The sequence below is a fragment of the Flavobacterium xanthum genome, from assembly GCF_900142695.1.
GTDB lineage: Bacteria > Bacteroidota > Bacteroidia > Flavobacteriales > Flavobacteriaceae > Flavobacterium > Flavobacterium xanthum.
In genome coordinates, this window is the sequence record NZ_FRBU01000011.1 from 57,672 (window position 1) to 108,158 (window position 50,487).

38 protein-coding genes (1 of these 38 cut by a window edge) are annotated in these 50,487 nt (G+C 35.4%); 24 read left to right on the forward strand and 14 right to left on the reverse strand.

Annotation, left to right across the window (positions count from 1 at the left end; genetic code table 11):
- From BUC11_RS06565 to BUC11_RS06580, 4 genes are all read left to right on the forward strand, one after another.
- Positions 1-577 carry the 3' portion of an RNA polymerase sigma factor gene (locus BUC11_RS06565; RefSeq protein ID WP_073352866.1) on the forward strand. The gene continues 11 nt to the left of window position 1, outside the view, so 577 of the gene's 588 nt are visible here — the last part of the coding sequence; the start codon falls outside the window, past its left edge; its stop codon occupies positions 575-577.
- Entirely contained in the window at positions 561-953 is a 393-nt protein-coding gene (locus tag BUC11_RS06570) for a hypothetical protein (protein ID WP_073352867.1), read from the forward strand. Before BUC11_RS06565 ends, BUC11_RS06570 begins: the two co-directional genes overlap by 17 nt.
- A 239-nt stretch (positions 954-1,192) precedes the next feature.
- Complete coding sequence (locus BUC11_RS06575) at positions 1,193-2,116, forward strand: PfkB family carbohydrate kinase (protein ID WP_073352868.1); 924 nt, start codon at positions 1,193-1,195, stop codon at positions 2,114-2,116.
- A 128-nt stretch (positions 2,117-2,244) separates the two neighbouring features.
- Positions 2,245-4,143 (forward strand): amidophosphoribosyltransferase, encoded by a 1,899-nt coding sequence (locus BUC11_RS06580; protein WP_073352869.1) that lies wholly within the window; start codon positions 2,245-2,247, stop codon positions 4,141-4,143.
- A gap of 295 nt (positions 4,144-4,438) precedes the next feature.
- Here the strand turns inward: BUC11_RS06580 and BUC11_RS06585 are convergent, their stop codons facing one another.
- Positions 4,439-5,047, reverse strand: a complete 609-nt coding sequence (locus tag BUC11_RS06585; RefSeq protein WP_073352870.1) for a superoxide dismutase — start codon at positions 5,045-5,047, stop codon at positions 4,439-4,441.
- 335 nt (positions 5,048-5,382) lie between these two features.
- The gene (locus tag BUC11_RS06590) at positions 5,383-6,066 is read right to left on the reverse strand and encodes a ComF family protein (RefSeq protein WP_073352871.1); all 684 of its coding nucleotides are present in this window, start codon (positions 6,064-6,066) and stop codon (positions 5,383-5,385) included.
- Between the two features lie 97 nt (positions 6,067-6,163).
- Here BUC11_RS06590 and BUC11_RS06595 point away from each other — a divergent pair, with 97 nt between their 5' ends.
- Positions 6,164-7,705 carry a glycine--tRNA ligase gene (locus tag BUC11_RS06595; protein ID WP_073352872.1) on the forward strand — a complete coding sequence of 514 codons (1,542 nt, stop codon included), beginning with the start codon at positions 6,164-6,166 and terminating at the stop codon, positions 7,703-7,705.
- A 57-nt stretch (positions 7,706-7,762) separates the two neighbouring features.
- Here BUC11_RS06595 and BUC11_RS06600 read toward each other — a convergent pair whose 3' ends face one another.
- Complete coding sequence (locus tag BUC11_RS06600) at positions 7,763-8,278, reverse strand: DUF3575 domain-containing protein (RefSeq protein WP_073352873.1); 516 nt, start codon at positions 8,276-8,278, stop codon at positions 7,763-7,765.
- A 480-nt stretch (positions 8,279-8,758) separates the two neighbouring features.
- On the opposite strand from BUC11_RS06600, the gene BUC11_RS06605 reads away from it, so the two are divergent.
- From BUC11_RS06605 to BUC11_RS06620, 4 genes are all read left to right on the forward strand, one after another.
- On the forward strand, positions 8,759-9,571 hold the full coding sequence (locus BUC11_RS06605; RefSeq protein ID WP_073352874.1) for a LytR/AlgR family response regulator transcription factor: 813 nt from the start codon (positions 8,759-8,761) through the stop codon (positions 9,569-9,571).
- A gap of 178 nt (positions 9,572-9,749) precedes the next feature.
- Positions 9,750-10,037, forward strand: coding sequence for a 3-oxoacyl-ACP reductase (locus BUC11_RS06610; RefSeq protein ID WP_073352875.1), 288 nt, complete (start codon positions 9,750-9,752; stop codon positions 10,035-10,037).
- A 106-nt stretch (positions 10,038-10,143) separates the two neighbouring features.
- Positions 10,144-12,168: a tetratricopeptide repeat-containing sensor histidine kinase gene (locus BUC11_RS06615; RefSeq protein ID WP_245793794.1), complete on the forward strand. Its 2,025-nt coding sequence runs from the start codon at positions 10,144-10,146 to the stop codon at positions 12,166-12,168.
- A gap of 19 nt (positions 12,169-12,187) precedes the next feature.
- On the forward strand, positions 12,188-12,883 hold the full coding sequence (locus BUC11_RS06620; RefSeq protein ID WP_073352876.1) for a response regulator: 696 nt from the start codon (positions 12,188-12,190) through the stop codon (positions 12,881-12,883).
- Between the two features lie 70 nt (positions 12,884-12,953).
- On the opposite strand, the gene thiL is transcribed toward BUC11_RS06620, so the two are convergent.
- Entirely contained in the window at positions 12,954-14,003 is a 1,050-nt protein-coding gene (gene thiL, locus BUC11_RS06625) for a thiamine-phosphate kinase (protein ID WP_073352877.1), read from the reverse strand.
- Between the two features lie 105 nt (positions 14,004-14,108).
- Here thiL and BUC11_RS06630 point away from each other — a divergent pair, with 105 nt between their 5' ends.
- Positions 14,109-15,041, forward strand: coding sequence for a 1-phosphofructokinase family hexose kinase (locus BUC11_RS06630; RefSeq protein ID WP_073352878.1), 933 nt, complete (start codon positions 14,109-14,111; stop codon positions 15,039-15,041).
- 77 nt (positions 15,042-15,118) lie between these two features.
- Here BUC11_RS06630 and lepA read toward each other — a convergent pair whose 3' ends face one another.
- The gene (lepA, locus tag BUC11_RS06635) at positions 15,119-16,915 is read right to left on the reverse strand and encodes a translation elongation factor 4 (RefSeq protein WP_073209088.1); all 1,797 of its coding nucleotides are present in this window, start codon (positions 16,913-16,915) and stop codon (positions 15,119-15,121) included.
- A 296-nt stretch (positions 16,916-17,211) separates the two neighbouring features.
- Between lepA and dusB the strand changes: the two genes are divergently transcribed.
- The 3 genes from dusB (at position 17,212) to BUC11_RS06650 (ending at position 18,803) form a co-directional block, all read left to right on the forward strand.
- A complete protein-coding gene (gene dusB / locus BUC11_RS06640) occupies positions 17,212-18,204 on the forward strand; it encodes a tRNA dihydrouridine synthase DusB (protein ID WP_073352879.1) in 993 nt (330 codons plus the stop codon).
- Between the two features lie 73 nt (positions 18,205-18,277).
- On the forward strand, positions 18,278-18,511 hold the full coding sequence (locus BUC11_RS06645; protein WP_073352880.1) for a hypothetical protein: 234 nt from the start codon (positions 18,278-18,280) through the stop codon (positions 18,509-18,511).
- Positions 18,501-18,803 (forward strand): type II toxin-antitoxin system RelE/ParE family toxin, encoded by a 303-nt coding sequence (locus BUC11_RS06650; protein ID WP_073352881.1) that lies wholly within the window; start codon positions 18,501-18,503, stop codon positions 18,801-18,803. The genes BUC11_RS06645 and BUC11_RS06650 overlap by 11 nt, the downstream gene beginning before the upstream one ends.
- A 3-nt stretch (positions 18,804-18,806) precedes the next feature.
- Here BUC11_RS06650 and BUC11_RS06655 read toward each other — a convergent pair whose 3' ends face one another.
- Positions 18,807-20,006: an ABC transporter permease gene (locus BUC11_RS06655; RefSeq protein ID WP_073352882.1), complete on the reverse strand. Its 1,200-nt coding sequence runs from the start codon at positions 20,004-20,006 to the stop codon at positions 18,807-18,809.
- Positions 20,007-20,009: 3 nt separating this feature from the next.
- Positions 20,010-20,402, reverse strand: coding sequence for a 30S ribosome-binding factor RbfA (gene rbfA / locus BUC11_RS06660; RefSeq protein ID WP_073352883.1), 393 nt, complete (start codon positions 20,400-20,402; stop codon positions 20,010-20,012).
- Positions 20,403-20,633: 231 nt separating this feature from the next.
- Here rbfA and BUC11_RS06665 point away from each other — a divergent pair, with 231 nt between their 5' ends.
- The 5 genes from BUC11_RS06665 to BUC11_RS06690 all read left to right on the forward strand — a co-directional run bounded on the left by BUC11_RS06665 (position 20,634) and on the right by BUC11_RS06690 (position 30,875).
- A complete protein-coding gene (locus BUC11_RS06665) occupies positions 20,634-24,275 on the forward strand; it encodes a UvrD-helicase domain-containing protein (protein ID WP_073352884.1) in 3,642 nt (1,213 codons plus the stop codon).
- A 48-nt stretch (positions 24,276-24,323) separates the two neighbouring features.
- Positions 24,324-25,517 (forward strand): glycine C-acetyltransferase, encoded by a 1,194-nt coding sequence (gene kbl / locus BUC11_RS06670; protein WP_073352885.1) that lies wholly within the window; start codon positions 24,324-24,326, stop codon positions 25,515-25,517.
- Positions 25,518-25,629: 112 nt separating this feature from the next.
- Positions 25,630-27,072, forward strand: coding sequence for an OmpA family protein (locus tag BUC11_RS06675; RefSeq protein WP_073352886.1), 1,443 nt, complete (start codon positions 25,630-25,632; stop codon positions 27,070-27,072).
- 63 nt (positions 27,073-27,135) lie between these two features.
- Positions 27,136-29,901 carry a PD-(D/E)XK nuclease family protein gene (locus tag BUC11_RS06680; RefSeq protein WP_073352887.1) on the forward strand — a complete coding sequence of 922 codons (2,766 nt, stop codon included), beginning with the start codon at positions 27,136-27,138 and terminating at the stop codon, positions 29,899-29,901.
- Between the two features lie 302 nt (positions 29,902-30,203).
- A complete protein-coding gene (locus BUC11_RS06690) occupies positions 30,204-30,875 on the forward strand; it encodes an ATP-binding cassette domain-containing protein (RefSeq protein ID WP_073352889.1) in 672 nt (223 codons plus the stop codon).
- On the opposite strand, the gene BUC11_RS06695 is transcribed toward BUC11_RS06690, so the two are convergent.
- The 3 genes from BUC11_RS06695 to BUC11_RS06705 form a co-directional block, all read right to left on the reverse strand.
- On the reverse strand, positions 30,872-31,654 hold the full coding sequence (locus BUC11_RS06695; protein ID WP_073352907.1) for an alpha/beta fold hydrolase: 783 nt from the start codon (positions 31,652-31,654) through the stop codon (positions 30,872-30,874). The genes BUC11_RS06690 and BUC11_RS06695 overlap by 4 nt on opposite strands.
- 530 nt (positions 31,655-32,184) lie before the next feature.
- Positions 32,185-32,985 (reverse strand): TIGR00266 family protein, encoded by an 801-nt coding sequence (locus BUC11_RS06700; RefSeq protein ID WP_073352890.1) that lies wholly within the window; start codon positions 32,983-32,985, stop codon positions 32,185-32,187.
- A gap of 276 nt (positions 32,986-33,261) precedes the next feature.
- Positions 33,262-34,554, reverse strand: coding sequence for an aminopeptidase P family protein (locus tag BUC11_RS06705; RefSeq protein WP_073352891.1), 1,293 nt, complete (start codon positions 34,552-34,554; stop codon positions 33,262-33,264).
- Positions 34,555-34,755: 201 nt separating this feature from the next.
- Between BUC11_RS06705 and BUC11_RS06710 the strand changes: the two genes are divergently transcribed.
- Entirely contained in the window at positions 34,756-37,593 is a 2,838-nt protein-coding gene (locus tag BUC11_RS06710; RefSeq protein WP_073352892.1) for a WD40/YVTN/BNR-like repeat-containing protein, read from the forward strand.
- Between the two features lie 72 nt (positions 37,594-37,665).
- On the opposite strand, the gene aceA is transcribed toward BUC11_RS06710, so the two are convergent.
- A complete protein-coding gene (gene aceA, locus BUC11_RS06715; protein WP_073352893.1) occupies positions 37,666-38,946 on the reverse strand; it encodes an isocitrate lyase in 1,281 nt (426 codons plus the stop codon).
- A 45-nt stretch (positions 38,947-38,991) separates the two neighbouring features.
- Positions 38,992-40,593, reverse strand: a complete 1,602-nt coding sequence (gene aceB, locus BUC11_RS06720; protein WP_073352894.1) for a malate synthase A — start codon at positions 40,591-40,593, stop codon at positions 38,992-38,994.
- 161 nt (positions 40,594-40,754) lie between these two features.
- On the opposite strand from aceB, the gene BUC11_RS06725 reads away from it, so the two are divergent.
- Entirely contained in the window at positions 40,755-42,236 is a 1,482-nt protein-coding gene (locus BUC11_RS06725) for a helix-turn-helix domain-containing protein (protein ID WP_073352895.1), read from the forward strand.
- Between the two features lie 78 nt (positions 42,237-42,314).
- Here BUC11_RS06725 and BUC11_RS06730 read toward each other — a convergent pair whose 3' ends face one another.
- Positions 42,315-43,676, reverse strand: coding sequence for a hydroxymethylglutaryl-CoA synthase family protein (locus BUC11_RS06730; RefSeq protein ID WP_073352896.1), 1,362 nt, complete (start codon positions 43,674-43,676; stop codon positions 42,315-42,317).
- 369 nt (positions 43,677-44,045) lie between these two features.
- On the opposite strand from BUC11_RS06730, the gene BUC11_RS06735 reads away from it, so the two are divergent.
- The 4 genes from BUC11_RS06735 to BUC11_RS06750 all read left to right on the forward strand — a co-directional run bounded on the left by BUC11_RS06735 (position 44,046) and on the right by BUC11_RS06750 (position 48,595).
- On the forward strand, positions 44,046-44,711 hold the full coding sequence (locus BUC11_RS06735) for a succinate dehydrogenase cytochrome b subunit (protein ID WP_073352897.1): 666 nt from the start codon (positions 44,046-44,048) through the stop codon (positions 44,709-44,711).
- Between the two features lie 13 nt (positions 44,712-44,724).
- Positions 44,725-46,725, forward strand: a complete 2,001-nt coding sequence (locus BUC11_RS06740; RefSeq protein WP_073352898.1) for a fumarate reductase/succinate dehydrogenase flavoprotein subunit — start codon at positions 44,725-44,727, stop codon at positions 46,723-46,725.
- Positions 46,726-46,813: 88 nt separating this feature from the next.
- Positions 46,814-47,560, forward strand: coding sequence for a succinate dehydrogenase/fumarate reductase iron-sulfur subunit (locus BUC11_RS06745; RefSeq protein ID WP_073352899.1), 747 nt, complete (start codon positions 46,814-46,816; stop codon positions 47,558-47,560).
- A gap of 267 nt (positions 47,561-47,827) precedes the next feature.
- Positions 47,828-48,595: an amidohydrolase gene (locus BUC11_RS06750; protein WP_073352900.1), complete on the forward strand. Its 768-nt coding sequence runs from the start codon at positions 47,828-47,830 to the stop codon at positions 48,593-48,595.
- Between the two features lie 6 nt (positions 48,596-48,601).
- Here BUC11_RS06750 and BUC11_RS06755 read toward each other — a convergent pair whose 3' ends face one another.
- Positions 48,602-50,254, reverse strand: a complete 1,653-nt coding sequence (locus BUC11_RS06755; RefSeq protein WP_073352901.1) for an Ig-like domain-containing domain — start codon at positions 50,252-50,254, stop codon at positions 48,602-48,604.
- Between the last annotated feature and the right edge of the window lie 233 nt (positions 50,255-50,487).

Here is a 50,487-nt window from a genome sequence, read left to right on the forward strand (position 1 = left end):
AGAAGATCAGCATTATATCAATTTAATTATACAGGGTGACCACAATGCGTTTGCTGTGTTAGTAAATCGTTATAAGAATATGATCTTCAGCTTAGCGCTCCAAATGGTTAAAAACCGTGAAGAAGCCGAAGATGTTTCTCAAGAGACCTTTCTTAAGATTTACAATTCTTTAAGCAAGTTTAAAGGAGATTCTAAATTTTCAACTTGGAGTTATAAAATTGCTTATCACACCTGCTTAGACCATTTGAAGAAAAATAAAAAGGAAGAAAACAATATTTCGATAGAGGAGTTTTCGGTACAATTAACTAAAACGATGGATAATGCATTGAGTGCATTAGAAGATAAAGAACGACAACAGACTATTCAAAATTGCTTAAATTTGTTGCCAAACGACGAAAACTTCCTGCTGACGCTGTTTTATTTTGATGAAAAGAATTTACAAGAAATTGGAAAAATCATGAATATTTCGGCCAACAATGCCAAAGTAAAACTATTCAGAAGTAGGCAAAAATTAGCGGTTATCCTTAAAAAACAATTAGAACCTGAAATACTGGAGTGTTATGAAAGAGAGCGATAAAAACATAGAAAATCTTATTGATAAAATGATGGCCGAAAGCAGTTTGGAATCGCCATCAATTGACTTCACTTCAAAAATAATGGTTAAGGTTTTAGCTGCCAAAAAAAGTAAAATCAAAGCATACAAACCTTTAATTTCAAAACAAACCTGGTTCCTTATTATTGGGGTGTTAATTGTTTTGGTTGTTTGTGCCTTTATGTCTAGTGGTGAATATGACCTGAAAACAAACAAATTGTTTACAGAGAAAATTTCTGATTTGTTTTCAGGAATTGATATTTCGAAAAACATTTTATACGCTATTTTAATTGTTCCTTTTATGGTTTTGATTCAAATACCTTTATTGAAGAACTATTACAATAAGAGATGTCAGTTGTAATTTTTATTTTTTCGATCATTAATCAAAAAACATTTAAAATCTTTATTCCAGAAAAAGAGTTGTTTCTTAAAAGAAAAAAAACTTAATTTAATCAATCAAAAAAACAAGATAATTTGCTCATTTACAATACTTTTAACTTCAAAATTGTTAATGGTTTTTTATGAAAATTTTGAGAGTGTAAACCGTTGCAATATTGTAACTTATGAAGTATCTTTGCACCCTAATTCGAAATTCATAAAATGAATAAATTATTGATTGTTGGAACAGTAGCTTTTGACGCAATTGAAACTCCATTCGGAAAAACTGATAAAATTTTAGGTGGTGCGGGAACTTATATTGGTTTATCTGCTTCTTTTTTTAACTTGCAATCTGCTATCGTCTCTGTAGTTGGCGATGATTTTCCGCAAGAATATCTAGATTTATTGACAGCAAGAAATATTGATATTTCTGGTCTTGAAGTTGTTAGAGGAGGAAAAACCTTCTTTTGGAGTGGTCGCTATCACAACGACTTGAATTCAAGAGATACGCTAGACACACAATTAAATGTTTTGGCTGATTTTCAACCAAAAGTTCCTCAAGATTATAAAAATGCCGAAATAGTAATGTTAGGAAACTTACATCCACTAGTACAAAGCAGTGTTTTGGACCAAATGGAAACACAACCTAAATTAGTAGTATTGGATACTATGAACTTTTGGATGGATTGTGCATTGCCGGAATTGATGGACGTAATAAAACGGGTAGATGTAATTACAATCAATGATGAGGAAGCAAGACAGCTTTCTGGAGAATATTCTCTAGTAAAAGCAGCGGCAAAAATTCAGACGATGGGGCCTGAGTACGTCGTAATTAAAAAAGGAGAACATGGCGCTTTGTTATTTCACAATAAAGAAGTTTTCTTTGCTCCCGCTTTACCACTTGAAGAAGTTTTTGATCCAACTGGAGCAGGAGACACCTTTGCCGGAGGTTTTGCTGGCTACTTAACTCAGAGTGAAAATATTTCATTCGAAAACATGAAAAATGCAATTATTCAAGGATCTAATTTGGCCTCCTTTTGTGTGGAGAAATTTGGAACCGAGAGAATGGTTGATTTAGATAAAGAGGAAGTAATATCCAGATTGCAACAATTCAAATCACTGACACAATTTGACATAGAATTATAATATATTGAAACCTCGGAAACGGGGTTTTTTTGTTAAATAAAATTAGCAGGGAATTACATCTGATTTACCGTTTTTTTTAATCAGGTCAAATTATTTTAGAATAACACAACAACACAAACAACTTTACAATGAGCGATGCTTTAAAACACGAGTGTGGTATAGCCTTAATTAGACTACTTAAACCGCTTGAATTTTACAAAGAGAAATACGGAACGGCATTTTACGGAATCCAAAAAATGTATCTTTTGATGGAAAAGCAGCACAATCGCGGACAAGATGGTGCTGGTTTTGCAAGCATAAAATTAGACGTGGAACCAGGGGAACGATACATCAGTCGCGTAAGATCCAATCACGCCCAACCTATTCAAGATGTTTTTGCTCAAATTAACGACAGAATAAATGAGGAAATGGCGGCTCATCCCGAGTACGCAGATGATGTCGCACTTCAAAAACACAAGATACCGTATTTAGGCGAATTGTTTTTAGGACATGTGCGGTATGGTACTTTTGGCAAAAACAGTATAGAAAGCGTCCACCCTTTTTTACGTCAGAATAATTGGATGCATCGAAACCTGATTTTAGCTGGAAATTTCAACATGACTAATGTGAAAGAGCTTTTTCAAAGTTTGGTTGAACTGGGTCAGCACCCAAAAGAAATGGCAGATACTGTTACTGTAATGGAAAAAATAGGGCACTTTTTAGATGATGAAGTAACCGATTTATATCAAGAATGTAAAAATGAAGGTCTTACCAAAAGAGAAGCTTCACCAGTAATTGCAGAGCGGTTAGATGTAGCAAAAATATTGACCCGAGCTTCAAAAAATTTAGATGGAGGTTACGCAATGGCAGGCCTTTTGGGTCACGGAGACTCGTTCGTTTTCAGAGATCCGGCAGGAATTCGTCCCGCTTATTTTTATCAAGATGATGAGATTGTGGTAGTGGCTTCAGAAAGACCTGTTATTCAAACTGTTTTTAATGTGCCTTTTGACAAAGTACAAGAAATTGAACCAGGAAATGCTTTGATAATTAAGAAAAACGGAACGATTTCTATGAAGGAAATTCTTCCACCAACGGTTAAAAAAGCCTGTTCTTTCGAACGTATTTATTTTTCTAGAGGTAGTGATGCTGAAATTTATCAAGAAAGAAAAACACTGGGAAGACTTATTCTTCCAGCAGTTTTAAAATCAATAGATCAAGATACGGACAATACGGTTTTCTCCTATATTCCAAATACGGCTGAGACTTCTTTCTACGGATTGGTAGAAGCGGCACAAGATTTTTTGAACCAAAGAAAGAACAATTACATTCTGCAAAATAGAAATACCTTAACAAAGGAATCGCTACAAGAATTACTGTCCGTAAAAATACGTACCGAAAAAGTAGCGATTAAAGACGCAAAACTCAGAACCTTTATTACGGAGGATAGCAGTCGGGATGACTTAGTTGCCCATGTTTACGATGTTACGTACGGCGTAATTAAACCAACAGATAATTTGGTAATTATTGACGATAGTATTGTTCGGGGAACTACCTTGAAAATGAGTATCATCAAAATGATGGATCGTTTGAATCCAAAGCGAATTGTTGTTGTTTCATCAGCGCCTCAAATTAGATATCCAGATTGTTACGGAATTGACATGGCTAAACTGGAAGGGTTAGTGGCCTTTAAAGCAGCATTAGAATTGCTTAAAGAACGAAACTTATACCATATTGTCGATGAAGTGTATGCAAAATGTAAAGCACAGGAAAACTTTAAAGATAGTGAGGTTGTTAATTATGTGACGGCAATATACGCTCCTTTTCAGCCACAAGAAGTTTCAGATAAGATTGCAGAAATGTTAAGCTCTCCTGAAATCAAGGCAGAGGTGAAAATTATTTTTCAAACCGTGGAGGATTTACATGTCGCTTGTCCAAAGAATTTAGGCGATTGGTATTTTACTGGAGACTATCCTACGCCAGGAGGTAACCGAGTAGTAAACCGTGCCTTCATGAATTTTTATGAAGGAAAAGACGCAAGAGCATACTGATAATCTAGGGCTGTAAGTTTTTAATCGGTTTTCTAAGTTGTTCATCTAATTTATTTGGTAGCAACCAAGAACTAGTATAAATTTGAATCACCATAACATTAGTAGGTTAAGTTTATGGTAGATTTGGGGCAAAAAGGGTGGAAGAAATTCCACCTTTTTTATTGGAATAAAGTGAAGTAAATGAGGTTAAAAGATAACAACAAAAAAAGTCGGATGAACTAATGAGCTCATCCGACTTTTTTGTTTTTAAAGGAAAAGCAATTTATATAGTAAAAGCTTTCTTTTAACCCTTTGTTTATTTCTCTAAAGCGAATCTTCTAGCCACTTCCGTCCAGTTAATTACATTGAAAAAAGCTTCGATATAATCTGGTCTTCTGTTTTGATAATGCAAGTAGTAAGCATGTTCCCAAACATCCATTCCTAAAATTGGAGTTCCACCACAACCTACACCTGGCATTAATGGATTGTCTTGGTTTGGAGTACCGCAAACTTCCACTTTTCCGCCTTTATGAACACAAAGCCAAGCCCATCCCGAACCAAATTGAGTAGCTCCAGCTTTACTAAAACTTGCTTTAAATTCTTCAAAAGTTCCAAAAGCAGCTTCAATTGCAGCCAATAAATCACCTGTTGGAAGTCCGCCACCGTCTGGTGTCATTACAGTCCAAAATAAGCTGTGATTGTAAAAACCTCCACCGTTGTTGCGAACGGGCATGTTTTTCATATCAAGGTTGATCAAGATATTTTCAATTGTCTTACCTTCCATATCCGTCCCTGCAATAGCAGCATTTACGTTGGTAATGTAAGCGTTGTGATGTTTTGAGTGATGGATTTCCATCGTACGAGCATCAATATAAGGTTCTAATGCGTCATACGCATAAGGTAATTGTGGTAATTCAAAAGCCATAATATGATTGTTTAAATTAATTTATGTTATTATTTTATCCAAATTTAAACATTAAACTTTGGAAACGGAAATTCTATTTCGTTATAATTTCATTAAATTAACTGATAGTGTGTTTTATTAAAAATACAATTCGTTGTAAATTAGGAGCTAATTCCTATTTCCAGCTGCAATCTTTTTGTTTTTTATTGGAAAAATTAAAATGGGTTTACGTTATAAACAAAGTTTACGAAACTCCAATAAGAATAAAAGTGAGGTGAAGTTATTGAACTTAAAATCCGATTGTGTTTTATACCATTGTTTAATTTTCGAAAAAAATTAGTATCGAAAATTATCTTTTAAGATTGCGCCATTGCCATACAAACAATGCTAATTTTTGCACCCGGAATTTTAAGTATGGCTCGAGAACATGCTTCAAGTGTGGCTCCAGTGGTGATAACATCATCAATCAATAAGAAATGTTTGTTGTGATCTTTCTCCGTATACGAAACATCAAAAACCGTAGCAATGCCCTCTGTTCTACCTAAAAGATTTTTCTTGGATTGTGTTTTTGAATACACATTGCGAAGCAATAAGGAATCGTTATAAGTCAGATTTAAATTGAAAGATAGTGCTTTCCCAAACGCAGTTACCTGATTGTACCCTCTTTCTTTTAATTTTCGGCTATGCAAGGGAACGGGAATAATTTCATCTACTGATTGTAATAATTCGATATTTTTTAAATCTTCGGCGCACCATTCGCCTAGAATGGTTCCTATTTCCTCGTGCCCTTTGTATTTTAAATTATGGATTAGTTCTTGCACAATGCCCTTTTTATGAAAATAAAATAATGCCGAAGTGTGAATGACGGGAATTCTTCCATAGAATTTTTTGTACGCCTCATTTTCTGGATTGAGGTGATGATTCGTTAGCGGAATATCGTGGCGGCAAATGGTACAAATCACATTTTCATTGGTCAATAAAAAAGAACTGCAACCAGAACAGACTTTTGGAAAAAAGAGATTAATAAGGCTTTCAAACATGTAATCAGGGATTTATTTATAAAAATAGACAAATCAATGCTTCAATCTTTAACAATTTTCTTTTTTTTAAGTTCACTTTTTATATTTTTGCATCATTATGGCAAAACAAGAAGATTTATTTAAGAATGTAGTTTCGCATGCAAAAGAATACGGATTTATTTTTCCGTCAAGCGAAATATACGATGGTTTAAGTGCAGTCTATGATTATGCACAAAACGGAGTAGAATTAAAAAAGAACATACGCGAATACTGGTGGAAAGCGATGGTTCAAATGAACGATAACATTGTCGGTCTTGACGCATCCATTTTGATGCATCCAACGACTTGGAAAGCATCAGGCCACGTAGATGCTTTTAATGATCCATTGATTGATAACAAAGATTCGAAAAGAAGATATAGAGCTGATGTTTTGATTGAAGATTATGCCGAAAAGCTAAATCAGAAAGCAATCAAAGAAATCGAAAAAGCAAGAGCTCGTTTTGGTGATGCTTTCAATGAGCAAGAATTTGTTACAACAAATGCTCGTGTAATGGAGTACAAAGCTAAAGAAAGAGAAATTCTAGAAAGAATGGCACGTTCTTTAGGGAATGAAGACTTAGAAGACGTAAAAGCGTTAATTGAAGAATTAGAAATAGCTTGTCCAGAATCAGGTTCTAGAAATTGGACTGAAGTACGTCAATTCAACTTGATGTTTGGAACAAAATTGGGCGCTTCAGCTGATTCAGCAATGGATTTATATTTGCGTCCAGAGACAGCTCAAGGTATTTTTGTCAATTTCTTGAATGTACAAAAATCAGGGCGAATGAAAGTTCCTTTTGGAATTGCACAAACTGGAAAAGCGTTTAGAAATGAAATCGTTGCAAGACAATTTATTTTTAGAATGCGTGAGTTTGAACAAATGGAAATGCAATTTTTTGTACGTCCAGGCGAAGAAATGAAGCATTATGAATTTTGGAAAGACGCTCGTTTAAAGTGGCATTTGTCTCTTGGTTTAGGAAGAGAGAACTACCGTTTTCACGACCATGAAAAACTAGCGCATTATGCCAATGCAGCCGCTGATATAGAATTTAATTTTCCTTTTGGATTCAAAGAATTAGAGGGAATTCACTCCAGAACTGATTTTGACTTAAAAGCACACGAACAATTCTCGGGTAGAAAATTACAGTATTTTGATGCGGAATTGAATCAAAATTATGTTCCTTATGTGGTAGAAACTTCGGTAGGATTAGACAGAATGTTTCTAGCAGTTTTTGCCACTTCATTAAAGGAAGAAACCTTGGAAGATGGTTCAACACGAACAGTGCTGAAATTACCTTCGGTTCTGGCTCCAACAAAAGCGGCTATTTTGCCATTAGTTAAAAAAGATGGATTGCCAGAAATTGCACATAAGATAATTGACGATTTACGTTGGGATTTCAATGTAGCTTATGATGAAAAAGATGCTGTAGGAAGACGTTACAGAAGGCAAGATGCGTTGGGAACACCGTTTTGTATTACGGTGGATCATCAAACAATCGAGGATCAAACCGTAACGATTCGTCATAGAGATACCATGAAACAAGATCGTGTTGCCATTGCAGACTTGAAAACCATTATAGAAAATGAGGTTTCAATGAAAAACTGGTTGATGAAAATGTAATTGTTTTTGTATTGTATAAAAAAAGCTTCTCGATGGAGAAGCTTTTTTGTTTATTGTTTAGAATCGGTAGCCGAAAGTTATTCCACCGCGACCAACGATCTCATAATCGGTATCACTACTATTGAATAAATTTCTTCCAACGCCTGCATTTATTTCAAAAACAAAACCTTTACTAGTAATCCATTTAGAGCCTAAACCAAAACCAAGAGCAAAATCAGTTCTGTTTTCTATATTTGAATTATTAGTATTGCTATAAATGTAGCTTTCATAAGAGTTTAACATACCAAATCCTTCCGCAAAAAATCCTGCAGCGGGTTTTTTACCAAAAAAATAGCGGTAGTAAGGTGTTAACTGAAAATTTGGTTCAATGTCTTCAATTATTGGAACAAATACCGAAACACCAAAAGCGGATTCTTCGTTTATTATTCTTTCAAAAGTGCCTTCGAAAGCACCTGCAACTAAAAACGCAACATTTAGTTTAATCTCGTTTCGCTTGAAATCAATTGTTTCTTTTTCTTGGCTAAAACCAGATAAAAAAGAAGCGAAGCACAACACAATAAATAGTTTTTTCATAGTAGTAGTTTTTTTGCATAAAAGTAAGATAAATTTGTAAAAAAAGTGTTTTTTGTGAAATTTTTTTACATGTTAATTCGGACAAGTTTTATTTAAGGGATAAAGTGCCATTACTCAGCAGTGTGCATACAAGAAATAATTACTAACGGATCTTTTTTTTTATTCCTGATACACAGTTTTTTAGGTAGGTTTGGCGCTAAATCTTCGATTTTCAATTTCTTGTAAGACAGTAAAAATGCTCTTTATCGGATATATTTGCATTTCATCATAATGTATCAACATTTGTTAAGAACATATTAACAACCTTTATTGAAAAATGGTTAAATGCTTATTTTTAGAATGTTAAATAAGAGTTTTTTAGCTAATATATCAAGTTTTTATTTAATAATTTCTCAAATCTATCCTAATAAGTTAATGTTCTGAAGTGTGTTTTGCTTCAGCTATTTAAGATAATGCCTAACAATTCCTGGAAAACTGTTGATGAATTATTCGTACATTATTATTGATGCTAATCAAGAAGATGTTTTGAAAACAAAAGGCATTGCTGATCGTTTTTCGGAGCTTGAATTTCTAGCATCCGCAAATAATTATTCGGAGGGACTAAATCTGATATTAGAACACACACCTGCATTAGTATTTCTAGAAATAGATCCTATAGATACAGCCAGTAATTTGTCTTTGGCATTGATCAATGAACTGCATAGGTATTTAAAAGTCATCCCTAAAATTATTGTTACAACCAGCAAAAAAGACCTAGCCTTTGATGCAATACAACACGGAGTTACGGATTATTTATTAAAACCGTTGTTGCGTATCGATTTAATCAAATTAACTTTAAAATTGAATAAGTCGAAAGTTGAAAAAGCAGAGGATTTAAATGAGCCTATTTTTAATGATGTGAAGCCAGTATTTCTGCCTCAACAGGAAACAGTAAGTCAAGGTCAATCGTTGACTTTATGTATTAAGTCTTATGGGGATTATCGCTACATCGATGCAAAAGACATCTGTTACCTTCGAGCGGATAATAACTCAACGGACCTTCATTTGTACAATGGAGAAATGATAACGGCATTTAAGACATTAAAACACTTTGAAGGGGTGTTGTCCTACCCCTTTATCAGAATCCACAACAGTTACATTGTCAATCGCAATTATATTTCAAGAATTCATAGCGGAAATTCAGTTTGTTATATTAAAAACAGTGCTGTAAAACTTCCTTTTTCTAAATCGTACAAGGTAAATATTGACCTTATTATCTCTGAATTTGCCAACGGAAATTATCTTGAAATCTAAAAAACAGTCATCTACTTTAATTTGGCGGTCATTCACTCTTAAACGACCGCATTCTACCATAAACGCTGTTTTTTAGAGAATAAACTGATGTTGTCTGTGTAGTTTTACAAAAGAATTCAACAGCTAATGTGATTCTAAATCAAACAAACAAATAACAAAAATACAAAACCCCCAAATTATGAAAAAAGCAATCTTAACAATCGGTTTATTTTCTTTAGTAATGGTATTGACTTCATTCACAACTCCAAAAACAGATCCTGTAGTGCTAATTGATGCGAATGGTAATGTAGAATTAATAGGTTCTGGCGCAACTGGAGGAAATAAGAAAGTAGACCTAATAGGTTCTGGCGCAACTGGAGGAAATAAGAAAGTAGATCTAATAGGTTCTGGCGCAACTGGAGGAAATAAGAAAGTAGATCTAATTGGTTCAGGAGCGACAGGTGGAAACAAAAAAGTAGACGAATAAAAATTTTAAAGTTTTATTAAAAATAGCTAAAAGCTGTCAAATTTATTGACAGCTTTTTTTTTATGTCAATAGTTTTACTATTTTTGATAAAATTCAAAGGGAACTATTGAAAAATATTTACACTATATTTTTGCTATTACTATTTGTTTTTTTTGGATGTACTCAAAAAAATAAATTCAACTCAACTATCAGTTCTAACGAGGACAGTCTTTCTTATTATCTTTCAATCGCAAATGATTTTAATCTGTCTCGAGAAAAAAGAGAACAATTCAATCAAAAAGCATTTTCGATTATTAGTAATCAATCCGATGATTCGTTAAATAATGTCAATTTATTTAAAGTAGCCAACCGCTATTACAATATGGACAATTGGGTCGATTTTAAAAAAACGGTTGATATTATTTTAGAAAAAGCGATAATTAGTAGGGATACAATTAGTAAAGCAAAAGCCTATACCTATTTGGGTGATTTTTATGTGTCACAAGCAATTTCAGATAGTGCTTTCCTCTACTATTTTAAAGCCGAAAAGATGTTTTTACAGCATAATGATATTAAAAATCTGGCCAGAACCCGTTTAAATAAAGCAATACTGCAATTTAACGAAGGTGATTTTTTAGGTAGTGAAGTTGCGGTTTTTAATGCTTTGCGTGCGGTAAAAGGAGAAAAGGCTAGCGGTATCGTCTATGAGTCGTATAATCATTTGGGGTTAATAAGTAGTGAATTAGGAAATTTTGATCGAGCAATTGAATACAATTCGAAAGCATTAGCTAGTATTGATGATAAAACCATCCCAGCTGTCTTTCAATCAAAGGCTACTTCCTTAAATAATATGGGATATGTGAATCAAAATATGAATCGCCACGATAAAGCCATAACTTATTTCCGAGAGGGATTAAAACAAGAAAATTTAAAAATAGACAAGCCCTTTGTTTATGCGATGTTATTGGACAATCTAGCTTATTCCAAATTTAAAACGGGAGATGATAGCGGTTTACCTGAATTATTTTATCAAGCGCTTCAACTTCGGGATAGTTTGCAATTAACATCTGGAATTATTGCAAATAAAATGCATCTTTCGGAATATTTTGCTTTTAAAAAAGATACAGTCAAATCATTGCAATATGCAAAGGAGGCACTGAATGAATCTATGAGTTCTAAAAATTACAGGAGTGTATTAGCAGCACTAAAACGGTTAGCAATAATAGAACCCCAAAATGCTTCAAATTACACCAAACAATACATTCACATTAATGATAGTCTCCAAACGGCAGAGCGTAAAATGGGGGATAAGTTTACCCGTATTGAGTATGAAACAGATCAAATAAAGGACGAAAATATTGATTTAGTAGCACAAAATAGAAATTTAGTGTTTCTTTTTACTGGTTTAGGCGTATTGGGATTGTTTATTTTTGTTATTAAAACCCAAAAGGCAAAAAACAGAGAGTTGCTATTCAAGCAGCAGCAACAAAATGCGAATGCAGAAATCTACAATTTGATGATCTCACAACAGAATACGATCGAAACGGGCAGAATTGAAGAGAAGAAAAGAGTGGCAAGGGAGTTGCATGATGGTGTTTTGGGAAGAATGTTTGGTGTGCGAATGAACTTAGATGGATTGAATAGATTTCAAGATGAACTGGCGGTAAACCAGCGAACGAACTATTTGTCAGAATTGAAAAATATTGAGCAAGACATTCGTGAAATTTCGCATGATCTAAATAGAGAGAAGTCGGAATTAATTAATAACTTCGTCGCCATTGTTGACGGCTTATTCGAAGAGCAAAAAAAGACCTATAAATCAAAGTTAATTTCAATTGTTGATTCTGGTATTAGATGGGAAGCCGTAAGTAATTCTGTAAAAATTAATTTGTATAGGATTCTTCAAGAATCGCTTCAAAACATCAATAAATATGCTCAAGCGAACATCATTCGCGTAGAATTCAAAAAGGCGGAAGACCACCTGATTTTGAAAATGAGCGACGATGGAATAGGTTTTAATGTGAAAACAGCTAAGAGAGGAATTGGATTACAAAATATCCTGTTTCGAACCAATGAATGTGATGGAGTTGTCGATATAAAATCAAAAAAAGGAGAAGGAACAATCATAACAGTTACCTTGCCCATAGAGTAAAAAAAGTAAACCAGAGAAGATGATGAGTGATTTAGCTACTATAGAAACTGTAAAAAATAAAATACTAATTGTTGATGACCATCCTTTTATTATTGAAGGGTATAAAAATGCAATCACAAGATACAATCCTAAAGAATTTGAATTTGTTATAACGCAAGCTAAAGACTGTGAATCAGCTTATGGCATTATTACAAATCCCGCCACTGCTCCGTTTGATATCGCTTTCTTAGATATTAGCATGCCTCCTTATGACGAAAAAGGCATTTTTTCCGGAGAAGATTTAGCCAAATTACTGTCTGAATACATGCCAAATTGCAAAATTATTTTGCTTACCATGTACACAGAGTTGCTGAAGATAAAAACAATTATTAAAACCATAAACCCAAACGGGTTGGTCATAAAAAACGATTTAACTTTTGATGAATTGCTTTTTGCCTTTGATAAGGTTATAAAAAATGAAAAATATTACAGTGAATCTGTCCTTAAAATGTTGAATCAATCCGAAGCAGATGCTATAGAAATAGACCAATTTGACAAACAAATTTTATTTCACATTTCTAAAGGCACGACTTTAAAGGATATGACACAGTACATTCCAATTTCATTAGGTGCAATAGAAAGAAGGAAAATAAATTTAAAAGAATTATTGAAAATAGAAGAAGGCAGTGATACGGACTTGGTACGAGAAGCTAAAAATAAAGGATTACTTTTTTAATACTCTTGAAATTCAAATAAAAAACAAAAAACGACATTTAAGAAAGTGTCGTTTTTTCTTTTTTCAAAGTTTATTCTTCGCTAATGGCATCCCAACCCCGTGCTTTTAAAGCAATTTTGGTGTTGGCTCGCGTAACTAAATGGATGCCTTCACTTTCTTGTGTCATATGACCAATAATAGTGAAATTTGGGTTTGCTTTGATTTTTTCAAAATCTTCCATGGCAATGGTAAAAAGCAATTCGTAATCTTCACCTCCGTTTATGGCCACCGTTGTACTGTCGATATTGAATTCTTCACAAACATTAATAAATGTTGGATCAATAGGTAATTTATCTTCATATAAATTACAACCTACTTTAGATTGTTTGCATAAGTGCATAATTTCTGATGATAATCCATCTGAAATGTCAATCATTGAAGTTGGTTTTATTTCTAAAGCGTGCAATAAAGTTCGAACATCCTTGCGGGCTTCCGGCTTCAATTGACGTTCGATTAAATACGTATATGCATCTAAATCAGGTTGTGAATTTGGATTTACCTGAAAAACTTGCTTTTCACGTTCCAAAACTTGTAATCCCATATACGCAGCACCAATATCACCGGTTACCACTAATAAATCAGTTTCTTTGGCACCGTTTCTATACACAATCTCTTCTTCATCTGCTTCACCAATAGCAGTAATGCTGATAATTAATCCTTTTTGTGAGGAAGTGGTATCGCCACCTATAACATCAACATTATATTCACGGGCTGCATGTGTAATTCCTGCAAACAATTCATCTAATGCTTCCAATGGGAAACGATTGGATACCGCTACAGAAACCGTGATTTGTGTTGGTTTGGCGTTCATCGCACAAATATCAGAAACATTGACTACAACAGCTTTATAGCCCAAATGTTTTAACGGCATATAAGCCAAGTCAAAATGTACTCCTTCGATCAGTAAATCTGTAGAAACAACTACTTTTTTATCTTTGAAATCCAAAACGGCAGCATCATCCCCAATCCCCTTTAAAGTAGAAGGCTGATTGATTTCAAAGTTTTTTGTCAAATGGTCTATCAATCCAAATTCTCCTAATTGGGCAATACTTGTACGTTGTGGGCTTTTATCTTCGATCATTATTTTTATTGTTTTGAAGTTGCAAATATACAAAGAAATATTCGCCTCGAATTGTATCAATTTTCGCCATTTTTTCGCATCTTTAAATTATTAAATTCATCAACAATGGAATCATTTGATATCGTTACTATAACAGTCAACTCAGCTTTAGATAAGAGCACTCATTTTAAAGGATTAGTCCCAGAACAGAAAATACGATGTGAGGAACCACGGTTTGATGCTGGTGGAGGCGGAATCAACGTATCTAAAGCAATCTCCCGTCTGGGTGGAAATTCATTAGCGGTTTTTACATCTGGCGGACCAACAGGTAAAATGCTGGAAGATTTAGTTGCAAAAGAATCGATTGCTTATGAAGCCGTTGCCGTTCAGAGTTGGACCAGAGAAAGTTTTGTTGCTGTAGATGATAACACGAATTCACAGTACCGATTTGGGTTTACAGGCGGGAAAATTTCCGAAGAGGAAAGCAATAGAATACTTGAAACAATAGCAGCTTTAAAACCAAAATTCTTAGTAGCTAGTGGCAGTTTGAATGAAGGTTTGTCCGATGATTTCTATTCGAAAATTGCAGAAATTGCAAAAAAATCAAATGCTAAACTAATTGTGGACACTTCAGGCGATGCATTAAAAAAAGCATTAGAAGTTGGGGTTTATATGATTAAACCAAATGTAGGTGAACTCGCAAAACTGGTTGGCATAGAACGATTGGAACTAGAAGAAGTAAATGAAGCCGCCAAACAAATCATTGCCAAAGGCGGTGCCGAAATCGTAGTCGTTTCTCTTGGACCGCAAGGTGCAGTTTTGGTAACGAAAGATTCTTATGAATGTGTTCCTGCTCCTAATGTTGCTAAGAAAAGTACTGTTGGTGCCGGTGACAGTATGGTTGGTGGCATGGTTTGGGCGCTTTCGCAAAATAAAAGTCTGAAAGAAGTCATTCGTTGGGGAGTTGCTTGTGGATCAGCAGCAACGATGAATGAAGGAACCCAATTGTTTAAAGGCGAAGATGCAAAACGATTGTTTGAATGGTTGAAGAATAAATAAAAACAAAAAAACCTGACAATTTTTACATTATCAGGATCTTCTTAATACTTTAAACTTAAATCTTAATACTAAAAAATCTAATCATTCAATTTCAAAACAGCCATAAACGCTTCTTGTGGAATCTCAACGTTTCCAACTAATCTCATACGTTTCTTCCCTTTTTTCTGTTTTTCCAATAATTTACGTTTACGAGAAATATCTCCACCATAACATTTGGCGGTAACGTCTTTACGCAACGCTTTTATCGTTTCGCGAGAAATTACTTTTACTCCAATCGCTGCTTGAACAGGAATGTCAAATTGTTGTCTTGGAATCAATTCTTTCAACTTTTCACACATTTTTTTACCAATGGAATACGCATTATCAGCATGCATTAAAGAGGACAAAGCATCAACAATGGTAGCATTTAATAAAATATCTACTTTTACTAAATTAGAAGTTCGCATTCCAATTGGCGTATAATCAAACGAAGCATATCCTTTAGAAACCGTTTTCAAACGATCGTAAAAATCAAATACAATCTCAGCCAACGGCATATCGAAAGTCAATTCAACACGTTCTGTTGTCAAATACGTTTGATTGGTAATCAAACCCCGTTTTTCGATACACAAACTCATTACATTTCCAACATAATCGGATTTTGTGATGATCGTAGCCTTGATAAAAGGTTCTTCTACGTGGTCTAGACGCGATGGTTCTGGCAAGTCCGAAGGATTATTTACAATAAGTGGTGTCGTAGGATCTTTTTTGGTGTAAGCCAAATACGAAACGTTGGGAACTGTTGTGATAACCGTCATATTGAACTCACGCTCTAAACGTTCCTGGATAATTTCCATGTGTAACATTCCCAAGAATCCACAACGGAAACCAAAACCTAAAGCTGCAGAACTTTCCGGTAGAAAGACCAACGAAGCATCGTTTAACTGTAATTTTTCCATCGAGTTTCTCAACTCTTCATAATCTTCAGTATCTACAGGATAAATTCCAGCAAAAACCATTGGTTTCACATCTTCAAAACCTTTAATAATATTCGTTGTTGGCGTTTTTGCATCCGTCAACGTATCTCCTACTTTTACTTCTTTGGCTTCCTTAATTCCTGAAATTAAATACCCAACATCACCTGCTGAAATGACTTGTTTCGGAACTTGATTCAATTTTAAAGTACCAATTTCGTCTGCAAAGTATTCATTTCCCGTAGCCATGAATTTAATCTTCTGCCCTTTTTTAATCTGTCCGTTTTTCACACGGAAAATAACTTCAATTCCACGAAACGGATTGTAATGTGAGTCAAAAATCAATGCCTGCAATGGTTCATCCACATTTCCTGATGGAGGTGGAATTTTTTCGATAATAGCGGCCAAAATATTTTCGACACCAAAACCTGTTTTTCCAGATGCATGGATAATATCTTCCAATTTACATCCCAATAAATCAATAATATCGTCACTTACTTCCTCTGGATTGGCGCTTGGTAAATCCACTTTATTCAAAACCGGAATAATTTCCAAGTCATTTTCTAAAGCCAAATACAAATTTGAAATCGTTTGTGCCTGGATACTTTGTGCGGCATCTACAATCAAAAGCGCACCTTCACAGGCTGCAATCGAACGAGAAACCTCATACGAAAAATCCACGTGTCCCGGAGTGTCAATCAAGTTCAGGATGTATTCCTGTCCTTTATACGTATATTCCATCTGAATCGCGTGACTCTTAATCGTGATTCCACGTTCGCGTTCCAAGTCCATGTTATCCAGCAATTGCGCCTTCTCTTCACGAGCCGTAACCGTTTGAGTCGCCCCAAGTAAACGGTCCGCAAGCGTACTTTTCCCGTGATCAATATGTGCAATAATGCAAAAATTTCTTATATGTTTCATTTTCCGTTTATATCAAATTTATATGTCATGCTGAGCACAGTCGAAGCGTGGGCGTGACCACAAGGGTCGGGCTTTCCGCTACAATCTTTTCCTTTTTAAAGAAAAAAGGAAAAGGATTTCCACTACTATCCCTCACGCGAAAACCCGTCAGTACGACAATTAATCTGCAAATATACGTTAAAATCAATAGTTTCAAAGCTTAGATTTACAAACTAAAAGGTTTATAACTAAGTCTTTTCTCTTCCTGCTTTCGGTGGTTCACCTAAAAGTTGTAATTTTGCACAAAAATAAAGCAGATGGTCAAGATTGGCAACATAGAATTACCTGATTTCCCTTTACTTCTAGCTCCTATGGAGGATGTGAGCGATCCACCTTTTCGTCGATTGTGCAAGATGCATGGTGCCGATATGATGTATTCTGAATTCATTTCTTCCGAAGGATTAATCCGCGACGCCATCAAAAGCCGAATGAAATTAGATATTTTCGACTACGAACGTCCTGTGGGAATTCAGATTTTTGGTGGCGATGAAGAAGCTATGGCCATGTCCTCCAAAATTGTTTCTGCCGTAAACCCAGATATAATTGATATCAACTTTGGTTGTCCAGTTAAGAAAGTCGTTTGTAAAGGAGCCGGTGCTGGAGTTTTAAAAGATGTTGATTTAATGATTCGCTTAACAAAAGCCGTTATAGACAGTACCCATTTACCAGTAACCGTAAAAACCCGTTTGGGTTGGGATGATAATTCGATTAATATTGATGAGGTTGCGGAGCGTTTACAAGATATTGGCGTGGCTGCTTTGAGCATTCACGCGCGAACAAGAGCCCAAATGTATAAAGGTCATTCTGACTGGTCGCATATTGCCCGAGTAAAAAACAACCCAAGAATTACGATGCCTATTTTTGGTAACGGTGATATTGATTCCCCTGAAAAAGCATTGCAATATAAAAACGAATACGGTATTGACGGTATCATGATTGGTCGCGCTGCAATTGGTTATCCTTGGATTTTCAACGAAATCAAACATTACTTCAAAACAGGAGAGCATTTAGCGAAGCCAACAGTTATCGATAGAGTCGAAGCCGTGCGAAACCATTTAACTTGGGCTATGGAATGGAAAGGCGAACGATTAGGAATTGTGGAAACACGACCGCATTACACCAATTATTTCAAAGGAATTCATTCTTTTAAGCCTCATAAACAACAGTTAGTTACACTAGATCGTCCGGAAGAATTGTTTGCTGCCTTAAATGAAATCGAAGATGCGTATGTGGGTTACGAGGTGGTTTAGATTTTTTACATAAAAGTTAAAGACAATTAGTTGTAGATAAGTTTTATTATATTTGTTATTAATAATTTTGATTATGAGTATTCAAACCGAAAAATCTTTTTTAATTGATTTACTTCAAAACATTAATGATGCTTCTATCATTCAGAAAGTGAAGAATTTTGTATTGTACGAAATCGAACCCGTTACATTATCAGAAAATCAAAAAAGAGAACTAGACAAAAGAGTATTGGAACATCAAGAAAATCCGATATCTGGAGTAGATGCACTTGACTTTTTAGATTCTTTAAAATCTAAATATGGGTTATAACAAACTCATCTTAAAGACTAATGCCGCTATCGAAATTGAAAATGCAATTGCGTATTATGCTTTAATAAATAAGGTTTTAGCAAAAAGAATTGAAAAAGAAATACGATTTGGCTTCAATGCTATTGCTGAAAATCCTGAAAATTTTCAGTGCCGTTATTTTGAAATCAGAATATTTTGGTTAGACAGATTTCCTTATAGTTTGTACTATATCTCGGAAAATAGTGAAGTTTCTATTTTGGCTTTTTGGCATACTAAAGAGGACATTCCAAACAAGTTGTCTAAAATAGTATAACTCCTACTCCAACAACTTCTTACTCACGCGACTACTGGCAATTAAGGAAGCAATAAAGCCAAGCGTGACAATCGTACCCATGACAATCAATACGTTTTCGAGAGAGAAAATCACCGGATAAGCAAGAGTGGGTGTAATCATAATTAGTTGAAAATATTCTTGTAGCAAAACGATTATAATTCCTAAAACCAGCCCGATAATTCCGCCAAAAACACTCAATAAAGTACCTTGTAGCAAGAATATTTTACGTAAATCTTTGATTTCGGTTCCTAAATTAAAAAGGGTTTTTAGGTTTCCTTTTTTGTCTAAAATCATCATAATCAACGCGCCAATCAAGTTAAAAAGTGCCACGACAATCACCAAAGTAAATATTAAATACACGGCAATATTCTCTGTATTCAACATTTTATAAAGCGATTCGTTGAGTTGCGCTCTGTTTTTTACGGTAATTTTATTATTGAAAATAGTTTGAAGTTGTTCTGTAATTGCACTTTCATCAGCGCCAGTTTTCGTTTTGATTTCAATTCCCGAAACCTGATTGGTTTTATATTCCAATAATTCCTGAGCCAAACCTAGATCGGCAAAAACATATTTAGAATCCAAGTCTTCACTAATGGCATAAATCCCAACAGGTATTACATCCGTTTTGTTAAAAGCTTGTTCGGGATTTTCGATAGCACCTTTTCCTGGTTTAGGAACCAAAACTTCTAATTGACGATTGAAATCCAACAATCCCATCGAAAATTTTTGAGCAATACTGTAGCCCACTACCACTTGATACGTATCTGGTTTCAACCATTGGCCGTTGAAAAGTTTGGTTTCAATAGCATTTACTTGATTAAAATTAGCATCTACACCTTTCAAATACGTGACTTCCTGTTTGCCATCAAAAGTGAATAAAACCCGCTCTTCAATAATTTTGGTATAGGATGCAAGACCTTCAATTTTCTTAATTTTACTTTCTTGATCTGGAGAAATAAGAAAGGATTTCCCTAAAATACTGCTTATTTTTAAATCGGGATCAATGTCATTGGTAAACGAAAGACTAAAAACTTTTAGTCCGCTAAAAACAGATAAAACCACAAACAAAGCCATTGCACCAACAATAATTCCCATGCTGGCAATGCGATTGATGATATTGATAGCGTTGTTTTTACTGTTGCTAAGAATGTAGCGTTTGGCTATGTAAAGGGGGAAATTCAAATTTTATTGAAATCTGCGTTTGTCCAAAAGGTCTCTATTTTCTATAGGATTGTCTCTATTTGCTAAGGCATTGTCAATTTTTTCAATGTAATCCAAAGAGTCGTCAATAAAGAAAACCAAATTTGGCACTTTTCTCAATTGCAAACGCACTCTTTGTGATAAGTCATGTTTTATTGTTTTAGAATTCGACTTTACTGCCTCTAAAATTTCTTTTGCTTTATCCTGAGGGAAAACACTTAAATGAACCGTCGCTACAGATAAATCTGAAGTAACAACAACCTTGGACACCGAAATTATCAAATTACTAACTCCGTTTTTTCTCACTTCACCTTGCAGAATATCCACCAAATCTTTTTGGATCACCCCACCTATTTTTTTCTGTCTATTTGTTTCCATGCTGCAAAAATACTACTTTTAAGGTTTATCCCGAAGTTTCAAGACAAATTTTAAAAGTAACCTGTAAATAGTTGTGTTTTTAGGAGCTATTTCCTGCTGTTCACTATATCTTTCCTGCCGAAAACCGGCAAGAAAGGATGTCGTTTCCATCAGGGCTAGGAGATTTAGGAAATTAGAAAGCTTATCTTAAATCAGAAATCAGAAATTTAAAATCGTTAATCAAAAATCTTAATGCAAAGACCATCCTTCTCCATATACGACGCATCGGCAGGTAGCGGAAAAACCTATGCATTAGTCAAAGAATATTTAAAAATTATTCTTGTTGCCAAGAAAAATGACGCGTATCGCAATATTCTCGCCATTACTTTCACGAACAAAGCGGTACACGAAATGAAAAGCCGCATCGTAGGCAGTCTTTCTGAATTTGCCAAAGACGAACCAAGCTCAAAAGCAGTAGATTTAATGCAGGATTTGGCAGTGGATACAGCACTTTCTGTTATTCAAATAAAAACCAAATCACAACAAATCATCAAGCATATCATTCATAATTATGCCGCTTTTGATATTTCGACTATTGATAAATTCACGCACAAAGTAATTCGCGCGTTTGCTCATGATTTAGGGTTGCCTATGACTTTTGAAGTTACTTTGGATACTGAAAATTTGTTGGTAGAAGCCGTTGATGCCATAATCGCTCAAGCCGGAGAAGATGAAACATTGACAAAGTTATTGATTGATTTCACGATGGAAAAAACCGATGATGACAAATCATGGGATATTTCACGGGAAATTCTTGATACCGGTCGTTTGGTTTTAAACGAAAATAACCGAAACGAAATTACCCATTTCCATGACAAGTCAATAGCTGATTTTGTAGCAATTAAAGCAAAATTGAACGAGGCCTGTAAAGTTTTGGAGAAAGAAAGTGTAGCCTTTGCAGAGGAAGCCCTTTTGTTAATAGAAAAAAATGGAATTGATAGTAAGTCATTTTCTGGAGCATATTTCCCAAAACATTTGATCAGCATTCAAGAAGGGAAATTCAATCCAAAAAACAAAACGTATCACGAATACGATGATATAAAAATCAATAAAACGGCAAAAGACCGAGCGATTATAGAAAACATAATTCCTGAATTACTTCAACTAGTAGCTACTATTTATAAAACTTTCGAAAAGAGAGATTTCTACAAAGCTTTCCTAAAAAACATAACGCCTTTGTCGTTGTTGAACACTGTTAGTAATGAATTGGCAAAAATCCAAAGCGAGCAAAACGTGCTATCTATTTCCGAATTTAATGCAATAATTCATAGGGAAATTCAAAACCAACCCGCTCCTTTTATATACGAGCGATTGGGAGAACGGTATCGTCACTTTTTTATAGACGAATTTCAGGATACATCCGAAATGCAATGGCAAAATTTGATTCCATTAATTGATAATGCCACATCTAGCGAAATTGATGGTGAAAAGGGGACTTTGATGATTGTTGGCGATCCAAAACAATCTATTTATAGATGGCGTGGCGGCAAAGCAGAGCAATTTATAGATCTGAGTAAAGACCAAAATCCGTTTAATAATCCGGAAAAAGTTCTCAAACATTTAGATAAAAATTACCGTTCGTATTCACAGGTAATTGAATTCAATAATGATTTTTTTAAAATGCTGTCGAATGAATTTGAGCACTTAGATTATAAAGATTTATATGCCAATCACAGTCATCAGAAGTTGAATGATAAAAAGGGCGGTTATGTAAATATTTCTTTCATTCCAAAAGTAGAAAAAACAGATGTTAATCCCGAATCTTTGGGGGAGGAAGAGGCGTTGGATAAAACAGAATTGTATGTTTTAGCGACACTAAACACCATTCAAAAAGTAATTAGGGAGGGCTTTGAATACAAAGACATTGTAATTTTGACCAGAAAACGAAGTCAAGGAATTGCGATTGCTACTTATTTGACTGAACAACAAATTCCGCTGTTGTCATCAGAAACGTTAATGATTCAAAATGCGACGGAAGTTAGATTGATTATTCATTTATTGAAATATTTGAAAAATAGTTCTGACTTGGAATCCAAAGCAAACTTTCTTCAATATTTAGCTCAAAACAGTCAGGATAAATTACCCGTTCATGATTTTATTGCCAAAGGAATGTCGTTGTTTCAAGAAACGGATTTTGAAAACTGGTTGATGAGTTTTGATGTTTCACTTTCGTTTCAAAACATTCGAAAAAAATCATTGTATGAAGCTGTAGAAACTATAGTGGCAAAGTTCCTCTCCCCAGCCCTCTCCAGAGGAAAGGGTGACGAAGCGGTTAACGGTGTGGATAAATTAGGCTACATGACAGGCGGAAATTATTCTCATCTTTTGATAGAAAAAGCAAAAGAGAAGACAAAAGAGCCAACGTCTGCTGAAAAAATTCTGTGGATGGAGCTTAAATCTAAATCATTAGAAGAGTATAAATTCAGGCAACAACATTTGATAGATGATTTTATTGTTGACTTTGTTTGTTTGTCAAAAAAATTGATTGTTGAAGTGGATGGTGATTACCATTTCTCTGATGAACAGATTGATTTAGATGAGAATAGAACCCGAACTCTAAAAATATTAGGTTATAAAGTGATTCGATTTACTAATGAGCAAGTCATAAAGAGTATTTCCGAAGTTTTAAAAGAAATAAAAAAGGAATTGGTAAGTCAAGAAGTTTTTCAAGATTCTATTTCTCCGGTTATGGCTCCTTTCCCTTCGGGGAGGGCTGGGGTGGGGAATGCCTACGTCCAATACTTCCTAGACATCGTTCTCGAGCGTGACATTCGTAACCAAGCAGGAATTTCAGATTTCTTAAATTTCTGGGATAAAAATGCAGAGAAGTTCAGTATTCCGTCTCCCGAAGGGACTAATGCCGTTCGGATTATGACGATTCATAAATCGAAAGGATTGGAATTTCCTGTGGTGATTTTTCCTTTTGCCGAGGAAGATTATAATAGAAAGCCAAAAGATAAGTTGTGGCTGAATGCTGAGGAGCAGGATTTTGGTTTGCCAAAGGTTTTAATTGACAATAGCAGTGCGGTAGAAGGGTTTGGAGAAGAAGCTGCTGGGGTTTACAATCAAAAAAAGCAGGAAGAATTGTTGGACAATATTAATGTTTTGTATGTAGCTTTAACTCGGGCTGAAGAACAACTATATGTGATTTCCAATATGAATTTATCTCGAAAAGGGGAAGTTCCTACAAACAACATGTGTACCTTTTTCATCAATTATTTGGAAAGTAAAAACGTATTCAAGGCAGATCAGATAGAATATGAATTTGGGAAAGAGACTAAACTGTCAACAAATAAAAAGCACGTTGATACTTCTAAAAGAATTCCTTTGGTTGCGGAAATTCTGAATCCAAAGAATATAAAAATTGCGCAGCGAGAAGCTTTAATGTGGGGAACGCATCAGCAGGAAGCAATTGAGTACGGAAATATAATTCATGAAATTTTATCTTTTGTAAAAACTAAAAATGATGTTGATTTGGCAATTACAAAATCTATTGAAGACGGATTAATCACTTTTGCTCAAAAAGAAATAGTTTTTAATACAATTCAGGAAATTGTAAATCACAGGGAGTTAGAGATTTGTTTTGCTGAAGGGAATGAAGTATGGAACGAGCAAACCATCATTCAAAAGCAAGGAAAAACCATCAAGCCAGATCGAATGGTTCTGACTAAAAATAATGAAGTGTTTTTACTGGACTATAAAACGGGAACGCACAATTCAAAATACCAATTGCAATTGGAAAATTACCAAAGTGCAATTGAATTAATGGGATATAAAGTGGTAAAAAAAGCACTTATTTATATCGGAAAAGAAATCGATGTAGTAAATTTGTAACCTGAAAAATGAATTATTCGCAAAAATTGAACTTTAAAAACATAAAAAATGTACGGAAAAATAAAAGAACATCTTCAAGCAGAAATACAAACCATTGAAGACAACGGAATTTTTAAAAAGGAACGAATCATTACCTCGCCTCAAGGAGCAGAAATTACTATTTCAACTGGAGAAACTGTTTTAAATTTTTGTTCCAATAATTACCTAGGATTGTCATCGCATCCGGAAGTGATTCAGGCTGCAAAAGACGCCTTGGATTCGCATGGTTTCGGTATGTCGTCGGTTCGTTTTATTTGTGGAACACAGGATATTCATAAAACATTAGAAAAGAAGATTTCTGAATTTTACGGAACAGAAGATACGATTCTTTACGCAGCAGCTTTTGACGCGAATGGCGGAGTTTTCGAACCATTATTGGGAGAGCAAGATTGCATTATTTCGGATAGTTTGAATCATGCTTCTATTATTGATGGCGTTCGATTGTGTAAAGCTGCTCGTTATCGTTATGCTAACAGTGATATGCAAGATTTAGAACAACAGTTAATTAAAGCTACAGAAGCTGGAACTCGTTTTAAATTGATTGTTACTGATGGTGTTTTTTCAATGGACGGAGTAGTAGCGCCATTGGATCAAATTTGTGATTTAGCAGATAAATATGATGCGATGGTGATGGTCGATGAATGCCATGCTGCTGGCTTTATTGGTGCTACTGGAAAAGGAACGTTGGAAGCAAGAGGTGTAATGGGACGTGTGGACATTGTTACCGGAACATTAGGAAAAGCGTTAGGTGGAGCTATGGGCGGATATACGACTGCCAAGAAAGAAATTATCGAAATATTGCGTCAAAGATCGAGACCGTATTTGTTTTCTAATTCCCTAGCTCCTGCAATTGTAGGTGCCTCCATCAAAGTATTTGAATTATTAGAAAAGGACACCACGTTACGCGATAAACTAGAGTGGAATACCAATTATTTCAAAACAGGAATGAAAAATGCGGGATTTGACATCGTTGATGGGGACTCTGCTATAGTTCCGGTGATGCTTTATGATGCAAAATTATCACAAACTATGGCTGATGAACTGTTAAAAAAAGGGATCTATGTGATTGGCTTCTTTTTTCCAGTAGTCCCTAAAGACAAGGCGAGAATTAGAGTACAACTGTCTGCAGCGCATACACAAGCTCATTTAGATAAGGCAATAAAGGCATTTATTGAGGTTGGAAAAGCCCTGAATGTTGTATAATTCCCACTTTTGACTGTGTAAGAAGGTTTTTTTTAACATTTAATTTTGTAGTTTAAAATTTACGTACTACTTTTGCGTATAATTAACTAAATTGTAATTAAAAAAATTAAGTATGAAACATCTTAACAAAATTTTAGTTGCTGTGATGATGGTGATGGGTTTAAGCTCTCACGCACAAGACAGTAACAATCCTTGGGCTATCGCTTTTGGAGTTAATGCCGTTGACACCAAAGCTGGTGCAGAGGGAGGACATAACTGGCTTGATCGTCATTTTTCTCAACCTTTTGCGGTTAAAGAAAATTGGAATATTCTTCCATCTGTATCTTATTTAAGCGTTTCTAGATACGTAGGAGATAATTTCTCTTTCGGTCTTTCTGGAACTGTGAACAAAATAGATAAATTTGTAACGTTTTCTCCTGCGACTCCAGGTCGTGATGATCGTGGATATTTAGTTACTAATCCAGGTGATTTAATGTATTATGGTGTTGATGCTACTATCAAATATAGCTTCATGAACCTAATTAAATCTAAAGTTATTGATCCGTCTTTATCTGTTGGTGGAGGTTATACTTTCTTCGGAGATAGTAGTTTTGGAACATTCAATCCTGGTGCAGGTTTGACTTTCTGGTTTTCTGAAAATGTAGGTTTGGAACTTGCTACAAGATACAAAAAAGCTTTTGGTGATAGAACGGAAGGTAATGTTGATTTTGCTACTCCAGATGCTCCTTCTCTTTTTCAACACACTGCTGGTCTTATCTTCAAATTTGGAGGAAAAGATACTGATGGTGATGGAATTTACGACAAAGATGATGCTTGTCCAGAAGTTGCTGGTTTGAAAGAATTCAACGGTTGTCCTGATACTGATGGAGATGGAATTCAAGATAGTGCTGACGAATGTCCAAATGATTTTGGTCTAGCTGCATTAAACGGTTGTCCTGATACTGACGGAGATGGTGTTGCTGATAAAAATGATGCTTGTCCTACTGTTTTTGGTTTAGCTGCATTGAACGGTTGTCCAGATGCTGACGGTGACGGAATTGCTGACAAAGATGACAAATGTCCTACTGTTGCAGGTCCTAAAGAAAATGGTGGATGTCCTTGGCCTGATACTGACGGAGACGGTGTATTAGACAAAGATGACGATTGTCCTACTGTAGCTGGTCCAGCTAGCAACAGAGGATGTCCTGAAGTAACTACTGAAGCGTTAGATAACCTTAAAATTCAAGCTAGAGCAATCTACTTTAATTCAGGTAAAGCTACTTTCAAAGTTGGTGATGTTCCAGCTAGATTAGATGCTATGGCAAATATTCTTAAAAACTACCCTAATGCTAAATTCAGTGTTGAAGGACATACTGATAGCGATGGTTCAGATGCATACAATCAAACACTTTCTGAAGATAGAGCTAACGTAGTTAGGGAAGCTTTATTAGAAAGAGGTATTAAAGGTGAAAACCTAAATGCTGTTGGTTTTGGTGAAGGAAGTCCAGTTGAAACAAATAAAACTGCTGCTGGCAAAGCTAAAAACAGAAGAACAGAAGTTATTTTACAAAAATAATTTTATTCGAAATATTTTTAGAAAACGCCTCGATTTATCGGGGCGTTTTTTTATTTTTATAGAATGACAAATACTTCTTTTTTAGATAAAATAGCTTCAGTATTAATTGAAAATTATTTAGGCAATCTTTCCAATACGATTGTAGTTTTACCAAACAAACGAGCTAAAATATTTCTAATTGAGGCGTTAAAAAATCAAGTTACCACAAATATACTTTCTCCCAAAATTATAAGTATTGAAGATTTTGTACAAAATATTGCCGGTATTCGGACCGTAGATCCTATTGAACTATTATTTGAATTCTATGAAGTCTACTTATCTATTACCGATAAAGCAAACCAACAATCCTTTGAGTTGTTTGCCAACTGGGCTAAAACACTACTACAGGACTTTAATGAAATTGACCGCTATTTATTAGATCCTTCTCACGTGCTTTCGTATCTGAAAGATATTGAAGATATCAAAAAATGGGGAATTGAAGTCGAAAATAAAACTCCTTTACTAGAAAAATATATTGATTTTTGGAAATTACTGCCCAATTACTATCAATCCCTTTATACACATTTACTGAATAAAGGAATAGGGTATCAAGGCTTGATTTATCGAGAGGCAGTTAACAACTTAGATCATTTTACGAATTCTGTTCAAGAGAAACAATTTGTATTTGCTGGTTTTAATGCATTAAATGCTGCCGAAGAAAAAATAATACAGCACCTTATTGCGGCTGACCAAGCTAAAATATATTGGGATGTAGATCAAACTTTTTTAAATGATCCCTATCACGATGCAGGATTGTTTGTTAGGCGTTTTAAAGAAAATTGGAAGCACTATAAATTGCATCCGTTTGAATGGATTGTAGATGATTTTTCGCAGATTAAAAATATTCAGGTTATTGGTACACCAAAAACTATTGGTCAAGCCAAAATAGCCGGAAGTATTATCGAGAATGTCATCAATAAAAATCCCATCGGCAAGCTGGATAAAGTGGCTGTGGTTCTGGGCGAAGAAAATCTTTTGGTGCCGCTTTTATATTCGTTACCGTCAAGCGTTGGTGCCTTGAATATTACAATGGGATACTCCAGCAAGAACAATCCAGCTCAAATTTTGATTGCCAAGTTATTCAAAATGCACACAAATGCATTATCAAGAAATGCCAAAAGTTATGTGTTGTATTACAAAGATGTGTTGGATATTTTGACGCATCCACTAGTAGAGCCGTATGCTAAAACGACTGCCCTTGTTCAGACCATCAATCAAAATAATTATACTTTTATTACGCATCAAAAATTGATGGAATTGAATGTAATTCCAAGCGAATTGTTTCTTTTATTATTCCAAAAATGGGAAAAAGGTTCGATACCAGTATTGGAAACTATTTCTAGATTATTGCAAACTATAAAAGAAAACTTAAGCAACGACAATGAAGAAGAAAAAATCACAAAAGCTTTTGTCTTTGCGATTTTCAAAGTCATCAATAAATTGATTAATTACTATTCGAAACACGAACACATCGATAAAATAGAAACGCTTTATGCCATTTACAAACAAGTAATTGATTTGGCTGAAGTTTCTTTTGAAGGAGAACCGTTGAATGGTTTGCAGATTATGGGAGTATTAGAAAGCCGTGTTTTGGATTTTGATACTGTTATTGTCACTTCGATGAATGAAGGGAAATTTCCGGCTGGGAAATCACAAAATTCCTTTATTCCGTATGATGTGAAACGCGAACTGGGTTTGCCGACATTCAAAGAAAAAGACGCTATTTATACCTACCATTTCTATCATTTATTACAACGTGCCAAAAATATTTACTTGCTTTATAATACGGAAAGTGAGGGATTAGATGCCGGTGAAAAAAGCCGATTCATAACGCAATTGGAAGTTGAAAAGCTAAAAAATCATGCCCTTACTCATGAAATTTATAATGCTGTTTTGCCCGAAACAGCGTATCAACCGATGGATATCCCTAAATCGGAAAGCGTGATGTTACGACTGAAAGAAATTACCGAAAAAGGCTTTTCTCCATCGGCATTGACGAGTTATATTCGGAATCCGATTCAATTTTATTTCCAAAAGATTTTACGCATCAGTGAAGTCGAAGAAGTCGAGGAGAATATCGCCTTGAACACCTTGGGAACCATTATTCACGAAACGTTGAAGGTTTTATACGAACCATTTATTGGTAAATTTATTTTAGAAAGTGATATTCTAAATTGTTTCAAACAAATAGACGCTGAGGTTCTAAAACAATTTAAATTAGTGTACAAAGAAGGTGAAATCAAAAAAGGTAGAAATTTATTAGCATTTGAAGTAGCCAAACGAAATGTTTCTAATTTCTTAAAAGTGGAATTAGAAAGTATTAAAAACGGCGATGCGATAAAAATTCTAGCTTTAGAACAAACTTTTGGAAGAACTTTAAATCATCCTAATTTGCCTTTTCCCGTATTGATAAAAGGAAATGTGGACAGAATTGAAGAGCGCAACGGAATCATCCGAATTATTGATTATAAAACTGGGAAAGTAGAAAAAGCAAGCGTTACTCTGAAATCTTGGAACCGATTAACGGAAGATATTAAAAGCGATAAAATCATTCAGGTGCTGGCGTATGCTTATATGTATGAAGATGAAGCGAAAGGAAAACCAATTGAAGCTGGAATTATCTCTTTTAAGAATTTAAAAGCAGGTTTTCTTCCGTTCAATTTTAAAGAAGACAAAGAGATAAATTCGATTATAAATGAAGAAATTTTAAGAAATTATCTAGAACAAATGGTACTGTTATTAAGCGAAATTTTAGATCAAAATATTCCTTTTAAAGAGAAAATAATTTAAATAAAATTCCCAATCAGAAAATTAGCCAACATCTTCGAGTTTTACAAAAGCAATTTGACGATAAACCTGTCAATAAGCAGTTTGGCATGGGTTTTTGGAGGATTTGAAACCTTCAAATACGTACTTATTATCTTTGGTTTCTTCATTAGCCTTTTGATAAAAGAAGTAAATGCTAAAAATGAATACTTGTTTTATTACAACAACGGAATCTCAAAAATACAGTTGTTTATCTACACTTTTCTAATGAATTTTGCTTTTTCGCTTGTACTGATTTTAATCATTAACTTACTACTGAAATTTGTATGACAAAGAGTGTTTTAGAAGTAGACAGTGTTCAAAAACAATATGATGGAAAAATCATAGTTTCTGATGTGTATTTAAAATGTGAAACGGGAGATATTATTGGAATTCTTGGCAGAAATGGTTCTGGGAAATCCACCCTGTTGAAAATTATCTTCGGAATTGTAAATGCTGATTTTAAGTTTGTTCGGGTTGATGGCGCAGTGAAATCAAAAACCAGCGATTTGCTAAATGAAATCAGTTATTTGCCTCAGGATAATTTTATTCCGAATTCATTTTCAATACAAAAGACAATTCAATTGGCTATTGCAAAAGAGAAATTACAGGATTTTTATGCCGACGAAATGATTCAATCGATGTTAGACAAAAAAATAAAGCATTTGTCCGGCGGAGAATTACGGTATTTGGAAATTAAATTAATACTGAATAACGCGTCGAAATTCGTTTTGCTAGATGAGCCTTATAATGGTTTATCACCAATTATGATTGAAAAGATAAATGGATTAATCACTGAAATGTCCAGTGCAAAAGGCATTATTATCACGGATCATAATTATGAAAATGTGATAAAAATTTCCACAAAACTGGCGTTGATGAAAGAGGGAAAAATGCACCACTTGAAAGACAAAAGCGAATTAGTAGAAAAAGGATATTTAAAATCAGGAATGATTTAGATACTTTTAAAAAAAGCCAATAGCACAATCAATAATTGGTCTTGGTTTTCAATATGACTCATGTGTCCGTCCGGAAAGGTTACCAGTTTCACGGTTGTGTTTTCAATTTGCTCTTTGGTTTCTTCGTAATTTAAAACAGGATCTTTTTCGCCCAATATCAACAGTTTAGGAAATGGCGTGAGGTGTAATAAGACTTCTCGATCTTGTCTTATCTTCATTCCTTCCAGTGAAGCAACGATTCCTTGAAGCGGTGTTTGTAAAGCTTCTTTTTTTACTTTTTCAATAACTGCTGCGAGTCGTTCTCTGTTGTTTTCATTGAATAAATTAGCGATAGAAAGGGAAATAAAATTGATAAAAGATTGTTTTACGGCTTTGATAGCGCGATCCCGATTTGTTTTTCGTTCTTCACTGTCGGCTCTAGCAGTCGAGTTTAATAAAACCAATCCTTTTATCGTGTCTGGATACAATTCGGCGAAAGCTAAAGCGACATAACCACCCATAGAATGCCCGACAAAAATAGCTTTTCGGATGCGCAATTCTGATAAAACAGCGTGAACAGCATCGGCGTTGTCTTCCATTGTTTGCACATAACTCAAACATTCCGTTTCGCCATGACCCAATAAATCAATGCTGATGACACGGTTTTTTTTAGCCAATTCGGGTACATAAAAATCCCACATGCCTTTATTTTCCAAGAAACCATGAAGCAAGACAATAGCGGTTCCTTTCCCGGTATCGGAATAGGAGATGTTGGTGTTTTTAAAGAGAATTTGTTTCAATTTTGTCATTTTTATGCGAATGCAAAACTAAGGTTTTAATTTTTTTTTGAAACATATAAGTCATTTAAGTTTTTTTGCTTTACGGTTTTTGGTTATTTGGAACCATATAAGACATATAAGGTCATGTAAGGGAATGCGCAAATTGCGATAATTTTTTATACATGTTTGATTTGGTTTATTCTAAATTCTCAGTATCTAGTTTGTCATTCCGACGAAGGAGGAATCTTATCAAGTTGATCACCAAACGGGATTTGTATGAAATACTTTTGCTATTAAATCATTTTTTTTAACATATAAGTCATTTAAGTTTAAGAATTTTTTGGCTGGATTTTATTGAAAAGCACGATTAATGTAATTTAACATATAAGTCATATAAGGACATATAAGTGTTAATTTGCTTGTGTGATTGTGGTTGTCAAAAAGAATTATATTAGAACAAGTATTTAATCATATAAGGTATGTAAGTCTTGATTTGCTTATATGACTTATATGTTAACAAAAAAAGCTCTCATTCCTGAGAGCCTCATATTTTAAAATCTATTATCACCGTCTATCAGTCTGCCCAATCCGCCCAATAAACTTCCTTCGTCACGACTGTTTCCGCCAGCTCTTGGTGCAGATGCGATGATTCTGTCGGCTAGTCGGCTGAAAGGTAAAGATTGTATGTAAACTGTTCCCGGACCACGAAGTGTAGCATAAAATAAACCTTCGCCACCAAAAATGGAATTCTTAATACCGCCAATAAACTCAATATCATAATCGACATCTTTGGTGAAACCTACAATGCAACCGGTATCTACTTTTAGGATTTCGCCTGCGGCTAATTCTTTTTTGGCTAATGTTCCGCCGGTATGTACAAACGCCAGACCATCGCCTTCTATTTTTTGCATGATAAAACCTTCTCCACCAAATAAGCCACGACCGAGTTTTTTAGAGAATTCAATTCCCACAGAAACGCCTTTGGCAGCGCAAAGGAAAGCATCTTTCTGGCAAATGAATTTCCCATTAAATTGCGTTAAGTCAATTGGAATTATTTTTCCGGGATACGGTGATGCAAAGGAAACTTTGCTTTTGGTATTGTTTTGATTGATAAATGCCGTCATGAAAAGACTTTCGCCAGTCAGTACTCTTTTTCCGGCGCTTAAAAGTTTGCCAAATAATCCGTTTTCCTGTCCGGAACCATCTCCAAAAATAGTTTCCATTTGGATGTTATTGTCCATCATCATAAAACTGCCCGCTTCGGCAATTACAATTTCTTGTGGGTCTAATTCTATTTCCACATACTGCATTTCCTCGCCGTAAATGTGGTAGTCTATTTCGTGTGCTTGCATGATTTTTAGTGTTTTGATTGAATAGATAAGTTGGAAATAGGTATAAAATGTTACAGCTTTTTTTAGGTTTTATAATGGATTTAACATTTTCGTTCTTCTGAAAAATATACGTTCTGTGTAGCCCTGATGGAAGTGGTATCCTCTTGTAGAGTGCAACGGAACAAGAGATATAACGGACAGCAGGAGGAAACGTTGTTTTGAAAAACAATACTTTCTGCTCCAAAAAAAAACAGCCTAGATTGCTCTAGACTGCCTGTTTTAGATAGGAAAGACGTATTATGCGTTCATTAATTCTTCGATTTCCTCGACTTCTATAGGGATGTTGCGCATCATGTTGAACGGTTCGCCGCTTTCTTGAACGATGATATTGTCCTCCAGACGGATTCCGAAACCTTCAGCAGGAATGTAAATCCCGGGCTCTACGGTGAACACCATATTGGCTTGCATTGGCTCGGTCAAAATACCGTAATCGTGCGTGTCCAATCCCATGTGGTGGGATGTTCCGTGCATGAAATATTTTTTATAAGCTGGCCATTCTGGTTTTTCGTTTTGCACATCGGCTTTGTCTATAAGACCCAAACCTAACAGTTCTGAAGTCATTAATTTCCCTACTTCGATGTGGTATTGTTTCCAAAGTGTTCCTGTAGTCAGCATTTTGGTCGCTTCGTTTTTAACATTTAAAACGGCATTGTACACTTCTTTTTGTCTTTTGGTATAGCGACCAGAAACTGGAATGGTGCGCGTCATATCACTAGAATAATTTGCATATTCAGCCGCAACGTCCAGTAAAATCAAATCACCGGCTTTACATTGTTGGTTGTTTTCGATGTAATGCAACACATTGGCATTATTTCCGGAAGCGATAATTGGCGTGTAAGCAAAACCTCTGGAACGGTTGCGAATGAATTCGTGAATCAACTCGGCCTCAATTTCGTATTCGGTCACGTTTGGTTTCACGAAAGGCAATAATCGTCTAAAACCAAGTTCGGTAATATTACAGGCTTTTTGAATTAAATCCAACTCTTCGGTTTCTTTTACAGAGCGCAGGCGTTGCAAAATAGGGTTGCTTTTGGCAACAGCATGTGCAGGATATTTGTCTTTCCACCATTTTACAAATCGGGCTTCGCGTGTTTCAGTTTCTACGGTAGCACGATAATGCTCGTTTGTATTGATGTAAATTGTTTCAGCGTGCGTCATCATTTCGAATAATACTTTCTCAAATTCCTGTAACCAATACACGGTTCTGATTCCTGTTACTTCAAAAGCACGCTCCTTAGTCAGTTTTTCACCTTCCCAAATGGCAATGTGTTCGCTAGTTTCTTTTAAGAATAACATTTCTCTTTGATGTTCATAAGGAGCATCTGGAAAAAGCAATAAAATACTTTCTTCCTGATCGACTCCGCTTAAATAAAAGATGTCGCGGTGTTGTGCAAATGGCAACGTACTATCAGCCGATACGGGATAAATATCATTAGAATTGAAAACAGCTACGCTCTTTGGCTTCATTTGAGCCATGAACTTTGCTCTGTTTTTTATAAATAAATCTCGGTCAATTTGGTGGTATTTCATTTGTGTGGTTTTTTTTTTTTAGGTTCGAAAGGCAATTAGGATCCGTTATTTTCTTAATAACCATAATTTTTTGATCTTCTTTCCCTGTTTTTATATTGATTATTCAAAAATACTAACTTTGAAAGAAACGGATGTTAATTACACTATAAAATTTTCAGATAAGTCTTTTTATGATTAATTTTCCGATTCAAATTAGTTTCCATGAAAAAATTAGTACTATTCTCTGCTCTTATTTTGCAAAGTGTCTCTTATGGGCAAGTCTCTACCGAAGCGATTCAGCAAGCATTGGTTGCCAAGAAACAAATGGAAAATCAATCTCTTTTTCAGAATGTTACTTTCGAAAATGTGGGTCCCACGGTTATGAGTGGGCGCGTGGTGGATGTGGATGTGAATCCTGAAAACCCAACCGAGTTTTACGTAGGATATGCTTCGGGTGGACTTTGGTATACGAATAATAACGGAATGAGTTTTTCACCTGTTATGGATTCGGCGCCTACGCAAAATGTGGGCGATATCGCGATAGACTGGAAACGAGGAACGATTTGGGTAGGAACTGGCGAAGTCAATTCGTCCCGATCGTCTTACGCTGGGATTGGAATTTTAAAGTCGGAAGATAAAGGAAAGACTTGGCAAAATATGGGATTGCACGACAGCCATCACATTAGTAGAATCCTGATAAATCCATCAAATCCAGATGAAGTTGTTGTGGGTGCCGTAGGACATTTGTATTCAAAAAATGAAGAGAGAGGAATTTATAAAACGACAAATGGCGGAAAAACGTGGAATAAATCCCTTTATATCGACGATGAAACCGGGATTATTGATGTGGCTGTTTCGCCAACAAACTTCAAGGTTCAATATGCGGCTTCGTGGAGTAAAGACAGGAAAGCGTGGGATTTTATTGGAAGCGGCGCCACTTCGGGAATTTATAAAAGCGAAGATGCGGGATTGACTTGGAAACTTTTCACAACTGCTGAAAGCGGATTTCCTGTTGGAGAAGGCGTTGGGAGAATTGGTTTAGCGGTGTATGACGATGAGAACGTATATGCTATTTTGGATAACCAATTCAAAAGACCGTCGGGATCCAAAAAAAGTAATTCGTTACCCATTGCGTTTTCTATGCCGGGAGACGAATTCCTGAAATTACCCAATAAAAGTTTGAATTCTATTTTAAAGAATTACGGTTTAACCGAAAAATACAGAGCCGAGAACATCAAACATTGGGTTCAAAACGGCTATTTGCAACCCAATGAAGCGGCCAAAGTAGTTTTGGATGCGATAAATAGTTTAGCCGAAACAGAAGTTATTGGAGCCGAAGTTTACAAATCAAGTAACGGAGGAAAAAACTGGACGAAAACGCACCAAGATTTTATCGATGATTTCTTTTATTCGTATGGGTATTATTTTAGTGTTATTTCAGTGGATCCAAACGATGTCAATAAAATTTATTTATCGGGTGTGCCCATTATAAAATCAAATGATGGCGGAAAAACATTCACCTCCATAAGCGAAGAGAATGTTCACGCAGATCATCACGTAGTTTGGGTGAACCCAAATAAATCTGGGCATTTAATTAATGGAAATGATGGTGGTTTGAATATTTCGTATGATGATGGAGCGCATTGGTTCAAAGGGAATTCCCATAGCGTGAGTCAGTTTTATGCGGTAAATGTAGATGAGCAAGAACCGTATAATATCTATGGTGGGATGCAGGATAATGGTGTTTGGGTTGGACCAAGTAATTACAAATATTCCTCAGAATGGTACCAAACCGGAAAATATCCGTATGAAAATTTGCTGGGTGGCGACGGAATGCAAACTCAAATCGACAAAAGAAATCCAAATATTGTTTTTACAGGATTTCAATTTGGAAATTATTACAGAATTGATCGTGCGAATAACAAGCGAGAGTACATTTCGCCAAAACCTAAAAAAGACGAAAAACCATTCCGATTCAATTGGCAAACGCCTATTCTATTGTCTTCGCACAATCAGGATATTTTATACATGGGATCTAATTTCTTGCACCGTTCGATGAATCAAGGACAAACGTGGACTGCGATTTCGCCGGATTTGACACAAGGAGTGAAAGAAGGAAATGTCGCTTTTGGAACCATCGCTGCTATTAGCGAAAGCACTTTGCAGTTTGGTTTACTTTACACAGGAAGTGATGATGGATTGATTCATGTTTCGAAAGACGGTGGTGTAACTTGGAATAAAATTTCGGGGAATTTGCCTCAAAATCGTTGGGTTTCTAGGGTCGTGGCGTCGGCACACAAGAAAGAAAGAGTGTATGCTACTTTAAACGGATATCGAAATGATGATTTCAGGAGTTATGTGTATACGTCGGATGATTTTGGACAAACTTGGAAAAATATAGCTGCTAATTTGGCTTCAAGTCCTGTGAATGTGATCGTGGAGGATCATGTAAATGAGAATGTTTTGTATCTGGGAACGGATAACGGATTGTATGTTTCGTTAAATAAAGGAACGAGTTGGGATGATTTTTCTAGTGGAATTCCAAATGTAGCCGTTCACGATCTTGTGATTCAAAAGAAAGCAAAAGATTTAGTGGTGGGAACTCATGGTCGTTCGATTTATAAAGTTAATTTGGATCAAGTGCAACAACTGAATGATAAAGTTGTAGCGGAAAATCTTCATATTTTTGAACTTAAAAAGATAAAAAAATCAAGAGAATGGGGAAATAGTTGGAGTTCTTGGGCTAAGGCTTCAGAGCCAAAAGCAGAGATTTGGTTCTATTCCAATACGGATTCAGAAGTGCTTTTGCAAATTGAAAACAGCTTGAAAGAAGTCGTTTATTCTCAGAAAGTGAAAGCTTTGAAGGGACTAAGCAAACACGTTTATGATCTTTCCATAAGTAAAGCAACTGCTGATAATTGGAAAAATAAAGACAAAAAACTTAAACTGGAAGCAGCTAAAAACGGCAACTATTATCTTCCAATTTCGGTGAATAAAATCAGTATTCAAAAAGGGAAAGAAAAAGTGACAACAGATCTTGAGATTATTGAATCAAAATAAATACTATTATCTTAAAAAGCAAAAAAGCACGATTTCATTTGAGATCGTGCTTTTTTTATAATAATTTTGGCATTAGAACTGCGCCGCTTCTGTAGAATCTTTCATTGCAGTTGTAGATGATTTTCCAATTGTCACGGTATTTTGTACCGCATCAAAATAAGAAGTTCCTACGAAACCTTGGTGTTTTACCGCTTTGAATCCGTGTTGTTGCAACGCAAATTCTCTTTCTTGTAATTCAGAATATCCGGCCATTCCTCTTTCTTTGTAGGCTTTAGACAATTCGAACATACTAGTATTTAATGCGTGGAATCCTGCCAATGTGATGAATTGGAATTTGTATCCCATTGCGGCAAGATCTTCGCGGAATGTTTCCATTTCAGCAACTGATAATTTTGCAGCCCAGTTAAAAGAAGGCGAACAATTGTATGCCAACATTTTTCCTGGAAATTTAGCATGAATTCCTTCAGCAAATTGTCTTGCGTAATCCAGATCCGGATTGCTAGTTTCCATCCAGATTAAATCAGCATATGGCGCGTAACTCAATCCTCTGTCAATACCTTGCTCTACACCACAATTTACATAGAAAAAGCCTTCTCCAGTTTTCTCTCCCGTGATGAATTTAGCATCTCTTGGGTCAATATCGCTGGTCAATAAGTTAGCTGCATCCGCATCTGTGCGAGCAACCACAATGGTTGGTGTTCCCATAACGTCAGCTGCTAAACGAGCCGCAATTAGTTTGTTGATGGCTTCTTGTGTTGGAACCAATACTTTCCCACCTAAATGTCCGCACTTTTTAGCAGAACTCAATTGATCTTCAAAATGAACTCCTGCAGCTCCTGCTTCAATCATGGATTTCATCAATTCAAAAGCATTAAGATTTCCTCCAAAACCAGCCTCTGCATCAGCAACAATAGGTACTAGGTAGTCTTTTTTGTCAGCAGTTCCGTTTACTACTTGTATTTGATCTGCTCTCAAAAGGGCATTGTTGATTCTTTTTACTACCAATGGAACACTGTTCGCAGGGTATAAAGATTGGTCAGGATACATTTCGCCTGCAACATTTGCATCAGCAGCAACCTGCCATCCGCTCAAATAAATCGCGTCTAAACCTGCTTCCACTTCTTGAATGGCTTGATTTCCGGTTAGTGCGCCAAGTCCGGCTACAAAATCCTGAGAATTTAGTTTGCTCCACAATGTATTGGCTCCAAATCTGGCGATACTGTGCTCAATTTGATACGATCCTTGCAATTTCACCACTTCTTCAGCAGTATAAGGGCGCTCAATACCATCCCATCTAGAGTTTGTAAGCCAGTCGGTAACTAATTCTTGAATTCTTGTTTCTGTAGTTTTCATCTTTTTTTTTTTAGTTGCTTGTTTATAGGTTTTGTATTTGGTATTCTAAATGTATTTGTATCCAGGAAGAGTCAAAAATTCGATAAAATTATCGTTTACGACTAGAATGTCTAATAATTGTTCCGCCAGTCTGTATTTTTGTTTTTCATGATTGTCATCTCCAACGAGCTTTCTGATTTTTTCAAATTCTTCCATTGCTAAACGATGATAGTAATTTGTATTTAATACTTTTTTATTGTCCAAAACCACTTCGTTTTGCAGCCATTGCCACAATTGTGATCTTGAAATTTCAGCAGTCGCGGCATCTTCCATTAAATTGTGTAAGGCGGCAGCGCCTTGTCCGTTGAGCCATGAAGCGATATATAAAACGGAAATACTGATGTTTTTCCGAACCCCTTCTTCAGTAATGGTTCCTTTTGGAGTTTCCAATAAATCACTTTCGGTAACGTGTACGTCTTCTCTTTTAACAGCAATTTGATTTTTTTCTGGCATGTATTGGTCGAATACCGTCATGGCAAGTGAAACTAAATCAGGATGTGCAACCCAAGTACCATCATGACCATTTTTAACTTCGCGTTCCTTGTCGGCAATTACTTTGTCGAAGGCTGTTTTGTTGGCTTCTTCGTTATTTTTAATCGGAATTTGTGCGGCCATTCCGCCAATTGCATGAATATTTCGTTTGTGGCATCTTTGAATTACTAATTGGGAATAGGCACTCATAAACGGTGCAGTCATGGTTACCTGATCTCTGTTTGGAACTATAAAATTTGGATTATTTCTAAGTTTTTTGATGTAAGAGAAAATGTAATCCCATCTTCCGCAGTTAAGGCCTACAATATGCTCTTTCAGTTCAAAAATGATTTCGTCCAATTGAAAACTTGCAGTTATCGTTTCGATTAGAACCGTTGCTTTGAATGTTCCGTTTTTTACACCTAAATACTCTTGTGTGAATTCAAAAACTTCATTCCACCATCTAGCCTCTAGGTAATGTTCTAGTTTTGGAATATAAAAATAGGGTGCTGTTTCATCTTCAATTAGCTTTTTATGATTGTGAAAAGCATACAAGCCGAAGTCAATTAACGAACCTGAAGTTGTTTCTCCATTTGCTAAAAGATGTTTTTCTGGTAGATGCAATCCTCTTGGGCGAACAAGTAATACGGCGGTTTTGTTGTTGAGGCTGTATTTTTTATTTTTTACTGTGTCCTCTAATGTGATGGTTTTGTTTACAGCATCTTTAAGATTCTGTTGGCCGGTCATTAAGTTGCTCCAAGTTGGTGATGTGCTGTCTTCAAAATCAGCCATGAACGTTTTTGCTCCTGAATTTAATGCGTTGATGACCATTTTTCGATCTACAGGACCTGTGATTTCTACTCTTCGGTCTAATAAATCTTCAGGTGTTTTAGCGGCTTCCCAATTACTTTCTCGAATGCTTTTTGTTTCAAGTGGAAAAGTGGGTACTGCACCTGCATCGAATAATGCTTGTTGCTTCTTTCTTTCCTCTAAAAGCGCTAGTCTTTTTTCGTTAAAATTCTCATGAAGTAAAGACAAAAAAGTCATTGCTTCGTCAGTTAAGATCTCTGGGAAACGTTCCGTGGTTTCTTCTGAAAAATTTAACAAATTTTCCAAATATACTTCTTTAAATTTCATTTTATGGCTTATTTAATTTAACACTAATTGACTTTTGATAAGAATATATAATTATTCAACACTGCAATACTACAAAAAGTTTTTTATAAAACAAGCGAACGTACGCTAAAAGTTGAAAATAATTTTTTTGACGCAAATATTTTTTAATGTATCTTTGAAATATGAACATAGAAAAGGATTACATCAAGCTGATTTTTGGCCTAAAACTCAAGCAGGCCCGAACGAATAAGAATTTATCTTTATTTGGCTTAGCCAAAATTACAGACCTTTCAAAATCATATTTAAATGAAATTGAAAAAGGGAAGAAGTATCCTAAAACAGATAAAATCATTCTTTTGGCTGAAAAATTAGAAGTTTCGTATGATAATATGGTGTCTTTAAAACTGGATAATAATCTAGCACCTATTGGAGAAATTCTAAAATCTGGCATTTTGAAAGAAATTCCATTGGAAATTTTCGGAATTCAGGAAAACGATCTGATTGATATTATTGCTAATGCTCCTGCAAAAGTCAACGCTTTTATAAGTACGATTATTGAGATTGCGCAACATTATAATTTGACCCGAGAAAGTTTCTTTTTGGCTTCTTTACGTTCGTATCAAGAGGCGCACAATAACTACTTTGAAGATTTAGAGCAAAAGGTGTTGGAGTTCTCTAAAGCTTTTTATGTAAATATTGATACTAAAATTTCTATTGAGGAGCTCACGGCAATATTGATTGAGGAATATGGATACACAATCCAAGAGCTTATTTTTTCTGAACAAGAGCAGTTAGGGGACTTACGATCGATATTTGTGCCAAAAAGTAAGACGTTATTACTTTCACTAGATATTGATGAACCTCAAAAAGCCTTTATTCTAGCCAAAGAAATTGCCTATAATTATTTAGAAATTACAGAGCGGTTGTATACCTTCAGTTGGATTAAATTTGATAATTTTGATCAGGTTTTAAATAATTTTTATGCCTCTTATTTTGCAGGGGCCTTACTTATACCTAGACAAAAATTGATAGACGAACTGAATTTATTTTTGTCAAAAACAGATCCAAAACCTCAGGAAATGATTGCCTTGATGAGCGGATTTAATGTTTCGCCGGAATCTTTTTACCAAAGATTAACCAATATTTTACCAAAAGATTTTCAATTAAAAAATCTCTTTTTTCTTCGATTGTCTCATAAAATTGGAGCTGATACATACCAGATAAAAAAGGAATTGCACATCACGAATCAGCAGGAACCGCATGCGAATGAAATGAATGAGCATTACTGCCGAAGATGGGTTTCTATACGCACGATCGAGGAATCTTTGAAGCAAAAGAAAAGCCACTTCTTTGACGCTCAAATATCCAGTTATGAAAACAGTAAAAATGAATACTTGGTTTTTTCATCAGCAACACCAGATCCGTTCAAGGTAGATTGTATTCGCAGTATTTCTGTTGGAATTTTGATCACGCCAGCGGTTAAAAAGAAATTTAAATTTATGGAGAGTAATTCCATCAAGAAACAAGTGGTTGGAGTAACTTGTGAAACCTGTGCAGTTAAAAATTGTTTGGAAAGAGCTTCTCCACCAATTCAATTGGAGCAGAAAACACGCAATGAAAATACAGATTTGATTGTGCAGCAGTATATGGCGAAGTTTAGTTAGTTGGATGTTGTGTTAAAATAAGAAAGCGACGAAAAATTCCTAGTAGAATTTTCGTCGCTTTCTTATTTTAGGGTTTGATTATTCAGCCCACTTGTAATAACGTGCTCCTAATAAATTCGGATTCTCAGTTTCAATGCGATCCAGGGTCCATTCGTTTTTCGGAACTCGGACACTAGTTTTTTGTTCCTTTTTATGCAGCTTTTCGTAGGTCTCAAAATCAATCTCGAAGCTTTTTTCTAGGGTTTCAAAGAGGTGTACGCTTATCATGGCTGATTTCCAATTGGGTTGAATGGTTCCTTCAAATACTTTCGATTTAGACCCGCTTCCGTAGGCTAAAAAACCAAATGTAGTTCCAGAAATTTCTTTTTTTGTGTCGTAATAATGAGCTAAAGTGGACAATAAACCCATAAAAATAGAACCGGTATAAAGATTTCCTATCAGTGATGAAGCAATTTCAGCAGGCATTAATTTTTCGGCAACAAATACTTTGTAGGCTTCAGATTTGCTGACATCTTTCAGTATGTTTTGGTATTCCACAGCATCTTCTGTTCCTGTGATAGTCGTTTTGGAGGCATCCAAAGCATAAATTTCAGATAACATTCGTCGTCCTTGAAAAGCATAAGGAAGGTGCATGACAATACTTTGCCAAGAATCATAGATCGTCTCAGAGGTGTTTTTTAATTTCTTAAAGGAGAAATACGCATCTCGAGTCCTATCCATATAACATTGATTCGAATATTGGCCGTCAAAAACGGGTTGGTCTTTGTGGATTTCAATTTCACTTTCTAAATTTTCAAACCAAGGTTCGTTGGTTGCATTTCCAGTTATGGCAGTTTTAGAAATGGAACGATACGGTTTAAAAAAATCAAAAACGCCTTTGGTGCTGGTTGCCCAATGGTTCTCGAAAGCAATAATTCTCGGGTTTGCAGTAATCAACATGGCTAATGCGCCTGCTCCTTGTGTGTATTCTCCGGTAGAGTTTAAATCGTATTTAGCAAAATCAGTTGCAACCACAATTGCTTTTTTAGTTGGGTTTAAGTGTATGAAATCAATACAGTTTTGCATCGCATCTACCGCGCCGATGCAGGCAAAAGTAAAATCTACCACATCGCATTCGGATAACGTGTTTTCTCCAAAATTTTGTTCCATCAAAGTGACTAAAAAAGAGCTTAGTGGTTTTGAGCCGTCAATAGCACTTTCGGTACCTATATAAATTCGAGCTATTTCTGTAAGATCAATTGCATGGTCCGTAATTAATTTTGTCAAGGCATTAGCACCAAAAACGACTGAATCTTGATGGGTATCCGGGAGGGTCATTTTGAGCAGTCCCAGTCCTTTTTCTAATTTTTCTGGATCAATATTTCTGGCTTTTGCCAAAGTTTTAATTGGTAAATGTATTTTTGCAACATCAAAAGTGATAGCGTCAATTCCTATTTTCATTCTTTAAATTTTAAAAGACAAAGTTAAAAGTATGGCTAGCTACAGCAAGTGATTTGGAGTCGTAAAATGGGAAGTTTTGATCTTTTTGTTGAATTGGAAATTTAGCACGATAAAAATTATTGAATTGCTATTTTTAGACTGTTTACAGCTTGCTTTTTCAGCAATATCGCGATGAGCTATTTAAGATTTTTTTCTTTTTTGTTTAATCGCTTTTCTGCCAACTTTAGGGTATATGTTAGATTTTTAAGGATTTCTTGGTGTTTTGTGTAAAACACTTTAAATTCATTATAAATAACAGCGAAAAGGTTGTAGTTGCTGTCTAATTGCTTTATTTTTGTACAATTCTTTAAAATCAATTATTTAAATCTTATGGCAAAATCTGCATTATTGAAATCGTCAATAGCAAAAAAAGTAGCTATGGCACTTTCAGGCCTTTTTCTGGTGTTGTTTCTAGCACAGCATTTTTTTATCAATATGACATCGGTTTTCAGTGCCGATACGTTTAATTCCATTTCCCACTTTATGGGGAATAACCCGCTAGTACAATTTGTTATACAGCCAATACTAATTGTAGGGGTAATTTTTCACTTTATCATGGGTTTTGTCTTGGAATTTAAAAATAACAGTGCAAGACCAATCTCTTATGCAAAGAATAACGGAGCGGCTAATTCTTCATGGGCTTCAAGAAATATGATTGTTTCTGGGTCAGTGGTTTTAGCGTTTTTATTATTGCATTTTTATGATTTTTGGGTCCCCGAAATGGTTTACAAATATGTAGATGTTAGTCCATTGAATGAAACTAGATATTTTCATGAATTAGCTGAAAAATTTGAGAGTCCAGTACGTACGGGCTTGTATTCCTTATCATTCCTTTTGTTGTCATTGCACTTATGGCATGGTTTTAATTCATCGTTTCAATCAGTAGGATTTAACAATAAATACTCAAAATCTTTGCATACATTAGGATATGCTTTTGCAATTGTAGTTCCTTTTGGTTTCATTTTCATTGCATTATTTCATCATTTTAATCATTAATATTAAATTATAAATGGCATTAGATTCAAAAATTCCAGGAGGTTCAGTTTCGGACAAATGGACAAATTATAAAGATCATATTAATTTAGTAAACCCTGCTAACAAACGTAATTTAGATATTATTGTAGTTGGTACAGGTCTTGCTGGAGGTTCTGCTGCTGCTACATTAGCAGAGTTAGGATATAACGTAAAAGCATTTTGTTTTCAAGATTCACCACGTCGTGCGCACTCCATTGCTGCGCAAGGGGGGATTAATGCTGCAAAAAACTATCAAGGAGATGGAGATTCAACTTTCCGTTTGTTTTATGATACAGTAAAAGGAGGCGATTATCGTGCGCGTGAAGCAAACGTGCACCGTCTTGCTGAGGTTTCTGTGAATATTATTGACCAGTGTGTGGCTCAAGGTGTTCCTTTTGCTCGTGAATATGGTGGATTATTAGATAACCGTTCTTTTGGAGGTACATTAGTTTCTAGAACCTTTTACGCTAAAGGACAAACAGGACAACAATTACTATTAGGAGCGTATTCAGCAATGAACCGCCAAATAGGTCGTGGAAAAATAAAAATGCACAACCGTCACGAGATGCTAGATTTAGTTATCGTAAATGGAAAAGCGAGAGGAATTATAGCGCGTAACTTGGTTACAGGAGAAATCGAAAGACACTCCGCACACGCCGTTGTTATTGCTTCTGGTGGATACGGAAACGTATTTTTCTTGTCGACTAACGCAATGGGAAGTAACGTAACAGCAGCTTGGAAAATTCACAAAAGAGGAGCGTATTTTGCAAACCCTTGTTACACGCAAATTCACCCAACATGTATTCCAGTATCTGGAGATCACCAAGCAAAATTGACCTTGATGTCAGAATCTTTGCGTAATGACGGACGTATTTGGGTTCCTGCAAAATTAGAAGATGCAAAAGCGATTCGTGAAGGAAAATTAAAACCAACTCAAATTGCAGAAGCGGACAGAGATTATTATTTAGAAAGAAGATATCCAGCTTTTGGAAATTTAGTACCTAGAGATATTGCTTCTCGTGCGGCTAAAGAAAGATGTGATGCTGGTTTTGGTGTTAATAAAACAGGAGAAGCGGTTTATCTTGATTTTGCTGCGGCAATCGAAAGATATGGAGTAGATCAAGCACGATTAAAGCACTTGGACGAGAATGATAAAGCTTTGGTTGTTCAATTAGGAACTGAAGTTGTAGCTAATAAATACGGTAACTTATTCCAGATGTATGAGAAAATTGTAGATGAGAATCCATACGCAACGCCTATGATGATTTATCCTGCAGTGCATTATACTATGGGAGGAACTTGGGTTGATTATAACTTACAAACGACTATTCCTGGATGTTTCTCTATTGGAGAATCTAACTTCTCAGATCATGGGGCCAACAGATTAGGAGCTTCTGCGTTGATGCAAGGTTTGGCTGATGGTTATTTTGTATTGCCATACACTATTGGAGATTATTTGGCACCAGATATTAAAATGGGTACCATTTCTACTGATTCACCTGAGTTTGAGCAAGCAGAGAATAATGTAAAACAACAGATTGTAGCCTTGATGAATAATGGAGGTTCAAAACCAGCAGATTATTTCCATAAGAAATTAGGAAAAATCATGTGGGACAAAGTTGGAATGGCACGTAATGCTGAGGGTTTAACGGAAGCACAAAACGAAATCGCAGCTATTAGAGAAGAATTTTACAAAGAAGTGAAAATTCCTGGAACAGCAGATAGTTTCAATCCAGAGTTGGCCAAAGCACTTCGTATTGCAGATTTCCTTGAATTAGGAGAGTTATTTGCTAAAGACGCATTGCATAGAAACGAATCTTGTGGAGGGCATTTCCGTGAGGAATACCAAACACCAGAAGGAGAAGCACAACGTGATGACGAAAATTTTGCCTACGTTGCAGCATGGGAATACAAAGGAAAACCTAGCGATGCAGTGCTACACAAGGAGCAATTAGTGTTTGATAATGTGAAACTAGTTCAAAGAAGTTATAAATAATTTAGTCAAATGTCTCAGGTCTTAAAGTCAAATGGCACCCTGTCATTCGACTTTCGACTTTCGACTTTATGACTTTCAAACTAAAAATATGAAACTTACATTAAAAATATGGCGTCAGAAAAATGCCGCTGCAGAAGGTAAAATCGTAGAATACCCAATTGACGGAATTGAACCAGATATGTCTTTCCTTGAAATGCTTGACATTTTAAACGATGAATTGATTGTAAAAGGTGAGGACACAGTTGCTTTTGATCATGACTGTCGTGAAGGAATTTGCGGAATGTGTTCGTTATACATCAATGGTGAGGCACATGGACCAGATCGTTTAGTTACGACGTGTCAGTTGCACATGCGTAAATTTAAAGATGGAGATACTATCTTTATTGAGCCATTTAGAGCAAAAGCTTTCCCCGTAATTAAAGATTTAGTTGTTGATAGAAGTTCATTTGACAGAATCCAGCAATCTGGTGGTTTTATATCTGTAAATACATCTGGAAACACAATCGACGCAAATACAATTCCTATTCCTAAACATGACGCAGACAGAGCTTTTGACGCTGCAACTTGTATTGGTTGTGGCGCTTGTGTGGCGAGTTGTAAAAACTCTTCGGCTATGTTATTTGTTTCTGCAAAAGTGTCTCAGTTTGCTTTATTGCCACAAGGTAAAGTTGAAGCTGCTGACCGTGTACTGAATATGGTTGCTCAAATGGATGCAGAAGGTTTTGGTAACTGTACCAACACTGGAGCATGTGAAGTAGAATGTCCAAAAGGAATTTCTTTAGAGAATATTGCTCGTATGAATAGAGAATATTTATCTGCAAGTTTGAAAGGATAAAACCTCGCAATAGATTTTTAAAAAACGCATTCATTTATTTGGATGCGTTTTTTGTTTTTGGAGGTGCCCTTGTCTCGTCTAAAAAGCCGAAACAAGGTCGGGCTATGCGTTGCAATCTTTTATTCCATTGCATTCCATAAAAGGATTTTCACTACTATCCCTCACCCAAAAGAAAATCCGTTTCCAGTTCCATTTTGTTTAGAAAAAGGTAGTGGATATGTACTTCAATACAAGCTACTTTTTTTACCTTTATAAAAATAAATCATCATGAAAGTAACCTTAATTCAATCGGCTTTAGTTTGGGAAAATCCAGTGGCTAATCGCGAACATTTTGAAAAAAAAATCAATGCTATTCCTCAGGATGTAGATTTGATTATGCTTCCTGAAATGTTTACAAGTGGTTTTACTATGAATGCCACAGTTGTTGCTGAAACTATGCAAGGTCAAACGGTAACTTGGCTTCAAGCTTTGGCGAAAGCCAAAAACTGCGCCATTACGGGAAGTTTAGTTATAAAGGAAAATGAGAATTTTTACAATCGATTGGTATTTGTATTTCCATCAGGTGAAATTCAATTTTATGACAAAAAACATTTGTTTACCTTAGCTGGGGAAGACAAAGTCTATACTAGTGGAAACCAAAAAATAGTAATTGACTACTTGGGTTGGAGAATTTGCCCGCTAATTTGCTACGATTTGCGTTTCCCTGCTTTTTCCAGAAATTCTGAGGATTATGACTTATTGATTTATGTGGCAAGTTGGCCAAAAATCAGAACAAATGCTTGGGGTGCTTTATTAAAGGCCCGAGCGATTGAAAACATGAGTTATGTTATTGGGGTCAATAGAATAGGGGTTGATGGTAATGCTTACGAATACATAGGGCACTCGCAAGCAGTAGATTTTCTAGGGAATTATACTTTGGAACCAGTTACATCCGAAGGTACTTTTTCGGTGCTATTAGACAAAGAAATTATGCTAGCAACTAGACACAAACTAGGGTTTCTAAACGATAGAGATACTTTTGAAATAAATAAATAGGCACTTCTAGTTTTTCTTTTCGGTTTTCTTTTTTGGTTCGGGAATGTAGGGAAGGCTTAAATCGAATAGCTGATTTACATCCCAATTAGCACGAACATCAATTTCTTTTGAAAAATAAAGGACCTCCTCAGCCTGTCGTTTTTCAAGGTAATTACCGGTGTCCCATTCTTTATTTTTATTGGTATCATAAATAATACGCAGGGTGTAAAGCGCAGGTTCAATTAAATTAAAATCTATCGTGGTGTTATTTTCTGTGTATTCCGAGTTTAGGACGTCTCCTTTGAGGTTAGTAAGTTCGATAATAAGCGGAAAATGTTTTACATTCTGTAACGTTACGGTTAGGTTACCGTAATCGGAAGTGGTTTTGGTTGCTATTTTGTAGTTTAAGGTGTCATTTGTCTGTTCGAAAAAATCAGTTAACGCTCCGGGCAAAATTTCAAAAGTATAATTTTCAGAAGGTTCTTTTTTAAAGTCAAAATATAATTTCTGATTAAACTCATCGTACTCTGTAGTAAATGGCACCGTTGTTTTTGAATTATTAATCAGCTTCATTTTAGAATTTTCGAAACGAATTAAAGGCGTATTGCTCTCTAAGGTAAAGCGTTCTCTAAACTTTAAAGTATTGGTTTGCAAAGCGATAATACTCAGTGTGTCCTTCTTTTGGTCTTTTATTTTAAAACTGAAGTTCGCTTGGTAATTTTCTTTGGCTGCAGCCAAGGTTAGCGAATCTGCTTTAATGGGTTTGTACCAGATTTGCAGGGAATCTTTTTTGGGGAATTTAGTAATGACCGTCGATAGGATTTCAGTGTTGTTTTTCAGGATTATTTTGGGTTTAGAAATACCTGAATTTATTTTGCCTTCATATCCAAGTAATAATCGGTTTCCAGAAGCTTGAATGGGTTTAAAAGTTTTAAAAGGAAGTGTTTCCTTGAATATTTCTAATTCGTACACCGTATCGTTAGGAATCGTGATGAAGTCCTTGCTAAATCCAATTTTATCTGTTTTTGGGTTGTATTTATTGTTGCTATTGTAGTCTTTCATGGCTACAAGAAGATACTTTCCAGCTTTTAAATTCTCAAGTCGAAACGTTTTTAAGCTATCTAAGGTATTTGTTACATACCTAGGTACATCTTTGTAAACTATAGAATCTTTAAAACTATCATTTACTTCGTATAGCATTACTGAAACAAAGGATTCTACTTCTCTATCGAAAGCGCTTTTGATGCTGCCGCCAAGGCTTAAAGAGTCAATAAATGCGCCAGTAGAAAACACATATTTGAATTGATTGTATGGGTTTCCTTCATTATTATCTGCGATGCTTTGGCCAAAATTAAAGCTGTAAGTGGTATTTGCTTGTAAAGTATCTTTGATCTTTATGGTAATCGTTTTGCTTGCGGTTGTTGGAAGAATTAAGGGTTCGTTTTTCATTGGTGGTGAAATAATCAATTGCTTGCTCAGGTTTTTTAATTTAACATTTTCATCAAATATTAATTTAATTTCATTGCCCTTAAAGTTAGTACTGAAGTTCTCTGGGAAACTCATTTTCAATACAGGAGCAATAGTATCTTTCAGCCCACCGGTTATTGAGCCCCTTTTGGCGCAACCTACAACTATTAAAAGCAATAATAAGAAAGCGTATTTTAAATTGTTTTTCAACATATCAAATCAAAATTAGAATGTACAAAATAACAATTATAATTAATGTGTTTGCTGTTTTTTATAAAATTATTATGAAGGATTTTGTGCAACTTACCGCATAAGCCTCTTGTTTTATATAGATAATGTTTAAATTTACAGGGTGGATTCAATTAATTAATGCGAATTCCTGATTATTGTTTAATAATTGTAAATATACTTCATTTGGAGAATCAAATTGATGCCTTTTCCGAGGT

Excerpts from the sequence above, each read along its gene's own strand:
- BUC11_RS06750 (WP_073352900.1), top strand. The coding sequence starts at position 47,828 with ATGAAAGTAACCTTAATTCAATCGGCTTTAGTTTGGGAAAATCCAGTG.
- thiL (WP_073352877.1), bottom strand. The coding sequence starts at position 14,003 with ATGATCGAAGATAAAAGCCCACAACGTACAAGTATTGCCCAATTAGGA.
- BUC11_RS06705 (WP_073352891.1), bottom strand. The coding sequence starts at position 34,554 with ATGAAATACCACCAAATTGACCGAGATTTATTTATAAAAAACAGAGCA.
- dusB (WP_073352879.1), top strand. The coding sequence starts at position 17,212 with ATGGTCAAGATTGGCAACATAGAATTACCTGATTTCCCTTTACTTCTA.
- BUC11_RS06690 (WP_073352889.1), top strand. The coding sequence starts at position 30,204 with ATGACAAAGAGTGTTTTAGAAGTAGACAGTGTTCAAAAACAATATGAT.
- aceA (WP_073352893.1), bottom strand. The coding sequence starts at position 38,946 with ATGAAAACTACAGAAACAAGAATTCAAGAATTAGTTACCGACTGGCTT.
- BUC11_RS06570 (WP_073352867.1), top strand. The coding sequence starts at position 561 with ATGAAAGAGAGCGATAAAAACATAGAAAATCTTATTGATAAAATGATG.
- BUC11_RS06605 (WP_073352874.1), top strand. The coding sequence starts at position 8,759 with ATGAATTATTCGTACATTATTATTGATGCTAATCAAGAAGATGTTTTG.
- lepA (WP_073209088.1), bottom strand. The coding sequence starts at position 16,915 with ATGAAACATATAAGAAATTTTTGCATTATTGCACATATTGATCACGGG.
- kbl (WP_073352885.1), top strand. The coding sequence starts at position 24,324 with ATGTACGGAAAAATAAAAGAACATCTTCAAGCAGAAATACAAACCATT.
- BUC11_RS06575 (WP_073352868.1), top strand. The coding sequence starts at position 1,193 with ATGAATAAATTATTGATTGTTGGAACAGTAGCTTTTGACGCAATTGAA.
- BUC11_RS06675 (WP_073352886.1), top strand. The coding sequence starts at position 25,630 with ATGAAACATCTTAACAAAATTTTAGTTGCTGTGATGATGGTGATGGGT.
- BUC11_RS06710 (WP_073352892.1), top strand. The coding sequence starts at position 34,756 with ATGAAAAAATTAGTACTATTCTCTGCTCTTATTTTGCAAAGTGTCTCT.
- BUC11_RS06590 (WP_073352871.1), bottom strand. The coding sequence starts at position 6,066 with ATGTTTGAAAGCCTTATTAATCTCTTTTTTCCAAAAGTCTGTTCTGGT.
- BUC11_RS06620 (WP_073352876.1), top strand. The coding sequence starts at position 12,188 with ATGATGAGTGATTTAGCTACTATAGAAACTGTAAAAAATAAAATACTA.
- BUC11_RS06595 (WP_073352872.1), top strand. The coding sequence starts at position 6,164 with ATGGCAAAACAAGAAGATTTATTTAAGAATGTAGTTTCGCATGCAAAA.
- BUC11_RS06580 (WP_073352869.1), top strand. The coding sequence starts at position 2,245 with ATGAGCGATGCTTTAAAACACGAGTGTGGTATAGCCTTAATTAGACTA.
- BUC11_RS06610 (WP_073352875.1), top strand. The coding sequence starts at position 9,750 with ATGAAAAAAGCAATCTTAACAATCGGTTTATTTTCTTTAGTAATGGTA.
- BUC11_RS06665 (WP_073352884.1), top strand. The coding sequence starts at position 20,634 with ATGCAAAGACCATCCTTCTCCATATACGACGCATCGGCAGGTAGCGGA.
- aceB (WP_073352894.1), bottom strand. The coding sequence starts at position 40,593 with ATGAAATTTAAAGAAGTATATTTGGAAAATTTGTTAAATTTTTCAGAA.
- rbfA (WP_073352883.1), bottom strand. The coding sequence starts at position 20,402 with ATGGAAACAAATAGACAGAAAAAAATAGGTGGGGTGATCCAAAAAGAT.
- BUC11_RS06645 (WP_073352880.1), top strand. The coding sequence starts at position 18,278 with ATGAGTATTCAAACCGAAAAATCTTTTTTAATTGATTTACTTCAAAAC.
- BUC11_RS06700 (WP_073352890.1), bottom strand. The coding sequence starts at position 32,985 with ATGCAAGCACACGAAATAGACTACCACATTTACGGCGAGGAAATGCAG.
- BUC11_RS06650 (WP_073352881.1), top strand. The coding sequence starts at position 18,501 with ATGGGTTATAACAAACTCATCTTAAAGACTAATGCCGCTATCGAAATT.
- BUC11_RS06740 (WP_073352898.1), top strand. The coding sequence starts at position 44,725 with ATGGCATTAGATTCAAAAATTCCAGGAGGTTCAGTTTCGGACAAATGG.
- BUC11_RS06735 (WP_073352897.1), top strand. The coding sequence starts at position 44,046 with ATGGCAAAATCTGCATTATTGAAATCGTCAATAGCAAAAAAAGTAGCT.
- BUC11_RS06730 (WP_073352896.1), bottom strand. The coding sequence starts at position 43,676 with ATGAAAATAGGAATTGACGCTATCACTTTTGATGTTGCAAAAATACAT.
- BUC11_RS06725 (WP_073352895.1), top strand. The coding sequence starts at position 40,755 with ATGAACATAGAAAAGGATTACATCAAGCTGATTTTTGGCCTAAAACTC.
- BUC11_RS06585 (WP_073352870.1), bottom strand. The coding sequence starts at position 5,047 with ATGGCTTTTGAATTACCACAATTACCTTATGCGTATGACGCATTAGAA.
- BUC11_RS06680 (WP_073352887.1), top strand. The coding sequence starts at position 27,136 with ATGACAAATACTTCTTTTTTAGATAAAATAGCTTCAGTATTAATTGAA.
- BUC11_RS06600 (WP_073352873.1), bottom strand. The coding sequence starts at position 8,278 with ATGAAAAAACTATTTATTGTGTTGTGCTTCGCTTCTTTTTTATCTGGT.
- BUC11_RS06630 (WP_073352878.1), top strand. The coding sequence starts at position 14,109 with ATGGAATCATTTGATATCGTTACTATAACAGTCAACTCAGCTTTAGAT.
- BUC11_RS06755 (WP_073352901.1), bottom strand. The coding sequence starts at position 50,254 with ATGTTGAAAAACAATTTAAAATACGCTTTCTTATTATTGCTTTTAATA.
- BUC11_RS06745 (WP_073352899.1), top strand. The coding sequence starts at position 46,814 with ATGAAACTTACATTAAAAATATGGCGTCAGAAAAATGCCGCTGCAGAA.